The organism is Burkholderia sp. IMCC1007 (assembly GCF_027257875.1).
Taxonomy (GTDB): domain Bacteria; phylum Pseudomonadota; class Gammaproteobacteria; order Burkholderiales; family Burkholderiaceae; genus Burkholderia.
This window is the reverse complement of record NZ_JAPVQY010000043.1, coordinates 1-56,982: the sequence shown is the minus strand read 5'-3', so window position 1 is coordinate 56,982 and position 56,982 is coordinate 1. Positions and strand designations below refer to the sequence as shown.

Here is a 56,982-nt window from a genome sequence, read left to right as displayed (position 1 = left end):
ATTAGCCATCCCCCTGCGGACACCTCCGTCGCAAGCCCAAGTGCAACGGTTTCCCCCGCGTAGGCTCTTGCCCCCTTGAGTACCGTACTCGCGACGTATGCTTCCAGCTTCTGCCCCGCGAGCCCAGCGGCTCGGCCCTCGATCCGAGCCTGAGCTCCTGCCATGCCGGCCGAGAGTCTCCCCAGGAACCGCACCTTTCCAGGAGACAGGCTGGGCGATCGCATAAGCAATGGTGCAGAGGAACTGATAGCCGTTAGAATCGTTGCAATACCTGACCCGAGATCCAGCATGCCCTTGATGCTATAAAAAATAGCTTGCTTGTAGTTTGCCGATGACACTCCAGATGTTACTTTCATCCCATCTGTTGTGAAGGATATAAACGATGAAACCCCGCCCAAACAGCTCGCGGCAACCTTCATGCTCGCAAGCGTCGCAGTGGCCGTAGACTTCCCAAAGCCGCTGAGCCATTTGTTGTAAACGTTAAGCCCAGCCCCAACCAACGATAAGGTCCCACTGGCAATAGTCAATTCGTCAGCAGCCGTCTTGTTCGGCTTTGTCCAGAGCAGGAAGTAATTCATCATCTCGATGATGAACAACGCCCCGGAGATCTTGACTGACGCGGCGGCCTTGTCCCGCGCGGCATTCGGTGTAAACCGCGCCTCAGCATACAGCTTGCGGACGAGGGCGCCACGATCATCATTCGCCAACGTCGCGTATGCTTGTGCCCGAACCTGCATGGGATTCAAGCTGGGATTCTTCGCCTTGATTTCCCAAATCGTTTTGCTCATCACGGTGTCCATTTGGCCTTCCCAGGCAGCCAGCTTCACCACGATGCGCTTCGCGTCTTCCAGTACGAGGCCCCCACGCACCATCAACGCCCCCTTGATCAGCATTCCGCCAACGGAACGAGAAATCGGTCCAAAGACATTTATCAACGCACGTCCCGACCACAGCGTCAATCGCTCGATCCCCAGAGCCTTGAGCGGTCGCTCGGTCGCTGAGCCGGCGCGCTCGTGCTTGAAGATGTCCTCGACCTTTTCGTAGAACTTCACGAATGACTTCAGGTATGCAAGATCGATGTAGAGCGATGCCTGCTTCGCCTCATACCACGACGCAGCCTGATCCACGATCGAATCACTTTTTGTAGCCTGTACCCTCGTCAGGAACGTCTTCAACTCCTGACGAATATCCGTCTGGTTATAGGCGAACGCCCGCCAAAAGTAGCTGCGCTCATCGGTCGGATCCATGTTGTTGATGAGCTTCTCGACAATACGCACCCCCGCATTGGTCGCAGATAATCCGGCATACGCTTCGTCAATCACACCATGAAACGCCACGCCGTCACCCGCGTCATCCGGATGATAGTCGTTGAGCGCATGCCGAAACGCGTCGGCGGAAAGCCAGGCGTCGCGATCAGGCACACGCTGCTTCTGCAGCTCTTCGCACTTGTTGGTGATCTTGTCGAACCACGTGCTGAAGTTGTTGGGCCACTTTCCTCCCTTGAGGCTGGCCTGGTATTTGCGCCAAGCCTTGTCACCCGCGGCTTGTTTTTCCGCAGGCGTGAGTTGCCCGGCGTTGTCGATCATCTCTAATGCGCTGGGCGCCATAATGCCGCCATCACCAGCACCAAGAGCTGCACTCATCATCCCCTTGCGCAGGAGACTCTCGCTCAATGCGGCACCACTGCGAACCGCCCGTTCGGCCGCCTCGATGGACTGTGCGGCATCCACGCGGAGCGGCTGCATGCCGGTATAGCGCATGAGCATGCCAGCGGGATCGTTATGGAACCCAGCGAGTTCGTGCGCGATGCCAATCCCATCCCACAACGCCAGCAGCATCGGCTTATGGGGCGCGCCGCCAGCATTCTCGCCAATTTCATTCATTAGCTTGACCAGATCTTTACTGGCCGAGCCCGAGGGAGAGGTTTGACGGATATGCAACGGATAACGCGTGGCTTCCTGCTCCCAAATGGTGTCGTCAGTCGCACGTCCGTATTCGTCAATGGCGATCGGCTTGGCGGGCGGAGCGAGCAAATCAGCCTTCAGGCCCGGCTGGTACTCGACAATCTGGTCTATCCCGGCCTGTGTGGCAACGGTCGCATGCCCGGCCTCGCCTTTGTTCATGCCGAACATGCCGCTTCCCGTCTGGATCCATGTCGCCGGCATGATGACCTGCATACGTTCGTTACGCAGCTTCGAGGACGTCGCGTACTTCTGGAAAACTTCCTTGATCCACGGATACTCGGAGAAAGCGATGAAAACCCGTGTCGCCTTCTCAGGCTTCTCGATGGAGATAACATCCATAGGCACGGCACCGCCGCCCTGTGCGCACGCCGGGTCTGTCTTCGGTACCGACGGCAAAGGGATCGTCTGCTTCCAGAGCCGTCCGTCTTCGGTCACCCGATAGGCTTCCCAGTAGTTGCTGCCGCGTGCACCTTTCTCGTAGAAAAGATAGAGCCACCCCTCTCGGAGCGTTCTCAGGCTGTAGTGATGCGCGGTCAATGCGATGTCCGTGACACCCGGACCGACAATGCCAGGAGGCATCGCATTCGACATGGTTTTCGGCACTACGGCATATCGAACCGGCAAAATCGCGAGACCCGATTTCATACAGTTCGGGCACGTCGCGGTACAAGTCAGAGGAGTGTTTGCCATGATCTGTTTCGTTATTCGTTATAGGTTCAGGCGCGGCTACCCCGATTAGCCGAGACACGCAAGCGCTCGTGCCAGACGCCATTCCGAATTTCCGCGATTTCGTCCGAAGTGAGCTCGTCGATCCGTTCGACATAAAGATCCCCTTCGGCTCTGCTGCTCAGTATCTGCAGAACCCGCGGATGCAGGTCGAACTCCGGATGCCACGAGAGCGCATGGCCGACAAAAGCCACCCCGTCAGCCTCGTCCGTCAAGCCATAGTGCCGAGCCCTCAGCGCAGCTGCCATGGCCGCATCGGCCTCATGTTGCTTCGGTTGGCGGTCGAGATCGTACGCATGCAGCGCAAGTGCGCGATTGACGATGCCATGACAATGGATAGCCTGCCATTGCGCAGCATCGAGCACAAAGTCGTCTCGCCGCCCCATGGTGTTCATACGGGTAATGGGTACCGCTGCAGCGTCGAGGGTATGCCATGCTTGGATCGGACCCAACAACGCATGCTGCTGCACCGGTGCCAACAGAGGCCAGAGCAGTGCTTGCGAACGAGGATCGTAGAATCTCAGCAGGCAAAGACGACTCTGATCGTCGTTCTGAAGCGTGAGACGCGAGCAATGTGCCGCGATCTCCCCGGCTGATGCAGAACTGGCCAGCCAACCACCGATGCGTTGCCCCATCCCCTCGGCCATCGACTGTGGGCGTCTGTCTTCGAACGCCAGTCGCACACTTTCTTCCAGCGCGGCGACACCAGATTCAGCTTTGAGATCCAGTTCGAGAAGGTAGGGATAATGTGCCGGCGAGACCGCCTCATGATCTATTACCACGTCGGTCTTGGGTAAATCCGCGCGTAGTGCGTTGTCGCCGCCATCATCGGCCAACGGATCCCGTTGGCTCGGGTCGACAAGCAGCAGACAACGCATGTCCGGATGCTGGCTGAACCAACTCTTTAATGCACCGACCTGCTCGCTAATTCTGACCTCCTCCGCCACGAAATCGTCCGCACCACCGCCATCGCGCCCTTGCCGCATCTGCATGTATGACATCGACTTACTCCAGCACGACGGTTGATGCGCTATTGGCGGACGCCGACGCCGTCTGCCAGGAGCACCCCTTTGTGACGCTCTTAATCTGTGCGGGCAAGCGCATCGACGACGCGCCCTGCTTACTCCACGATGCGCCCTTCTCAAGAATTCGACCGGTCGTCCCGTTCTCGATCAGGTCGGGCGTGATCTTGATGTACGATCCACCGGCCCCGATCCAGATTTCCTTGTCCGCCGAAATCACGACTCGGCCGTCAACGCTGGTGACAGTCAGATCCTGCTGCGCGGTCAACGCCATGGCATCGCTTTTCGCTTGGATCTCGACCTTGCCCTTCGCCGCAAACAGCTTGATCCCAGCGTTCTGCGCGAACAGGCTAATCTTCTCCATCACGCTTACGATCAGCGATTTGCCGGCCGCCACGTGCGTGCTCTTGCCGCTCACGATATTGACTTGCTGATTGGCCGTCAGCTGCGCTGAATCCTGAGTCGACAGCCCCAAGCCCGCAGGGCTCGCCATCAGCATGATCGGCGTCGAAAAGCCATTCGCATTACCCGTGCCGCCGCCGCCGGTCCGACCGCCGCTGCCGGCGCCGCCGCTCACGCTATAGTGCGTCGCGTCGGTGAACTTCTTGAGTGCGTCCTGCCCTTCCTGCAAACTTTCGGCCTGGTTCGCCGAGCTCGCCTGCGACGTCAAATCCACAACGGTTTCCGCACTGGCCAACTGCTCGGACGCGGCCGTTACGTTCAACGGTTGGTTCGTCGCGGTCGGGTGCGTAGATACGAACAGGCCCTGCCCCGCCCGAATGGCGCCGTAGGCGTCCGACTTGAGGTCGAAACCGCTGCCGAGGAATGCACCGCGCGTATTGTCGGTCTGCTGGATCAGGTACCCCAGGTGCAAGTGGGACTGATAGCTGCTCGAGTAAAGGTGAACCCGATTCTGCTGCGTCGAGTCGTCCATGACGAGCTGGTTGTAGCCGGTGCCGCCATACTCGCGCGAGCGCTGACCGGACAGCAAACCGTTCGTGTGCCACACCGGCTGCGTAGCTCCCCCGTACATTCTCGCGATGATGACGGGCCGGTCACAGTCCCCTTCCATGAAACCGACGACCACTTCGTCGCCCTTGCGTAGCGGTTGAATCCCACCACGATTCGAGCCTGCATCGAGGAAGGTCGGGCGCACCCAGCACGATGCACGTTCATCCTGGCCATTGCGGCGATTCCAGTGGAACCACACCTTCACCCGGTTCAGCGAATCGGTATACACCTCCTCCCCGCTCGGCCCGGCGACGATTGCATTCTGCAACTGCATCACCGGCTTCTTGTGTTCGAACGGGCTGCGGAACGGGACGTTGCGCGGCTGCGCCTCGACCACCACCTGAAAGAAACCTTCGCTGCCGTCTGCGTGGCGAACCGTCGCGCCGGCCTTCGCTTGCGCCACTTCCGCAGCCAGCCCGTCGGGAAATTGCTCTGCTTCGTCCAGACCGGGCAGGTTATTGCAGATCAGCCAGTCAACCGCGAGCAGGACAAATTCGCGATCTGGTTGACTGCCCGCATCATGCACCGGATGACCGCGAAGTTCGAAGCGCCGCCCTGGCATCGCGCAGCGCAAGCCTCCTATCCCGTGAAAACGCTTCATCCGCGACTTGCGCTCTTCAAGCCGAATCTGCGCAAGACGCTCACCTTGCTCACGGTCCGACCACATGTACGCGCCAGGGTAGTCGTAGATTTCCCCATCGGTCGGCAACTGGCCGTCCACGTCGGTCACGCCCTGTACCTGCCGAGGGAGATCGGGGCGCTTATAGTCGAACGAGCGCGACGTCAGTTGCGCGCTGTCGATCTGAAGCTGCTCTTTCCACTGCGCAAACCCGTCGAGTTCCCCGCTGATTTCCGTAGGGCCGAACTCGACGACGGGCTGTTTCAGTTGAGGGACGAAATAGACGTCGTCCGTCAAAACCATCGTGTGCGATCGGCCATTTTCGGCGTGCTCGAAGTACGGAAATACGCCGACCTCCTCCATGCTGCGATAGACGAAATTCAGGTCGTATTCCCACTGCACGCGATTCGAGTAGGACGGCAGCGGCTTGTGAAGATCGATGCGGAACGCGCCCCGTGCTTGCGGATGCTCATTGAAGACGTCCACCAGAATCTGCTCACCGTTCTGTTCCTGCCAGTCGCGCATGTCGCGGCGCAGGCGCAAGAAATAGAGCCAGGATGAGAACGCCAGCTTGTAAAAAGTCAATGGCCCATCCGCGCCCAGCCTGCTGAATCGGTGAACGTAGCCATGGATCGGCATGTATGAGCCGTCCGTCTGCTGAATCCACAGCGTGACCGGCTTGGCGAGTAGCGCACTCAGTTCAATCTGGCTACCGCGTGGTGAAACGGCATCAATCACGAATTCGTAATCGCGACCGAGTCGAGCCGTTCCTTTCACATAGAGCGGCAATAACCAGTCGACGCCAAGCGGCGTATCGAGTTTGACAAGACGATTGTATTGCGCGTCGCCCAGACGCAACGTCTTATAAAGTGCGGTGTGGCCCATGCAGCTTTCCCTTGGTTGGTATTCAGGTGGGGTTTCTGCCGAGGGCTGATTATAAATGCCTTTCGGAACAACGCCATAGTGCGCGTCGCAAGCCGACTTAACTCGAATAAATGGGCAACCTGGCGTTCGTGCGTAAATTGCCGGAATCTCACAATCCTTCAGGGAAAAAATTCCGATTCTTCGTGAGTCAAATTTTCTAAATCACGTATCACCTTCCTGAATACGGCCAGCTACGGCCGCATCCGGCAATGCATTTCTGCACCGGCGCACTTCGCTTGGGAGTTTCCGTGATCTCTGATTTTCGCAGCGGCAGCAGCACACGGCCCAATTGCGATGCGTTGACACGCCTCTCCGGTCGCCCTTCGAAACGAGCTCTTTCGACGCGCGCTTCGACGCGGTGAAATGCCCACACGGTTCCTACATGGAAATTAACGCACCGGAAAGCCAGCCACTACAGCGGCGGCAAACCCATTGGCCAGACTGGCCCGCCCTACACGATTCGAACGTGTGACCTACGGCTTAGAAGGCCGTTGCTCTATCCAACTGAGCTAAGGGCGGTCGAGGAAAAAGACACGGCACACAACCCGGGCCGCATTTGACGCACAAGGCTTCGAATCACCACCGCAACCACTACCGGTACGAAGCCCCGAAACGAAACGGGCCCGGCATGAAGCCGAGCCCGAAATTATACCCGATCATCGCGCCATATCACGCGCGAGCGGCGCTGCAACCGTCAAACCGGCTGCGGATGCAGCATGAACCACCCGAGACAGAACACCCCGGCGATCACGCAATACACGCCGAACGACGCCAGTCGCCCGCGCCCTTCGAAATAGCGCATCAGGAATCGCACGCTCAGGTAAGCGGCGATTGCCGTCAGCACGCCGCCGAGCAGCGCGTCCGCGAGCTGGCCGTGCGCATGGAACAGCTTGGGCAGTTCGAGCACGCCCGCCGCGAAAATGATCGGGGTGCCGAGCAGGAACGAAAACTCCGCGGCCTTCTCGGCCGTCAGCCCCGCCGCATTGCCGGCGATCATGGTCAGCCCGCTGCGCGAGAACCCCGGAATCAGCGCGCCAATCTGCGCGAGACCCACGAAGAACGCCTGCTTGAACGTCATCTTCTCGGGCGGCCGATGCGCACGGCTGCGCTGGATGCGGTCACCGATCCACAGCAGCACGCCGTTCACGATCAACGCGATCGCGACGATGCGCAGGTCGTGGAACACACGCTCGATGCGCTTCTCGAGCAGCAGACCGACGATCCCTGTCGGGATCGTACCGATGATCAGCGCCCACATCAGGTGTCCGTCGTCATTCTTGCGGCCGCCGAGCTGCGCGAAGAAGCCGTTGATCAGCGCGATCCAGCGCGCACGGAAATACCACAGCAGCGCGAGCGCGGTGCCCAGGTGCAGCGCCACCAGGAACGGCAGCAACTGCGGCGCGTGCTTGTCGATGTGCATGCCGAACAGCGCCGGAACGAGCAGCGTGTGGCCAAGGCTGCTGACGGGGAAGAGTTCGGTGACGCCCTGCAGGACGCTCAGGAATACCAGAAACCAGAGACTCACGCGTCGGTCCTCTTAGTGGTGGTCAATCGGGAAGAAAAAGCGGGTAGATAGCGGACGACATGGTACTCGTCCGAAAAAACGCGCCCCGATTATGCCGAGCCAGGATTACCGCGCCAAGGCATTTGACTGGATATTGCGGCAATGCACACAAACGCTTGCAATTTGTAAGCACACGGAAAGCAAAAGGCCCGCCATTTGCATGGCGGGCCCTGCGAAATCCGGAACAACTTGCCGTCAGCGGCCTAGCTGGTAGAAAAATAGTACCGTGCTGCCGGTGAACATGCCGAACAGTGCGATGCCCATTGCCATTGCCAGATCCATGGCGCCTCCAGAAGTGTCATGACCCGGCAACATACCGGTTTACGGCATTATCCAGACCGTCGGCGATCTGACAAAGTCGCGATTTCCCGAGAAGGGTTTTCCCCGACCGCCTCGCGGCCGATAATGGGGCGCGCCGTTGCGCACCCCGCCCACCCGTTCATACCGATTCGCCATGCCGATCTTCCAGCAGCACGACATTCATGAACTTCACGCCGGCCCGTCGCTCGTTCGGGTCGCCCCGCAATTCGGCGGCCGCCTGCTGTCGTGGCACGTCGACGGCGAACCGGTCATCTTCTGGCCGGAAACGGCCGACTGGAGCAACCTCGCGCGCGTGCGCGGCGGCAACCCGTTGCTGTTTCCGTTCCTCGGCCGCCACCGCGTCGACGGCGAACTCGGCCGCTGGCGCGATGCCGCCGGCGTGGTTCGCGACCTGCCGATGCACGGCTTCGCGCGCGACCTGCCGTTCGCGGCCCACCGGTCGGCCGACGGCACCGCGCTGTCGATGACGCTCGATGCGAACGACGCGCTGCACGCAAGCTATCCGTTCGACTTCCGCTTCGAAGCGACCTACCGGCTCGCCGACGCACACACGCTCGACGTCGCGCTCACGACGACCAACCACGGCGACACGCCGCTGCCGTACTACGCGGGCCACCATTTCTATTTCGCGCTGCCGCACGGCGAACGCGACGAAACCACGCTCGAGCTGCCGCCGACGCACCGCTGCCTGCAGCAGGCAGACGGCTCGATCAGCGCCCCCGAACGCGGCGCGGCCTCGTATAGCCTCGGCGATTCGGACATCCTGGATCGCTTCCATTGCCTCGACGGCGCGTCGTCCACGCCGGTACGCATCGTGATGCCGGGCGGTCGCCGCACGATCGAGATCACGCTCGACGTACCAGGCTCGATCCCGTGGTACGCGGTCACGACCTGGACGGAAAAGCCGGAATCGGACTTCTACTGCGTCGAGCCGTGGCTCGGCCTGCCGGACGCGATCCACAACGGCCTCGGGCTGCGCATGCTCGCGCCGGGCGCGTCCGAAACGGCCGCGTTGCGCATTCGCGTGCTGCCGCTCGCCGGCTGACATCGTGCGCCCGACCGGCGCGCGACGCCGCCGCCCGCGGCTCGAAACTGCGGTGCGCAGGTCGAACCCGTTAAAATCGGACGTTTTGTGCTGCCTGCCGCGTCGCGCGCGGCGGGGTTTTTGCGAGGTTCAATGTTCGGAACAACAACGAAGCGGCTCTTCGCGGCCGCCTGCGCCGCGCTGCTCGTCGCGTGCGGCTCCGCCCCCGTGGGCCCGGGGTTCTACCGCGTCGAACGCGGCGACACGCTGTACAAGATCGCGCGCGCGAACCGCACGTCGACGCAGAACATCGTGCGCTGGAACCAGATCGCGAACCCGGACGCGATCGAGGTCGGCCAGGTGCTGCGCGTCGCGCCGCCGCCCGGCACGACGACCGCGTCGACCACCGGCACGGGCAGCGCGGGCCGCAGCCGCCCCGCGCCTTCCGCGCCGGTCGAATCGGCGGTCAAGCCGGCCACGAGCATCGCCCTGGTCTGGCCGGCCGCCGGCAACGTGGTGCGCAGCTTCGACGGCTCGAACTCCAAGGGCATCGATATCGCGAACTCGGCGGGCACGCCAGTGATGGCCGCGGCACCCGGCGTGGTCGTCTACGCGGGCAACGGCTTGCGCGGCTACGGCAACCTGATCATCCTCAAGCACAACGCGGCCTACCTGACGGCGTACGCGCACAACCGCGCGCTGCTCGTGAAGGAAGGTCAGTCGGTCACGCAGGGGCAAACGATTGCCGAGATGGGCAACAGCGACAGCGAGCGCGTCGCGCTGCACTTCGAACTGCGCTACGGCGGCCGCTCGATCGATCCGGCACGCTACCTGCCGTCGCGCTGAGCGCGCGACCGACGACAGCCGACATGCGGTGCCGGCTCGCATCGCGTGTCGTCGCAACAGATCGGAAAGGTTGTGTCAGCGTCGGCGCAGACGGCCGGTGAAACGGCCGGACAACGGATCGACGCGGCTGGCGAACACCACCAGCGCACCGATTCCGAACAGGCTGAACCCCGCAGCTATCAAAAGCAAATCCATGGTCACATTACTGTTTTTTCGTGATCTTATGCGTCATTGTGGAATCGTGCACTGAGCTGCCCCCGTCGCACGAGCCCGAACATTCCCTATCTATCGAACGTCATTGTGTTGTCGGTCGCGTGAAATGCCGATGTAACCCGTCGACGCAATCCGACGACCGATGCCGAGGAGACATGTGATGCTGCCCGCCGCCGACCGCTACGAAGACCTGCTCTCCCGCTTCGCGTGGGACGTTCCGGCCCGCTACAACATCGGCGTGGACGTCTGCGACAAGTGGGCCGACGGCAGCGGACGGCTCGCGCTGATCCACGAAACGGCGCAAGGCGACATATCGCGCATCACGTTCGACGACCTGAGGAATGCCTCTAACCGTCTCGCGAACAGCTTCGCGCGCGCCGGACTGCGACGCGGCGACCGGATCGGCATCTTCCTCGCGCAAGGCCCCGAGACGGCCATCGCCCACCTCGCCGCGTACAAGCTCGGCGCGATCGCGGTGCCGCTGTTCACGCTATTCGGCGTCGACGCACTCGAATACCGGCTGGCGAACAGCGAAGCCGCCGCGCTCGTCACCGACGCGGCCGGCTACGCGAAGATCGCGCCGCTGCGCACGCAACTGCCGGCGCTGCGCACGTGCTACTGCGTCGGCGACGATGCGCCCGAAGCACCGGGCGTGCTGCGCTACGACGCCGCGCTCGCGGTCGAATCGCCCGATTTCGTGCCGGCGGACACCGCCGCGGACGATCCGGCGGTGATCATCTACACGTCCGGGACGACCGGCAAGCCGAAAGGCGCGCTGCACGCGCATCGCGTGCTGCTCGGTCACCTGCCGGGCGTCGAGATGTCGCAGCAGTGCTTCCCGCGCGACGCGCGTCTGTTCTGGACGCCCGCCGACTGGGCGTGGATCGGCGGCCTGCTCGACGTGCTGCTGCCGTCATGGCATCACGGCGTGCCCGTGCTCGCGCGCCGCTTCGAGAAATTCGACGGCGAGGCCGCGTTCGCGCTGATGGCACGGCACGGCGTGACCCATGCTTTCCTGCCGCCCACCGCGCTGAAGCTGATGCGCGCGGTGCCGGCGCCGCGGGAGCGCTACGCGCTGTCGCTGAAATCCGTCGCGAGCGGCGGCGAATCGCTCGGCACCGAGCTGACGGCGTGGGGACGCGACGCACTGGGCGTCACGATCAACGAGTTCTACGGGCAGACCGAATGCAACATGGTGTTGTCGTCGTGCGCGGCGCTCTTCGACGCGCAGCCCGGCGCGATCGGCAAGGCCGTGCCCGGCCATACGGTCGCGATCGTCGACGAACACGGCACGCCGCTGCCGCCGGGCGTCGAAGGGCGCATCGCGGTGCGCCGTCCCGATCCGGTGATGTTCATCGAGTACTGGCGCAATCCGGACGCCACGCGCGACAAGTTCGCGGGCGACTACCTGCTCACGGGCGACACCGGCACGATCGATGCCGACGGCTTCGTGCGCTTCGTCGGCCGCGACGACGACGTGATCACGAGCGCCGGCTACCGGATCGGCCCTGGGCCGATCGAGGACTGCCTGCTCACGCATCCGGCGGTGCGGATGGCGGCGGTGGTCGGCGTGCCCGATGCGACGCGCACCGAGATCGTAAAGGCGTTCGTCGTGCTGAACCCCGGCCATGTCGGCGACGACGCGCTGGTGCAGGCGCTGCAGGCACACGTGCGCACACGCCTGGCCGCGCACGAGTATCCGCGCGCAATCGCGTTCGTCGACGGCCTGCCGATGACCGCGACCGGCAAGATCGTGCGCCGCGCGCTGCGCGACGCGTGAGCAGCCCACGGGCAGCCGGCCGGCCGCCCGGATGGTTTATAGTGGCGCCACGCAGTCTTTCCAACGAACAACCGATGTCCTCCGACCAACACGATTCCGCCGCGGGTGCGTCGCACAGCCCGCTCTACGCCAAACTCCTCGGCGAAACCGCCAAGATCGACTGGTGCGATCTCGAACGCTTCTTCGCGCAGGGCAAGCTGCTGTCGGTCGCGCGCGACCTCGATCTCGTCAGCGTCGCGGAAGCGATTGCCGACGACGATTCGGAACAGGTCACGCGTTGGCTGTCCGCGGGCCTCGTCGCGCGCATGCCGGCGGAAACCGCCGCCGACTACGCGGCGCGCAATCCGGAGCTGTGGGCGGTCGTCGTATCGCCTTGGGTGTGCGTGCAGGAACGCGCCTGACGCGTCCGCCATGTCCGAATCCGCGTTACCGCACGGGGTCGGCACCGGGCCGGCTGCCGGGTCGGTTGCCGTCTCGCACCGTCGCGTCCTCGCACTCGCGTTCCCGATCGTCCTTGCGAACCTCACCCAGCCGATTCTCGGCGCGGTCGACACCGCGGTAGCCGGCCATCTCGACGGCGCGCAGTATCTCGGCGGCGTCGCGCTCGGCGGCTTGTTCTTCAACTTCGTGTTCTGGGGCTTCGGCTTCCTGCGCATGGGCACGACGGGCCTCGTCGCGCAGGCGCACGGCGCCGGCGACGCCGCCGGCATCCGCCTGAACGTGCTGCGCGCGCTGATCGTCGCGTTCGCGCTCGGCGCGGGCGTGCTCGCACTGCAAGTGCCGTTTCTGTCGTTCACGCTGACCGCGCTGGGCGGCAGCGACGCGGTTCGCACGACGGCCCTCGCATACGGTCACGCCCGCATCTGGAGCGCCCCGTTCGCGCTCGCGAACTACGTCGTGCTCGGCTACCTGCTCGGCGTGCAGCGCGTGCGGCTCGCGCTCGTCGCACAGGTCTTCATCAACGCGGTGAACATCGGCGCGGTGCTGCTGTATGTGTACGGCTTCGGCTGGGGCATCGGTGGCATCGGCGCGGCGACGGCCACCGCGGACGTGTGCGGGTTCGCGCTCGGCGCGTGGATGCTGTGGCGGCTGCGGCCGCGCGGGCTGGCGCCGCTCGCCGCGCGCGAACTGGTCGACCGCACGGCGCTCAAGCGGCTGATCGTGCTCAATCGCGACATCTTCCTGCGCACGCTGTGCCTGCTCGGCGCGTTCGGCTGGTTCGCACATCTCGGCGCGAAACAGGGTGACGCAACGCTCGCGGCCAACGCGCTGCTGCTGAATTTCCAGACCTTCATGGCGTACGGGCTCGACGGCTTCGCGCACGCGGCCGAGGCGCTCGTCGGCGCGGCCGCGGGTGCGCGCGACCGCGCCGCATTCCGGCAGGCCGTGCGCGTCACGCTGCTGTGGTCGGTGCTCGGCGCGCTGCTGTTCGCGCTCGTCTATTGGGCTGCGGGCGGGTGGATCGTCGCGCAGCTGACCGACCAGGCCGGGATCCGTGCGGTCGCGCTGCAATACCTGCCGTGGGCGGCGGTCTCGCCGATCGTGTCCGTGTGGGGATTCCTGCTCGACGGGGTATTCATCGGCGCGACACAGACGCAGTCGCTGATGCGTGCGATGGTCGCGTCGCTCGCGATCTTCGTTGCAGCCACGCTGGCCGCCGTCGGCCCGTTCGGCAATCACGGGCTGTGGTTCGCGCTGTTGCTCTTCATGGTCGCGCGGGGCGCGACGCTCGCACGCTACCTGCCCGCGCTGACGCGCCGCATCGGCGCCGACACGCCTGCGGCCCGCGCGTGACGACCGCGCGGGCCATCCGTTATTTCGCGGGCGGCGCCGACCCCGGCTCGCCGAGCATCGACGGCGGCGTCATGTCGGTCGGCACGCCGTGGTAATCGGCCGGGTCTTGCGGCGGATGGCCACGACGGGCATCACGGGGATCGCTGCCGCAGCCGGCAAGCACGGACGCGGCCAGCACGGCCAGCATGAAACGGGTCATCAAAAACGCTCCGGAAAACGGCGCGCCCATCGCGCGCCAGAACCGGGCCGAGTCTAGCGGAATTCCGGGTTAGGGGTCGTCCCGCACATGTTCTACTATGTACCCATGGCGCTGTGCCGTTGAAAGGAGGCTGCCATGACGTCTGAAGAAATCGCTGGCCTGATCGGCCTGTTCGTCGGCCTGATGGTGCTCGTCGCCCTGTCCTACTTCGAGTCGCGCGAATACAAGCGCACCCATAGCGGCGAAGGGATGATCCATCACTGGATGGCGGAGCACCACCTGCTCGACTGGCGGCGCAAGCACTAGCAACCCGCCCCGTCGTATGGGCCGCGGCCCGCCTGGTGACGCACCCGCGCGGGCGCGGCGGGCATTCGTGTGCCGCCGGAACTGACGGAGTCCAACACGGTAGCATCGTCTGAATGACCGAACGCCGTCGCGTGTCGCATTGCCACGCGACGGCGTTCGCATGCGCGCGCGATGACGCGCGCGGTGATCCGGACGGCGCTCAGCCCAGGAAGTGGCGGGCGTAGCGTGCGTTGATGTCCGACAGGCGGAACAGCGTGAGGAAATCCGCGCAATTGAAATCGGGATCCCAGGCCGGTGCGCCGCAAATCTTCGCGCCCAACCGCAGATAACCCTTGATCAGCGGCGGCGGCGCGACGACGGTGCCCGTCTGCAGTTCGTCGACCGGCAACGCCGTATGCGGGAACGCGCGGTATTCCGGCGCCGTCAGCGAACCGGCCGACAGCGACTGGTACAGGTTCGCCGCATAGTGGCCGCCGTCGGCCATCGACACGCTCGCGCAGCCGAGCATCGTCTCGTAGCCGTTCTGCATCATGTACGCACCGAGACCGCCCCATAGCGCCATGATCACGGCGCCGCTGCGGTAGTCGCTGTGCACGCACGAGCGGCCGACCTCGACCATCTTGCCGCGCAGATGCGTGAGGCGCGACAGATCGAATTCGCCTTCCGCATACAGACGGCCCACCCGCGCGGCCTCGTGCGGCGGCAGCACGCGGTACGTGCCGACGACCTTCAGCGTATCGAGATCGCGCACCAGCAGGTGGTCGCAATATGCGTCGAACGGATCCACGTCGAGACCGGACGGGCCGCTGAGCTGCGCGCCCATCTCTTCGGCGAACACGGTGTAGCGCAGGCGCTGCGCTTCGCGCAGTTCATCTTCGGTACGCGCCCAGGCGGCGCGCAGACGGTATTCGGATGTGACGGTTTCGGCAGCGCGTGGCAGGTGGCGCCGCGTCGTGTCGAGGGGAAGCGAGGCAAAAGGGAGCGTAGGCGTCGGCAGTTCTCGCATTAGGCTTTCCTGGTCGTAAGGAAGAGGACGACATGCCAGCAATGTAGTAACCGGCCGTTACCGTTCTGTGGCACGACCGTGTCCTTTCAATGACGTGTCGCCGAATTGACTTTAGCAGAAAGCCTGCGAAACCGTACGACGAGCGCCTTCGGCGCCGTTACACGAGGTCCGGCGACAACACCGCGCGCAGCACGGCCTGACGGCTGCCGTCGCGCGTGCGGCTCGCGAGCCACACGATGCCGCCTTTCTTGATGCTCCAGCTGTCGCCGCTGCCTGCAATCAGCTGAGCGGCGACGCTGCCGAGCGTCGGCTGATGACCGACGATCATGACCGTCGGCGCGATGCCGTCCGGCCAGCCGGCCGCCGTCAGCACGTCGTCGACGCTGCCGCCCGGCGCGAGCGAGTCGATCGTGCGGTACTGGTCGGTCAGCGCCTCGACCGTCTGCACCGTGCGCGCCGCGGGGCTCGCGAGGATCACGCTGCTCGATTCGAGCCGGCCACGCAGCCATTTGGCCATGGTCTGCGCTTCCTTGCGCCCGCGGGTGGTCAACTGGCGCGCGAGGTCGCTTGCCGCGTGGTCTTCGGCTTCGGCGTGGCGCCACAGGATCAGGTTCATCATGATTTCTCTCCATGCGTTCGGGGCGATCCGGCCTCACGTGCGTGCGCGGCGGTCGCCATGCAAATTGTCGCCAATCGTCACCGATTCGGGATTACGCACATCTCACATCCAGAACGTGATTGACTCCGTCACCGATTAGGCGATACACTCTTTGGCTCGTCGGAGCGTAGCGCAGCCTGGTAGCGCATCTGATTTGGGATCAGAGGGTCGTAGGTTCGAATCCTATCGCTCCGACCAAAGGAATGAAGGGGTTAGCTAACGCTAACCCCTTTTTCATTGCCGGTCGATGCCATTCTCCTTGCTGGTCTACATGACCTGTTGTGAAGCACCGAGCTTCGGTGGCGGGGTGCACTTGCATATACACAGGTCATCGCTCAGCGCGACGCGCCGTCCGTCCGGGCCTGTCATTGGAAGTCATGGGCCGGCGCATTGGATCTTGCCGATCGATTTGCAAGCAGGCAAATTACGTCGTCGTCTCCGTGCGCAATATGCCTGCTGTCCAATTCAAACGGTGTTGTCTCGGGGCGTGGAAGGCGGCAACATGGAAGTGATTCGCGTGTCAGGAGGGCTCGCTTTGGACCACCCGCCACGAATCGAACTCGATTGCAAGTTCAGCACCGAGTGTGGAGTACAGGTACGCAACCTTTGCTCCGCGTCGGTCAGACAATCGCTCACCTTTGGCTAGCTGGGTAGTTACTCGACCGTAGTCGTCGTCGTTGGGGTCGATGACTCTCAAGCTGTTCACAATGTTCAACAAGCCAAGTTGAGCAAGGTGAAAACACGTCACTCCATCGAATACCAAGGTTAGCCGTTGATCGCCTACATATAGCCCAATGGCGAGGGAACGAGGTTCTTTGTTCGGGCCGATATCCACACGATCAAGATACCAATCGTGGAAATTTTCCCATTCGGCGAGAGTGTTTGTCATCGAAATCACCATGGCAGTATGGAGACAGCCGCACCCTCATCCCGCGTAGTTCCGTCCCAATTATGCGCATGGGGGTTCGAGTTACCGTGATGTGCCTCAAAGTCAATGTCAGTCATTGGCGTACCGTTAGGGCCGTACTGGCGCAGCTGACGCATAGTCCCAGGCATGCTCGACGCCCATGAACCAGGAGTTCCGTTGAACGGCATCCCGGCGATTTGCTCCGAATCGACATCCGGCAGGCTATCCATGTAGTCAAACGCGCCCGCATCGCCGATGCGGCGTACCGCCGCCAAACGAGTTAGCCAGTTCCGGAGTGCTACCTTCCAATCCACTACCTGCACCAGCGACAACGCTCACCAAATAGCTTATCAATTCGTCGGCCGATACATCGCTCGGCGTCGCCCAACCGGGTAGAGGTTTGTCTATCGGTAACGAGGCCGCTCCCGGCACGCTGGCGAGTCTGCCAGCCTTTGGGAACGGTGGGATTGACCGCCCTCCTCCAGCACTGCCGCCTGACGCCACGGCGCGGTCAATAGACACGGATACCCTGCCGTCCTCTATTGCGGACCTTAGCGCGGCCACGGGGTCGCCGGATAGCGCCCCAGCCAGCCCCAACTCTCGGAGATAGCCAACCGCCCCTGTCGTCAGGCCGGGATACCTCGGCCAATGAAGCATCAATTCTGAGACGTTCGCACGCTGTCCCGCCGTTCGACTTACCCCGCCGCTAGATAACGTGGCCCGCTTTCCAGATCCCATATCGACAGTCACTGACGCCATACCGCCCGCTCCCGATTCCGATCAACTTACATCATACGATACCGGTACGGTCGGAATTTTCGCAACAGTCGAAGCTACCAGCGCACATGCCAAAATCAATAAGTCGCCTAGGTACACCGGCCCGCGACCAGTGGTCGCACGCAACCGCAAGTCATTGATTAAGATTATTTGCAGGTTCCAATCCTTTCGCTTCTACAAAGGCCTCAAGGCGTCGTCTGCACAAACGTGCAACCCTTTTTCGTTTTATCGGCCGCCACGCGCCGCACGCCCCGCCATCCGCGCACGAATCTTGCGGGAACACGCGATAATATCCGCGACCAACCCGCAACCGCGCATGAAAAACAACGCTATCAAGACCGCCCTGTTCGGCGCGCTGCTCGCATTCGGCGCGACGGGCGCCGCATCGGCCAAGTCGATCGACGGCGCGCTCGACTGCCATTCGAACGGCCACAAGTTCGTCGCTCCGCTGCTCGCGGCCGGCGACATCCAGTCGCAGCCGATGCACGTCGAATCGAATTCGGTGAACGCATTCCGCACGAACCATCCGCTGACCGCATATGGCTTCGGCGTGTACGTCGTGCTCGGCTATCAGGCGAACGATCCGATCTTCCAGCCGGGCGACGGCACGCCGATCGGCGAGTGGGCGTACGGCGTCGTGGTACGCGGCACGAAAAGCGCGGTGGAACAGGCCGTGCGCAGCGCCGGTAGCGATGCAACCGTCAAGCAGGCGTTTCCGTTCCTGACCGCGATCGTGTGCTCGGACTGAGCGCGCGCCAACACATGGGCAGGACCGTGGCAGCGCGCATCGGCGTGCGCCGCCGCAACGATCGCGTCATCGCGTCATCGCGTGATTACGCGCCCGTATAAACGACGCGATACGGAATGCCGACCTTCTCCCACTCGGCCGCCTCCTGGCTGAGGCTGTAGTCGGTCAGCGGGTTCTGCTCGACCCATGCGCTCGGCAGCCGCACTTCATAGCCGCCCTTCTTCATCTGCGACACGGAAATGTCCGGCAGGCCGGCATCGGTCCGCCGCCGGCACAGCAGCGCCGCGAGCCGCAGGCAGAACAGCAGCGGCCATTCGACCTCGCGCGCCTGCGACAGCTTGCCGAGCTTGCCCGCATGACCGAGCACGAGCGCGGCGACGCGCGCCTGGTCGGTACGCGAGAAACCCGGCATGTCCGCGTTGCTCGCGATATAGGCCGAATGCTTGTGATACGCACTGTGAGAAATCGACAGGCCGATCTCGTGCAACGCGGCGGCCCAGCCGAGAAACATCCGGCCCTCCTCGCGCGCTTCGTCGTCGGAAGTCTCGAGCTCGTCGTAGAAACGTGCGGCAAGCGCACCGATGCGCTCGGCCTGCGCGCGATCGACACCATAGCGCCGCGTGAAACCTTCGACGGTCACCGCGCGCATGTCCTCGTGCTGGGTCCGGCCGAGCAGGTCGTACAGCACGCCCAGACGCAGCGCGCCGTCGGTGGTGTCGACGTAGTCGACGCCCAGTTCCTCGAAGACCGCGAGCATGATCGCGAGGCCGCCGGCGAGCACCGGCACGCGATCGGGTTTCAGCGCGATCAGCTTCAGCCGGTTCACGTTCTCGGCCTTGATCAGCGCGCGCTTCAGCCGTTCGAGGCCGCCGCGCGAAATGCCGTGCGTGATGCCCGCGTCGTTGAAGCCGTTCGCCTCGACGAGTTCGGCGAGCGCACGCGCGGTACCCGACGAACCGATCGCCTGGTCCCACCCCGCCTTCTTGTACTCGCTGGAAATGATCTGGATCTCGCGCTTGGCCGCGAGCTCGGCTTGCCGCATCGTGTATTCGTCGACGTTGCCGGCCGGGAAGAACCCGCGGCTATGACTCACGCAGCCGATATAGAGACTCTCCATCACGATCGGCGTGTAGTGCGAGCCGATGATGAATTCGGTCGAGCCGCCGCCGATGTCGACGACGAGCCGCTTGCCGGCACTCGCCGGCACCGAATGCGCGGCACCCGCATAGATCAGGCGCGCCTCTTCGCGGCCCGCGATCACTTCGATCGGGAACCCGAGCGCCGCTTCGGCCTCGCCGAGAAATTCGCCCGCGTTCTTCGCGACGCGCAGCGTGTTGGTCGCCACCGCGCGCACATGATCGGGATGAAAGTCGCGCAGGCGCTCGCCGAACCGCTTGAGTGCGTCCCAGCCACGCTCCTGCGACGCGCGATCGAGCATCTTGTCGCTCGACAGGCCCGCGGCCAGTCGCACGGGCTCACGCAGCGCATCGACAGGATAGATCTGGCTGCCCGCCGGCGTTTCCTCGACGCGCCCGACGATCAGCCGGAAGCTGTTCGAGCCGAGATCCACGGCAGCCAGCAAGTGGGGGGATGTAACCATCTGAAGGGGCTCCGTGCGCGTTCTCCCGCAGTCGCCGCTCGGGCACCGCAGGGCGATCAATCAAAGGCGACATTTTAAGCGTGGAACGGTTACCGTTGCCACGCTTCACGGGCATGTACACCGGTAGATTGTATATGCGCGAAACATTTATGAGACAAAATGGTTCCAGCGTAGAATTTCCCGATATAAATGCAATATTGTCATCTGCACGTCATCGAACCGTGAGAGTTTCCGAGCGTCCTTTCGAATCATCGCCCGAATCACCCCCTACTCTGCCGATGTCCGTCCGTTATCCACTTCTCAATCGTGAACTGGGCATCCTCGGTTTCAACGAGCGTGTGCTGGCCCAGGCGGCCGACCCGCAGATTCCGCTGCTCGAGCGCTTGCGCTTCATCTGCATCACCAGCAGCAACCTCGACGAATTCTTCGAGGTCCGGATGGCCGGCCTTCAGGAACAGATCCGCGACAACCCCGGCGCACTGACGCCCGACGGCATGTCGTTACAGCATGCTTACGACCTCGTCGTCGAGCGCGCACAGCGACTGGTCCACCGTCAGTACACGATGCTGCACGAAACCGTGCTGCCCGCGCTCGAACAGGAAGGCATCTACTTCCACGCGAGCGAGTCGTGGAACGACGAACAGCTCGAATGGGCGCGACGCTACTTCCTCGACGAGCTGCTGCCCGTGCTGACGCCGATCGGCCTCGATCCCGCCCACCCGTTCCCGCGCGTGCTGAACAAGAGCCTGAACTTCGTCGTCGAGCTCGAAGGCCGCGACGCGTTCGGCCGCCAGGCGGTCATGGGCATCGTGCAGGCGCCGCGCGCGCTGCCGCGCGTGGTGCGCATGCCGCAAGCGCTGTCGGGCTTCGAGCACGGCTTCGTGCTGCTCAGCTCGTTCATGCAGCGCTTCGTCGGCGAACTGTTCCCGCAACTCGTCGTGAAGAGCTGCAACCAGTTCCGCATCACGCGCAACAGCGAACTGTTCGTCGACGAGGACGAAATCACGAACCTGCGCGTCGCGCTGCAGGGCGAACTGCCCGCGCGCCACCTCGGCAACGCGGTGCGGCTCGAAGTGTCGGCCGACACGCCGCCGCACATCGTGCAGCGCCTGCTCGAGGAAAGCCTGCTCGACGACAAGGACTGCTATCGTGTGGCCGGTTCGGTCAACCTCGTGCGCCTGATGCAGATTCCCGATCTCGTCGACCGCCCCGACCTGAAGTTCGCGCCGTTCACCGCATCGATCCCGCCCGCGATCACGAACGCGCCGACGATGTTCGACGCGATCGACGACGGCGACATCCTGCTGCACCATCCGTACGAGAGCTTCCAGCCGGTGCTCGAACTGCTGCAGCAGGCCGCGAAGGACCCGAGCGTCGTCGCGATCAAGCAGACGATCTACCGCACCGGCACCGACTCGCCGCTGATGGACGCGCTGATGGAAGCCGCGCGCAACGGCAAGGAAGTGACCGTCGTCGTCGAACTGCTCGCGCGCTTCGACGAGGAAACCAACATCAACTGGGCGTCGCAGCTCGAAGCGGTCGGCGCGCATGTCGTGTACGGCGTGGTCGGCCACAAGTGCCACGCGAAGATGATGCTGATCGTGCGGCGTGTCGTGCAGGACGGCAAGGCGACGCTGCGCCGCTACGTGCACCTCGGCACCGGCAACTACCACCCGCGCACCGCCCGCCTCTACACCGACTTCGGGCTGATGACGGCCGACCAGAAGATCTGCGAGGACGTCCACCACGTATTCCAGCAACTGACCGGGATCGGCGGCGAACTCACGCTGCACGAGCTGTGGCAGTCGCCGTTCACGCTGCATCCGCGCATCATCGAATCGATCCGCGCGGAGATCGACAATGCGCGCGCCGGCAAGCGCGCGCGCGTGGTCGCGAAGATGAACGCGCTGCTGGAGCCGTCGGTGATCGCCGCGCTGTACGAAGCGTCGCAGGCGGGCGTGAAGGTCGATCTGATCGTGCGCGGCGTGTGCGCGCTGAAGCCGGGTGTGCCCGGTTTGTCGGAAAACATCACGGTGCGCTCGATCGTCGGCCGCTTCCTCGAACACCACCGCATCTACTACTTCCATGCGGGCGGCGCCGAGGACGTCTATCTGTCGAGCGCCGACTGGATGGATCGCAACCTGTTCCGCCGCGTCGAAGTCGCGTTCCCGATTCGCGAGCGCAAGCTGAAGCGCCGCGTGATCGCCGAAGGCTTGTCGGTGTGCCTCGGCGACAACCAGTCGGCATGGCAGATGCACAGCGACGGCCACTACCGCCGGCGCCGTGCGGGCAAGACGATCCGCAATGCACAGCTCGGCTTGCTCGCGAAGTTCTGCTCGTAGGAAGGCAACGCATGCGGCACGCGTGCTTCGGCGCGCCGTGCAGCAAACGAAAAAGGCACAGCCCGCGGTGGGCTGTGCCTTTTTCGTTTCAGGTCATGCGCGCTTGAACGACGCGCACGCTTCGCATCAAGCCATCACGTCATCACACCATCACGCTTCGAACGCGGCCGGCCGGATCGCGATGATCCGCGCGGCCGGGAAGCGTGCGGTAAACGTGCTGCCGCGCCCTTCCTCGCTCTGCACGTACAGGTGCGAATCGTGCCGCTGCAGCACGTGCTTGACGATCGCGAGGCCGAGGCCCGTGCCGCCCGTATCGCGCGAGCGGCTGCGATCGACACGGTAGAAGCGCTCGGTAAGCCGCGGCAGGTCGGCGGCCGGAATGCCGAAGCCGCTGTCGGTGACGGAGAACACGCCCTGCGCGCCCTCGCGCCGCCACGTCACGGCGATCCTGCCGCCATCGGGCGTATAGCGGATCGCGTTGGTGACGAGATTCGCGAACGCACTGAACACTTCCGTCTGCGCGCCCGTGACGCCGAGCTTCTCGTCGATCGCGAACGTGATGTCGTGATGCCCGTTCGACAGCGTCTGCGCATCTTCCTTCAGATGGTCGAACACGGCACGCATGTCGATCGCGCGATCGGTCGGCGGCTTGCTCTCGCCTTCGAGCTTCGCGAGCACCAGCAGGTCGGTCACGATGTGCCGCATCCGCGACGCCTGCTGCTCCATCATCTCGAGATAGCGCGCGCGGTCTTCCTCGTTCAGCGGCAGCTCGCGCATCGTCTCGAGAAAACCCGACAACACGGTCAGCGGCGTCTTCAGCTCGTGCGACACGTTCGCGACGAAGTCGCGGCGCATCGCATCGGTCCGCTCGAGCTCGGTGATGTCCTGTGTGAGCAGCAACTTGCGGTTCTCGCCGTACGGAAACACCTGCACTTCCAGCACGTTCTGCCGCGACTCGCCCATCCCGCGCATCACGAGCGTCTCGTCGTAATGCTGCGCGTTCAGATAGCGGACGAAGTCCGGATGACGTACGAGGTTCGTGACGTGCTGGCGCAGGTCGCGCTTCGCGTCGAGGCCGAAGTGCACCTCGGCGATCGCGTTGCACCACTCGATCTGGTCGCGGTCGTCGAGCATCGCGACGCCGTTCGGCGACGCCTGGATCGCCTGGATGAAGCGCGAATGCTGCTGCTCGACCTGCCGCACCTGCGCGTGCCACTGCTTCGCGAGCTTGTGCAGCCGGTAGTAGATTTCGCCCCAGATGCCCGGTGCGCTCGGCACCTCGCCATAGACGGGCGCATCGAGCAGACGCCACAGGCGTTGCGTATGGAAAGTGCTGAAGAAGCCCTGTGCGATCAGCATCACGACCGCGAACGCAAGCGCCACGGCCGGGCCGGCGAACACGCCGACCAATACGCTGATCAGCACGAGCAGCACGAGCGACACCAGAAAGCGCGCCCAGATGATGTTCATGATTCAGCGCCCGAAAGAATGAACGGCATGCCGCGGCAACGGCATGCCCGGATACGTTACGCGTGCTTCGCGAGCCGGTAGCCGCTGCCGCGCACGGTCTCGATCATCGCATCGCAACCGGCCGGTTTCAAGGCCGCGCGCAATCGTTTGATGTGGACGTCGACGGTGCGCTCTTCGACGAACACGTGATCGCCCCAGACCTGATCGAGCAGTTGCGTGCGGCTATGCACGCGCTCCGGATGCGTCATGAAGAAATGCAGCAGGCGGAATTCGGTCGGGCCGAGATCGAGCTTGATCTCGCTGCCGTCGCCGTGCGCCGCCACACGATGCGTGGCCGGGTCGAGGCGCAGCCCGTTGATCGACACGACGTCCTCGGTCAGCTGCGGCGCGCGGCGGCGCAGCACGGCCTTGATGCGCGCCATCAGTTCCTTCGGCGAGAACGGCTTCGTTACGTAGTCGTCCGCTCCGATTTCGAGGCCGAGCACCTTGTCCTGCTCATCGCCGCGCGCGGTCAGCATGATGATCGGGATGTGCTTGGTCCGTTCGTTGTTGCGCAGGTCGCGCGCGAACGCGATACCGGACTTGCCCGGCAGCATCCAGTCGAGCAGCACGAGATCGGGCAGCACATCGCTGATCAGGTTCTGCGCCTGCTCCGCGTTGTACGCGCGGATCGGGCAGTGACCGGCATGCTGGAGATTCACCGAGATCAGTTCGGAAATCGCGGGCTCATCTTCAACGACGAGAATGTTGCTGGGCATCGGCACCTCTTTTGTTCCTGTACGTAGACGCGTTAACTGTTGGCTTCGCGATCGAGCGTGTCGCGCGGCTGGTGCCGCACGTCGGTGCCCTTCACGATGTAGATGATGAACTCGGCGATGTTCTTCGCGTGGTCGCCGATCCGTTCGATCGCCTTCGCGATGAACAGGTATTCGAGACCGACCGAGATCGTGCGCGGATCTTCCTGCATGTACGACACGAGCTTGCGCACGAACGCACGGAATTCCTGGTCGATTTCCTTGTCGTCCTTGACGATCTGCGCGGCAGCCACGGTATCGAGGCGCGCGAACGCGTCGAGCGCGCGGCGCAGGATCGTCACGGCCATCTCGCCCGACACCTTGATCTCGGCGATGTTCACCGTGCGCGCGGCCGGCTCGTCGACGAGGCGACGCACGCGCTTCGCGATCTTCTCGGCCTCGTCGCCGGCGCGCTCGAGGTTCGTAATCGTTTTCGAAATCGACATCAGAAGACGCAGGTCACGCGCGGCAGGCTGTCTCCGCGCGATGATGTTGCCGCACTCCTGGTCGATCTCGACTTCCATCGCGTTCAGCGTTTCCTCGGCCGTGATCACGCGCTCGGCCGCGTCGCGGTCGAACTCGTTCAGCGCGTGCATCGCGCCGATGATCTGCGACTCGACGAGGCCGCCCATTTCCAGCACCTTCGACGACACGGCATTGAGATCCGCGTCGAACTGGCTCGACAGATGTTTATCCGACATGGTTGTTGTTCTCCGTCATCAGCCGAAGCGGCCGGTGATGTAGTCTTCCGTTTCCTTGCGCACCGGCTTGATGAAGATCTTTTCGGTTTCGCCGAATTCGATCAGCTCGCCCAGGTACATGTAGGCCGTGAAGTCCGAGCAGCGCGCGGCCTGCTGCATGTTGTGCGTGACGATCACGACCGTGTAGTCGCTCTTCAGCTCCGCGATCAGCTCTTCGATGCGGCCCGTCGAGATCGGGTCGAGCGCCGAGCACGGCTCGTCGAGCAGCAGCACTTCCGGACGGATCGCGATGCCGCGCGCGATGCACAGACGCTGCTGCTGGCCGCCGGACAGGCCATAGCCGCTCTGGTTCAGCTTGTCCTTCACTTCGTTCCATAGCGCGGCCTTCGTCAGCGCCCACTCGACGCGATCGTCCATCTCCGAGCGCGTGAGCTTCTCGAACATCTTCACGCCGAACGCGATGTTGTCGTAGATCGACATCGGGAACGGGGTCGGCTTCTGGAACACCATGCCGATCCGCGCGCGCAGCAGCGAGATGTCGCGCTTGGTGGTCAGCAGGTTCTCGCCGTCCATCAGGATTTCGCCTTCGGCGCGCTGCTCCGGATAGAGCGCGTACATCTTGTTGAACGTGCGCAGCAGCGTCGACTTGCCGCAGCCCGACGGGCCGATGAACGCCGTCACCTTCCCTTCGGGAATGCGCAGGTTGATGTTCTTCAGCGCGTGGAACTTGTTGTAGAAGAAGTTGAGGTTGTTGACCTCGATCTTCGCGTTCAGCGGCGCCAGCGGACGGCCATGCGCCGCGTCTTGCGTGCCGGCGGGCGCAGCGGTGCGCTCGACGGGATTCAGGTGGCTCTCTGCCATATTCATCGGATTGCTCCGCCGTTACTTTTTCGAGAAGATCGAGCGCGCCAGGACGTTGAGTCCGAGCACCCCGAGCGTAATCAGGAACACGCCCGCCCATGCGAGCGACTGCCATTCGGCGAACGGGCTCATCGCGAACTTGTAGATCGTGACGGGCAGGTTTGCCATCGGCTGGCTCATGTCCCACGAGAAGAACTGGTTCGACAGCGCGGTGAACAGCAGCGGCGCCGTTTCGCCGGCGATCCGCGCGACCGCGAGCAGCACACCCGTCACGATCCCGCCGACCGACGCGCGCAGCGTGATCTTCAGCACCATGCGCCACTTCGGCGTGCCGAGCGCGACGGCCGCTTCGCGCAGCGCGTTCGGCACCAGCTTCAGCATGTTCTCGGTCGTGCGGATCACGATCGGAATCTGCAGCAGCGCGAGCGCGATCACGCCGGCCCAGCCCGAGAAGCGCCCCGACTTCGCGACCACGATCGCGTACACGAACAGGCCGATCACGATCGACGGCGCCGACAACAGGATGTCGTTGATGAAGCGGATCGTGCTCGCCAGCAGGTTCTTCTGGCCGTATTCGGCGAGATAGACGCCCGCGAGGATGCCGATCGGCGTGCCGATCAGCGTGCCGAAACCGCACAGCAGCAAGCTGCCGACGATCGCGTTCGCCAGACCGCCGCCTTCCGTGTTCGGGGCCGGCGTCGACTCGGTGAACAGCTGCAGCGACAGGCCGCCGATGCCGAGGTGCACGGTCGTGTACAGGATCCACACGAGCCACAGCAGGCCGAACGCCATCGCGCCGAGCGACGCGGTGAGCGCGATCGCGTTGGTCACCTTGCGCTTGCGCTGCAGGCGGCTGCGCATCGCGTCGAGCGCGGCGCCGTCCGGCCCCGGGAAATTCATGATGGGCTCGCTCATTTCTTGCCCTCTCCCTTCTCGAGACGAAGCAGCAGCAGTTTGGAGATGGACAGCACGATGAACGTGATCACGAACAGGATCAGGCCCAGTTCCATCAGCGCGGACGTATGCAGGCCCGGCTGCGCCTCCGCGAATTCGTTCGCGAGCGCCGACGTGATGCTGTTGCCCGGCGCGAACAGCGACACGCTGTCGAGCAGGTTGGTGTTGCCGATCACGAAGGTCACGGCCATGGTTTCGCCGAGCGCGCGGCCGAGGCCGAGCATCACGCCGCCGATCACGCCGGTCTTCGTATAGGGCAGCACGACCTTCCACATCACTTCCCAGGTCGTGCAGCCGATCCCGTACGCCGATTCCTTCAGCAGCACCGGCGTGACCTCGAACACGTCGCGCATCACCGATGCGATGTACGGGATGATCATGATCGCGAGGATCACGCCGGCCGCGAGGATGCCGATGCCGATCGGCGGGCCGGACGTCAGCGGACCGAGCACCCACACGTTCTCGAGCAGGTGGCCGAGCGGCTTCTGGAAATACTGGGCGAAGATCGGCGCGAACACGAGCAGCCCCCACATGCCGTACACGATCGACGGAATCGCGGCGAGCAGCTCGATCGCGATGCCGAGCGGGCGGCGCAGCCACACGGGCGACAGCTCGGTGAGGAACAGGGCGATGCCGAAGCTGACCGGCACCGCGATGATGAGTGCAATGAGCGACGTCACGATCGTGCCGTAGATCGGCACGAGTGCGCCGTAGACATCCGAGTTCGGATCCCACTCGGATTGCCACAGGAAGCCGACGCCGAACTTCTGGATGGTCGGCAGCGACGCAATGATGAGGGAAACGATGATCCCGCCCAGCAGCAGCAGGGTCACGATCGCGGCAAGCCGTGCGAGGCCGCCGAAGACAACGTCGCCGAGACGGCTCGGCGCGCGTTGCGGCGCGGCGTCGGCGGACCGGGAGGACGTATATGAAATTTCAGACATGGGTGCCTGTTCTGGATCGCCGGGCGCCGTGACGCCCGGCCTTACCGCACACGCTGCCCGGCCGGCACGGCCGGGCAGCGAACCGCTGTATCGCTTACTCCGCGGCGACCGGCTTGCCCGATGCGTCCGTGACCTTCGTCTTCCACTGCTTGCGGATTTCCGTCTCGACTGCCGGCGGCAGCGAGATGTAGTCGAGGCTGTCCGCGGCCTTCTCGCCGTTCTTGAACGCCCAGCTGAAGAATTTCAGCGTTTCCGCGCCCTGCTCCGGCTTGTCCTGCTTCGCATGCAGCAGCACGAACGTCGCGCCGACGACCGGCCATGCTTCCTTGCCCGGCTGGTTCGTCAGGATCTGGTAGAACGACTTCGACCAGTTCGCGCCTGCCGCGGCGGCCTTGAACGTTTCCGTCTTCGGCTCGACCACCGTGCCCGTCGAATTCTTCAGGGCCGTGTAGGTCATGTTGTTCTTCTTCGCGTACGCCCACTCGACGTAACCGATCGCGCCCGGCAGACGCTGCACGAAGGCCGCGACGCCGTCGTTGCCCTTGCCGCCCGTGCCCGTCGGCCAGTTGACCGTCGTGCCTTCGCCGATCTTCGACTTCCACTCGTCGTTGACCTTCGACAGGTAGTTCGTCCAGATGAAGCTCGTGCCCGAGCCGTCCGCGCGGCGGACCACGGCGATGTCCGTATCCGGCAGCTTGACCTTCGGGTTCAGCGCGGCGATCGCCGGGTCGTTCCACTTCTTGATCTTGCCGAGGTAGATGTCGCCGAGCACCGGGCCCGACAGCGTCAGTTCGCCGGCCTTCACGCCCGGCACGTTGACGACCGGCACCACGCCGCCGACCACCGTCGGGAACTGGAACAGGCCTTCCTTCGCGAGGTCTTCATCCTTCAGCGGCGCGTCCGAACCGGCAAAATCGACCGTCTTCGCGTTGATCTGCTTCAGGCCGCCCGACGAACCGATACCCTGGTAGTTCACCTTCGCGCCGCCGGACTGCTGGTAGTCGGCAGCCCATTTCGTATAGATCGGCATGGCGAACGTGCTGCCTGCGCCCGTGATGTCGGCAGCTTGAGCGGCGACGGCGAAAAGCGCGCCAGCCAGGCCGGCAATCGCGGTTTGCATCAATTTCATGAGACCTCCAGTGTGTGAGCGGATGACTACGGCACCGCGAAGGTTAGGGGCTGCTCATGACGGTAATGTGACAATCGATGAAACTGGCGTGACAGTAACATGACCGGTTGAAAGGATGTAGCGGGCGGCGAGCACGCCGCCGTGACGGCGCCGCGCGGCCGCGATGGCGGCAAGAATTGCCGATCCGGGAGGGCGCCGGGCTCCGCTGACAGCCTGCACGAATGCATCGTAGCGCAGAGAAACGGGGCCACAATGCCCCGCCGAAGCATCGACACGATCAGCGTCGAGCCGCGCGTTCATCAGACGAAATCCGCGTGAAGTGAGCCTTTGATTGGTTCGCAAACCTTTGCGACCCACGAAAAAATGCGGCGCCCGAAGGCGCCGCACTTTCGATGCACCGAGCGCCGATGCGCGCGCGGCCGGGCCGTCGCGCGCCCGCCGCTGCGGGTCAGGCCGTCGCTTCGCGCACGGCGTCGGCAATCGCCTCCGCATGGCGGGTCGCGTCAGCCGCCAGTTGCGCTTCCACCATCACACGCAGCACGGGTTCGGTACCCGACGCGCGGATCAGCACGCGGCCACGGTCGGCCAGCTCGCTTTCGGCCGCGTCGATCGCCGCGCGAATCGATGCGCTGCCCTTCCAGTCGGCACCCGGCTTCATCCGGACGTTGATCAGCTTCTGCGGGAACAGCGTGACGCCGTCGAGGATCTGCGCGAGCGTGCGGCCGCTGCGCTTGAGCGCGGCCAGCACGAGCAGCGCCGACACGATGCCGTCGCCGGTCGAATGCCGGTCGAGCGACAGGATGTGGCCCGAGCCTTCCGCGCCGAGCAGCCAGCCGTGCTCGCGCAGTTGCTCGAGCACGTAGCGGTCGCCGACCGCCGCCCGCACGAACTGCACGCCTTCGCGCTGCAACGCGACTTCGACCGCAAGGTTCGTCATCAGCGTGCCGACCGCGCCGTCGACCTTGCCGTCGGTTGCGATGCGGTCCTTCACGAGCACGTACAGCAGTTCGTCGCCGTTGAACAGCCGGCCCGTCGAATCGACGACCTGCAGGCGGTCAGCATCGCCGTCGAGCGCGATGCCGAGGTCCGCGTGGTGCTCACGCACCGCGCGCATCAGCGCGTCGGGCGCCGTCGCGCCGACACCGTCGTTGATGTTGAAGCCGTTCGGCGCGACGCCGATCGGAACGACGTCCGCACCGAGCTCGTGGAACACGTGCGGCGCGATCTGGTAGGCAGCGCCGTGCGCGCAGTCGATCACGAGCTTCAGCCCGCGCAGGTCGTACGCGGCCGGAAACGTGCTCTTGCAGAACTCGATGTAGCGGCCGGCCGCGTCGTCGAGGCGGCGCGCCTTGCCGAGGCGGTCCGACGCCGCGCATTCGAGCGGCTTGTCGAGCCACGCCTCGATCGCGGCTTCGGTGTCGTCGGGCAGCTTGTTGCCGTCCGCGGAAAAGAACTTGATGCCGTTGTCGTGATACGGGTTGTGCGACGCGCTGATCACGACGCCGGCCGCCAAGCGCAGCGCGCGCGTCAGGTACGCGACGCCCGGCGTCGGCATCGGGCCGGCCAGCATCACGTCGACGCCAGCAGCCGAGAACCCGGCTTCGAGCGCGGCCTCGAGCATGTAGCCCGACACGCGCGTGTCCTTGCCGATCAGCACTGTCGGGCGCCCGCCCGCGGCCGCGTCGGCCGAGCCGGCCAGTACCTTGCCGGCTGCGTAGCCGAGGCGCAACACGAAATCAGGCGTGATGGGCGCTTCGCCCACCGTGCCGCGAATGCCGTCCGTGCCGAAATATCGACGTCCCATGGCGAACCTTCCTCCTTCGTCTTTCTGACTTCTGCCTTATCGTTGCCGCGCGGCTTCGCGCACGGCATTCCATACCTTCAGCGCATCGACCGTCGCCGCGACGTCGTGCACGCGCACGATCGCGGCGCCCCGCCCGACCGCGCACAACGCGGCCGCCACGCTCGCCGCGACGCGCTCCGTCGGCGGCTTGCCGCCGATCACCGCGCCGAGCATCGACTTACGCGACATGCCCGCGAGAATCGGATACGCACGCCCGTCCGGCCGCGCGGGCGCCGTGTCCGGCAATGCGGCCAGCAGCGCGTAATTGTCGTCGACCACCGCCTTGCCGAACCCGAAACCCGGATCGACGCAGATCCGTTCCGGCGCGATGCCCGCGTCGAGCAGCGCTTGCGCGCGCGCTGCAAGAAAGTCGCGCACATCGGTCACGACGTCGCCGTAGTTCGGCTCGCCGACCTGCATCGTCTGCGGCTCGCCGAGCATGTGCATCGCGCACAGCCCGCTGTTGCCTTCACGCATAGCATCAATCGCGCCCGGCTGGCGGAACCCCCAGATGTCGTTGATCAGGTCCGCGCCGGCGGCGAGCGCCGCGCGCATCACGGCCGGCTTGTAGGTGTCGATCGACAGCGGCACGTTCAACGGCCGCAGCGCTTCGACCAGCGGGATCACGCGCGCGAGTTCCTCGTCGAGCGGCACGGGCGGCGCGCCGGGCCGCGTGGATTCGCCGCCGATATCGATCAGGTCGACGCCTTCGGCGATCATCCGCTCGGCCTGGCGCAGCGCGTCGTCGCGCGCGAGAAAGCGGCCGCCATCGGAAAACGAATCGGGGGTCGCGTTGAGGATGCCCATCACGAGCGGGCGTTCGAACGTCAATGAGAAACGGCCGCACTGGAGCGGCGCGGGAATGCAGGCAGAAACGGCAGGATCGGACACGGGCGGGGAGCGTTGATGAATGCAAAACGGGCCGGTGTGAAGCCACACCAGCCCGTGAACGGTGCTACAGCGGAGGTCAGGCCGGGGAAGCAGGCGCCGGCGCGTTGCCGGGCTTCACTTCGGCGGTCGTGCCACCGCCAGGCGAGTCGCCACCGATAGCGGGCGAGCTCTTCGGCGAGCGCGGCGGGCGCCCTTCCATGATGTCGTTGATCTGATCGGCGTCGATCGTTTCCCACTCCATCAGTGCGGCCGTCATCGCTTCGACCTTGTCGCGGTTCTCTTCGAGCAGGCGGCGCGCGAGGCCGTACTGTTCGTCGAGCACGCGGCGGATTTCGCCGTCGACCTTCTGCTGCGTCGCTTCCGAGATCGTGCGGGTAAAGCCGCGGCCGAACGGGCCGTTGTCGCTCTCGTCGTCGACGTAGACCATCGGCCCCAGCGCGTCGGTCATGCCGAACCGCGCCACCATCGCACGCGCCGTCTGCGTCGCCTTGTTGAAGTCGTCCGACGCACCGGTGCTGATCAGGTTCAGGAACAGCTCCTCGGCCACGCGGCCACCGAACAGGATCGCCAGGCGATCGAGCAGGTAGTCCTTCGAGTACGTTTCGTTGTCATGCTCCGGCAGCTGCCACGTGACACCGAGCGCGCGACCGCGCGGGATGATCGTGACCTTGTGCACCGGGTCGGCCTTCGGCAACAGCTTCGCGATCACCGCGTGGCCCGACTCGTGGTAAGCCGTCGCGCGCTTCGCCTCTTCGCGAATCACGGCCGACTTGCGCTCCGGACCCATGAAGATCTTGTCCTTCGCGTCCTCGAAGTCCTGCATCTCGACGATGCGCTTGCCGCGACGGGCAGCGAACAGCGCCGCTTCGTTCACGAGGTTCGCGAGATCGGCGCCCGAGAAGCCCGGCGTGCCGCGTGCGATGACGGCTGCATCGACGTCGTTCGCGATCGGCACCTTGCGCAGGTGCACGCGCATGATCTGCTCGCGGCCGCGGATGTCCGGCAGACCGACATAGACCTGGCGGTCGAAACGGCCCGGACGCAGCAGCGCCTTGTCGAGCACGTCGGAACGGTTGGTTGCGGCGATCACGATCACGCCCGAGTTCGCCTCGAAGCCGTCCATCTCGACCAGCATCTGGTTCAGCGTCTGCTCGCGCTCGTCGTTGCCGCCGCCCATGCCGGCGCCGCGATGGCGACCGACCGCGTCGATTTCGTCGATGAACACGATACACGGCGCATGCTTCTTCGCCTGCTCGAACATGTCGCGCACACGGGCCGCGCCGACGCCGACGAACATTTCGACGAAGTCCGAACCCGAGATGCTGAAGAACGGGACCTTCGCTTCACCGGCGATCGCGCGGGCGAGCAGCGTCTTGCCGGTACCCGGCGGGCCGACGAGCAGCACGCCGCGCGGGATGCGACCGCCCAGCTTCTGGAATTTCTGCGGATCGCGCAGGAAGTCGACGAGCTCGGACACTTCTTCCTTCGCTTCGTCGCAGCCCGCGACGTCGGAGAAGTTCACCGCGTTGTTGTTCTCGTCGATCAGCCGCGCGCGCGATTTCCCGAACGAGAATGCGCCGCCTTTGCCGCCCCCCTGCATCTGCCTCATCATGTAGAACCAGAACACGATGATCAGGATCGTCGGCCCGAGGTAGTACAGCGCGGACATCAGCGCGTTCGGCTCGTCGTCGGCCTTGCCGCTGACCTGCACGCCATACTTCATCAGATCGCCGACCATCCAGATGTCGCCGGGCGACACGATCTGGTATTTCTGGCCATCAGCCGGAGTGACGGTGAGGTTGCGCCCCTGCACGACGACATTCTTGACCTTGCCGTTCTTGGCGTCGTCCATGAACTGCGAATAGGACACACCTTCCTGGACGCGGGGCTTGTCGAACTGCTTGAACACCGTAAACAGCACCAGTGCGATCACCAGCCACACTGCTGCCTTCGAAAACATATTGTTGTTCAAAGCACCACTCCTTCACTCGTAGACGAGCGCCTACATTTTCCTTGCGGCGCTCCTCGGTCATTCTAATCCAGTCCGACCACCCTCGCCATAAGCATTGACAACCGCCACGATAGCGCTTCGCTTGTCTGGCAAGGGCCGGAGCCCGTTTGCGGCATCCCGCTCCGCGTTACCGCGGATGCTTCAGCTGCCGACCCAAAATGAACGTTTCGGACGATTTGTCGCGGGATGCCTTGGGCTTGCGCGGCGCGACAACCTTAAACTGCTGTTTGAACTTCTCGACGATCTGGCTGTAGCCGCTGCCGTGAAAGCACTTCACGAGCAGCGCACCGTCCGGCTTCAGGTGATTCTGCGCGAATTCGAGCGCCAGATCGCAGAGGTGCTCGATGCGCGCCGCGTCCGCCGAGGCCACGCCGGAGAGGTTGGGGGCCATGTCGGAAATAACAAGGTCCACCGCGCGGCCTTCGAGCACTTCTTCGAGCTGATGGAGCACGACGTCCTCGCGGAAGTCGCCCTGCAGGAAGTGGACGTCGGCGATCGGCTCCATCGGCAGGATGTCGAGCGCCACGATCGTGCCGTCGATGCCGCCTTCGCGCTCCGCGTCGCGCTTCTTGCCCTGCGCGAGCTTGTTGCGGGCGTACTGGCTCCAGCTGCCCGGCGTCGCGCCGAGGTCGACGATCACCTGGCCCGGACGGATCAGCTTGTCCTGCTCGTCGATTTCCTTCAGCTTGTACGCGGCACGCGCGCGATAGCCTTCCCGCTGCGCCATTTTGACGTACGGATCGTTGATGTGGTCGTGCAGCCAGTGCTGGTTAAAGCGGTTTTTTGCCATTCGAGAGAGAGATTGCTGCTATTTGCTTCGTGAAGCCGTGCTTTTGGCGGATAATACGCGTCTTCTTCGCGCGGCTGCGGCCCTTTCAAGGCCCAAGCCGCGATTTTACGTGGTTTCGGCGCGCGGCTGACGCGGCAAGTGTCCGCGATTCGCATCTGACGCAGCGCGCCCCTATTTAGATTTCGATATTTCCATGCCCGCCCTTTCGCTTTCCCCCGCCGAGCGCTCCGCGCTGCGCTCCCAGGCCCATGCGCTCAAGCCCGTCGTGCTGATCGGCGCCGAGGGGCTCACCGACGCCGTGCTGAAGGAAATCAAGGTGCACCTCGCCGCGCACCAGCTGATCAAGATCCGCGTGTTCGGCGACGAGCGCGACGAGCGCGTCGCCATTTACGACGAGATCTGCGATCGCCTGAACGCGGCGCCGATCCAGCACATCGGCAAGCTGCTGGTGATCTGGAAGCCCGAGGCTGCCGAGGCGGCCCCGGCCCGCGGTCGCCGTGCCGGCACGCTGCCGAGCGCAGCCGAAGCCGCCGACGACCGCAAGGGCCGTGCGCCGCGCACCGTCAAGGTCATCAAGGTGTCGCCGAACGCGAGCCCCGTGCGCCGCCCGAAGCCGGTGAAGGTCACGGTGCGCGGCAACGAGCGCGTGACGGCAGGCGGTACGGTGAAGCGTGCGAAAAAGCGTCAGGCCAGCACGAAGCGGCCGCACCAGGGCAAGTAATCCTGCCGCGCGGCACGGGGCAGCCCGTGCTGCCCTGCCCGCGCGATGCTCACGCGTCGCGTGCAGGCAAACGCCAGATCAGCATCAGACCCAGCACGCTCTCGACCAGGTAGAACAGGCTCGAGACGCCGTGCAGCATCCCGAAGCGGCTCGCATACGGCGAATTCGCAATGTCGGTGCCCGCGTCCATCGCGGCGACGCGCAGCGCGTTCATGAACGGCTGCAGCGCGAAATACCCGATCAGCACGCATGCGACCATCGCGGCGACGATCCAGCGCACGCGACGATATTCGCCGCTGCCGCGTCGCACCTGCTGGTTCGACAGCGCGAGCAGCAAGATGCCGCACACGACACCGAGGATCGCCTCGATGCGAAACAGCTGGGCGGCGACCGTGCCGGCCGTCATCCGCTCCAGCGTCTTGAACAGCACGGGCGCGACCGCATACCCGATCGTCAGCAGGCTGCCGACCCACACGGTCGACAGCAGACGGAACACGCGATGCGGCATCACGTCGCCCCGCTTCAGACGTAGCTGACCGAGATGATTTCGTATTCGCGCACGCCGCTCGGTGCCTGCACCGCCGCGACGTCGCCTTCGCTCTTGCCGATCAGTGCACGCGCGATTGGCGAGCTGACCGAGATCAGGCCGTGATCGATATCGGCTTCGTCGTCGCCGACGATCTGGTACTTCACGGTGTCGCCCGACTCGAGATCCTCGAGTTCGACCGTCGCGGCAAACACCACGCGGCCATCGGCATCGAGCACGGTCGGATCGATGATCTGCGCGGCAGACAGCTTCGATTCGAGCTCCGCGATACGGCCCTCGATAAAGCCCTGCTTTTCTTTCGCCGCGTCGTATTCGGCGTTTTCGGACAGATCGCCCTGTGCGCGGGCCTCCGCGATCGCGTTGATCACGGCCGGCCGCTCGACGGACTTGAGGCGCTGCAATTCATCGCGCAGTTGCTCCGCGCCACGCTTTGTCAACGGAATGGTGCTCATAAACGGCTCAATCGCTAAAAACGGCTATAAAAAAAATCACCGCGATTAAGCGCGTTTCCGATGCACTGGAAACACCGCCTAATCGCGGCACGTGATGCTTCGACAGGTAACTGACTGCTTAGTTTAGGCGAGCGTGAAGACCTTGTAAATCATAGACTTCCAGATCCTTCAGGTAGCGCAGGCCTTCGACGGCCGCGCGCGCGCCCGACATCGTCGTGTAGTACGTGACCTTGTGCGCCTGCGCGCTCATGCGGATCGAACGCGAATCGGCGATCGCCTGGCGCGTCTCGTCGACCGTCGTGAACACGAGGGCGATCTCGCCGTTCTTGATCATGTCGACGATGTGCGGACGGCCGTCCTTCACCTTGTTCACGACCTTGACCGGCACGCCGGCCGCTTCGATCGCGGCAGCCGTGCCCTTGGTCGCGACGATCGGGTAGCCGAGGTCGTGCAGCATGCGCGCGACTTCGACGGCCTTCGGTTTATCGGCATCCATCACGGTCAGCAGCACCGTGCCCGACTCCGGCAGGCGCGAGCCGGCCGCGAGCTGCGACTTGAACAACGCTTCGCCGAACGTCTGGCCGACGCCCATCACTTCGCCGGTCGAACGCATTTCAGGCCCGAGGACCGGGTCGACGGTCGGGAACTTGACGAACGGGAACACCGCTTCCTTCACGCTGAAGTACGGCGGCTCGACTTCCTTCGTCACGCCCTGCTGCGCGAGCTTCTGGCCGACCATCGCGCGCGCCGCGATCTTCGCGAGCGGCAGGCTGGTCGCCTTCGACACGTACGGCACCGTGCGCGATGCGCGCGGGTTCACTTCGAGCACGTAGATGATGTCCTGCTTCGAACCGTCGGCCGAATTTGCGTCGGCAGGCACCTGCTGGATCGCGAACTGCACGTTCATCAGGCCGACCACGTTCAGCGCCTTCGCCATCGCGCCGGTCTGGCGCTTCAGCTCGGCCACGGTTTCCTTCGACAGCGAGTACGGCGGCAGCGAGCATGCCGAGTCGCCCGAGTGGACGCCCGCCTGCTCGATGTGCTCCATCACGCCACCGATGAACACGGCTTCACCGTCGCAGATGCAGTCGACGTCGCATTCGATCGCGTCGTTCAGGAAGCGGTCGAGCAGCACCGGCGAATCGTTCGACACCTTCACGGCCTCGCGCATGTAGCGCTCGAGGTCGCGCGGCTCGTGGACGATTTCCATCGCGCGGCCGCCCAGCACGTACGACGGGCGCACGACGAGCGGGTAGCCGATTTCGGCCGCCAGCTCGAGCGCTTCTTCTTCGGCGCGCGCGGTGCGGTTCGGCGGCTGGCGCAGACCGAGGTCCTGCAGCAGCTTCTGGAAGCGTTCACGGTCTTCGGCCGCGTCGATCATGTCCGGCGACGTGCCGACGATCGGCACGCCGTGCGCCTCGAGGTCGAGCGCGAGCTTCAGCGGCGTCTGGCCGCCGTACTGGACGATCACGCCCACCGGCTTTTCCTTGTCGACGATCTCGAGCACGTCTTCGAGCGTCAGCGGCTCGAAGTACAGGCGGTCGGACGTGTCGTAGTCGGTGGACACCGTTTCCGGGTTGCAGTTGACCATGATCGTTTCGTAACCGTCCTCGCGCATCGCGAGGGCCGCGTGCACGCAGCAGTAATCGAACTCGATACCCTGGCCGATCCGGTTCGGGCCGCCGCCCAGCACCATGATCTTCTTGTTGGTGGTCGGCTGCGCCTCGCACTCTTCCTCGTAGGTCGAGTACATGTACGCGGTTTTCGTCGCGAACTCGGCCGCGCAGGTGTCGACGCGCTTGTAGACCGGGCGCACGTTCAGCTCGATGCGACGGCGGCGGACGTCTTCCGGCGACGCGCCGAGCAGCTTCGCGAGGCGGCGGTCCGAGAAGCCGCTCTGCTTCAGGAAGCGCAGCTCGTCGAACGTCAGCGATGCGAGCGTGCGGCCCGACAGCGCCTGTTCCTTCAGGATGATCTGCTCGATCTGCGCGAGGAACCACGGATCGATCGCGGTTTCCGCGAAGATCTCTTCGGCCGTCATGCCGATGCGGAACGCATCGCCGACGTACCAGATGCGGTCCGGGCCCGGCTCGTGGATCTCGATCGCGATCTCGTCGCGGTCGGTCGACTTCTCGTCGAGACCGTCGACGCCGACTTCGAGGCCGCGCAGCGCCTTCTGGAACGACTCCTGGAACGTGCGGCCGATCGCCATCACTTCACCGACCGACTTCATCTGCGTGGTCAGGCGCGAATCGGCTTCGCGGAACTTCTCGAACGCAAAACGCGGGATCTTCGTGACGACGTAGTCGATCGTCGGCTCGAACGAGGCCGGCGTCTGGCCGCCGGTGATTTCGTTCTTCAGCTCGTCGAGCGTGTAGCCGACCGCCAGCTTCGCCGCAACCTTCGCGATCGGGAAGCCGGTGGCCTTCGACGCGAGCGCCGACGAACGCGACACGCGCGGGTTCATTTCGATGACGACCATCCGGCCGTCCTTCGGGTTGATCGAGAACTGCACGTTCGAGCCGCCCGTGTCGACGCCGATCTCGCGCAGCACCGCGAGCGATGCGTTACGCAGGATCTGGTATTCCTTGTCGGTGAGCGTCTGCGCGGGCGCGACCGTGATCGAGTCGCCGGTGTGGACGCCCATCGGGTCGAGGTTTTCGATCGAGCACACGATGATGCAGTTGTCGGCGCGGTCGCGCACGACCTCCATCTCGTATTCCTTCCAGCCGAGCAGCGATTCCTCGATCAGCAGCTCGCGCGTGGGCGACAGGTCGAGACCGCGCTTGCAGATCTCCTCGAACTCTTCGCGGTTGTACGCGATGCCGCCGCCCGAGCCTCCGAGCGTGAACGACGGACGGATCACGACCGGATAGCCGCTGCCGCCGGTGTACTCCATGATCTCGGCGTGCACCTTGGTCGCTTCTTCCATCGAGTGCGCGATGCCCGACTTCGCGGAACCGAGACCGATCTTGGTCATCGCGTCCTTGAACTTCTGGCGGTCTTCCGCCTTGTCGATCGCTTCCGGCGACGCGCCGATCAGCTCGACGCCGAACTTCTCGAGCACGCCGTAGTGGTGCAGGTCGAGCGCGCAGTTCAGCGCGGTCTGGCCGCCCATCGTCGGCAGGATCGCGTCCGGGCGCTCCTTCTCGATGATGCGCGCGACGACTTCCCACGTGATCGGCTCGATGTACGTGACGTCGGCCGTGTTCGGGTCGGTCATGATCGTCGCCGGGTTGCTGTTCACGAGGACGACCTTGTAGCCCTCTTCACGCAGCGCCTTGCAAGCCTGCGCGCCCGAATAGTCGAACTCGCAAGCCTGGCCGATGATGATCGGGCCGGCGCCGATGATGAGGATGCTTTTGATGTCTGTGCGTTTTGGCATGGCTTGTGAATTCAGTAAGTAATCTTTGTCGTGGCGTTGTCGCGGGCTCAGCTCATGGTGGCGAGCGCCAGCTTCACCGAGAAACCGATGAACAGGCCGCCCACGCTGCTCGCCGCACCCGCCGCGAGCTTGCGGCGGCGACGGAAATGCTCGGCGAGCCGCGCGCCCGCGAAGATCAGCGTGCTCAGGTACACGAAGCTCGCGCATTGCGCGATCGCCCCGAGCACGACGAACGACAGCGCGGGATGCGGGAACGCCGGGTCGACGAACTGGATGAAGAACGAGATGAAGAACAGGATCGCCTTCGGATTCAGCAGGCTCACGATCAGCGCTTTCCGGAACGGCCGCTCGCCGTCGACCGCTTGCGGCGCATCGACCGGCGCATCGCCGCGCGCGCGCAGCTTGCTCCACGCGCTGCGCAGCATCCCGGTGCCGATGTACAGCAGGTACGCGGCGCCGCCGTACTTGACGACGGAGAACAGCAGCGGATTGGCCTTCAGCAGCGACGCGACGCCCGCGGCGGACAGCACCATCAGCACCGTGTCGCCGACGAACACGCCGCAGGCCGCGCGATAGCCGGCCTTCACGCCGCGCTGCGCGGCAAGCGACAGCACGTACATCGAGTTCGGCCCCGGCAGCAGGATGATGAAGATCACGCCGAACACGTAGGTCCAGATATCCGTGATGCCGAGTGCGTGGCCGAACATAATGCGAATCTCCCGTTCTTCGGTTGCTTCAGTGACGTCAGGCGTTGCGCTGCTTCGCCGCGTCCATCAGTGCGGTGAAACGGTCGAACAGATAGCCGATGTCGTGCGGGCCGGGCGACGCTTCCGGGTGGCCCTGGAAGCAGAATGCCGGCTTGTCGGTCAGCTCGAAGCCCTGCAGCGTGCCGTCGAACAGCGACACGTGCGTCACGCGCGCGTTGGCCGGCAGCGAATCCGCGTCGACCGCGAAGCCGTGGTTCTGCGACGTGATCACGACACGGCCGTCGCCGAGATCCTTCACCGGATGGTTCGCGCCGTGGTGGCCCGTCTTCATCTTCAGCGTCTTCGCGCCGACCGCGAGGCCCATGATCTGGTGACCGAGGCAGATGCCGAAGGTCGGCACGCCGCGCTCGATGAATGCCTTGGTGGCCGCGATCGCGTAGTCGCACGGCTCCGGGTCGCCCGGGCCGTTCGACAGGAAGATGCCGTCCGGATTCAGCGCCAGCGCGTCAGCGGCGCTCGCCTCGGCCGGCAGCACCGTCACGTGGCAGCCGCGCTCCGCGAGCATGCGCAGGATGTTGTACTTGACGCCGAAGTCGTACGCGACGACGCGGTACTTCGGCGCTTCCTGCATCCCGTAGCCGCTGCCGAGGCGCCATTCGGTCTGCTTCCACTCGAACGGCTTGGTGGTCGACACGACCTTCGCGAGATCCATGCCGGCGAGGCCCTCGAACGAGCGCGCGAGCTCGATCGCCTTCGCCTCGTCGTCCGAGCCGGCCAGGATGCAGCCGCTCTGCGCGCCCTTGTCGCGCAGGATACGGGTCAGCTTGCGGGTGTCGATGCCGGCGATGGCGACGACGCCTTCGTCGCGCAGGTAGTCGCCGAGCGTGCGGTCCATGCGGAAGTTCGATGCGAGCGTGGGCAGATCACGGATGATCAGGCCGGCGGCATGGACTTTCGTGGCTTCGACGTCTTCGGCGTTGACGCCGTAGTTGCCGATATGCGGGTAGGTGAGCGTGACGATCTGACGCGCGTAACTCGGATCAGTCAGGATTTCCTGATAGCCGGTAATCGCGGTGTTGAACACGACTTCACCGATCGTGTGGCCTTCGGCCCCGATCGAATAACCACGAAAGACCGTGCCGTCGGCGAGTGCAAGCAAGGCGGGAGAAAAAGACGGCAACACGGGAGGCTCCTTGGGGAACACCCTGCTGCCGACCTGTTTACCCTGCCGCGCGAGCGCCGCGCTGCGTAGGCGCGCGGAGTCGCTTGCTGGACGCGACCTGCGTTGTCGAGACGCGAACCCGGCGCGTGGCGCACGAGGCTTCGCGGCGTCGCCCGACAGGCGGCGTGCGGCGGATGAACGGGATGAGTGAGGTAGGCGCTAGGGTGCGAGGTTGATCAGCACAAACTTTCAAATTATAGCCCGAAAATGGCCTTATCTTCAATCGATATGGCCGTCCGATCGTGCACGCGACACGCACGACGACGTGGCAATCGCGCGCGGCACGTGCGGCTGCGGCCCCGTTTTCGCGGCCGCCCTACTCGTCAGCGTACCGCCGGATCGGCGTGCTTGCCAGCGCGGCGCACGGGCCACACGGACCACACGGCGCTCGCGAGCTGCAGCGCGAGCAGCATGCTCCACACGGTGACGTGCGCCGCGGCCGGGTAATGGCCATCCACGGCCGGCCAGCGCGACAGCACCGCGCCGATGCCGATCTGGAACGCAAAGATCAGCACGAAGATCACGAGCGTGAGTGTCGTGTTCGCGCGCCCGATCAGCTGAGCCGGGAAGTGACCGGCCAGCACCGCATAGGTCAGGATCCCGACGCCGCCGAACATCCCGTAGGCCGCCCACAGCACGGCCGGCGGCAACGGCACACGCGTAACGATCGCGACCTGCGTGACGACGAACAGCGCCATGCCGGCGCCGCAAAACGCCTGGACCGACACCCCGCGCCGCTCGAGCACGCGCGCGGCGGCGCCGAAGCCGACGCAGCCGGCCATCATCGCGAAGCCGAGCACCGACACGAAGCGCGCGGCGTGCTGGGCATCGAACCCCGCGACATCGCGCAGGTACGGACCGACCCACAGCGACTGCATCGCGTAGAACACGCCTTGCGTGACGATCGAGAACGACGAGATCTTCCAGAACGCAGCGCTGCTCAGGATGTGCCAGGTGCCCTTGAACTGGCTGACGAGCCCGCCCTGGTGGCGCGGCGGCTGGGCTTCCGGCGCACCGAGACCGATCGCGGCCGCGACGGCGATCGTCAGCACGGCCAGTCCGGCGCAGATCACGCGCCAGCTCGTCAGGCCGAGCAGCCACGTGAGCGGTGTGCCGACCGCAACGCCGCCCAGGCCACCCACGGCCATCACGAGACCGTTGACGAGCGGCAGACGCCCGACCGGGAAATGCTGCGCGAGCGCCTTGAACGCGGCACCGAGGCACACCGAGACGCCGACGCCGATCAGGAGGCGGCCGACCATCATCGTGCCGAGAGCGTGTGCGACGCCGAATACCGCGGCGCCGGCCGCCGCGAACAGCAGCATGCCGGCCGTCACGCGGCGCGGACCGAAATGGTCGAGCAGCACGCCGGCCGGAATCTGCGCACCCGCGAAGCCGAGGAAATAGAGACTGGTCAGCAGCCCGAGATCGGCCGCCGACAGCCCGAGCTCGTGCGTGACGAACGGCGCAAAGCCGAGATTGACGCCGCGAAACACGTACGACACGAAATACCCGAGCGCAAAGAGCGCGAGCACCCTCACCTGCACCGACGACATCCTGTCTCTCCTGTTGTTGTTCCGAACCTCGCGCGGCAGCGGCGCGCGTCGCGCACAAACGAAAACGCCGTCACCTCGGTGACGGCGTTGCTTCGCGTTTCGTCGGACGACAGCGCGATCGCGTGGCCCGGCCGGGCCGCCGCGACGCGATTGTACCGCGTTACTTCTTCTTGCCCTTGTGGGCGGCAGCCTTCGGTGCCGCCTTGGCCGGCGCGGCCTTCGCAGGCGCCGCGTTGGTGCGGGCCGCCGGCTTCGAGGCGCCGCGCTTCGCACCGCGCTTGCCGCCGACCGCCAGGCTCGCACGCTCGATATGCGCGCCGCCGACCGTCGTCGCGATCCGCTCCGGACCCGGCTCGGCCGGCACCGCGCGACCGACCGGCACGTGCAGCACGACCGCCTGGCCCGGCATCACCAGATCGCGGTGTGTGCGGTTCCATGCCTTCAGCTGACCGACCGACACGCCGTAGCGGCCGGCGAGCGCCGCCATCGACTGCTTGCGGCGCACGCGAATCAGCATCTTGCGCGTGTCGGGCACGTCGGGCTCCATCGCGAGCACGGCGTTTTCCGCGACGTCCGCGCTGATGTCCTCGTCGTCGTCGTCGCCGCGCGGCACGACGATCGTCGAGCCCGGCTTCAGGCGCATGCCGGCGGGAATCTTGTTGACCGACATCAGCGTATCGGCGTCGACGCCGATCTTCTCGGCGATCGCGGCCGGGGCCGCGCGCTCGCTGACCGTGTAGGTGGTCCACGACGACAGCTGGCCGTTGTACGCCTTCAGGTTCTTCTCGAACGCCGCCGCGTTGTCGAACGGCAGCAGGATCTGCGGCTCGGTCGTGCCGAGGATCACCGGCTTCGAGAACGACGGGTTCAGCGAGCGGAACTCGTCGAGCGACAGGTTCGCGAGCTTCGCGGCAACCGCGACGTCGATGTCGTGCGACGTGGTGACCGTCACGAAATACGGGTGGTTCGGAATGTCCGGCAGCGTCAGGCCGTATTGCTGCGGACTCGCGATGATGTTCTTCACCGCCTGCAGCTTCGGCACGTAATTGCGCGTCTCGTTCGGCATCCGCAGGCTCTGGTAGTCGGTCGGCAAGCCGGCCGCCTGGTTGCGCGCGATCGCGCGCTGCACGTTGCCCTCGCCCCAGTTGTACGCGGCCAGCGCGAGATACCAGTCGCCGAACATGTCATGCAGGCGCGACAGATAGTCGAGTGCCGCGCTCGTCGACGCGAGCACGTCGCGTCGTTCGTCCTGCCACATGTTGCGCTTCAGGTTGTACGTGCGGCCCGTGCCCGGCATGAACTGCCACATGCCCGCGGCCTTCGCGACCGACAGCGCCTGCGGGTTGTATGCGGATTCGATGAACGGCAGCAGCGCGAGCTCGGTCGGCATGTGGCGCGCCTCGAGCTCCTCGACGATGTGGTACAGATATTTCTGAGAACGCTCGGTCATGCGCTGCACGTAATCCGGGCGTTGCGTGTACCACGTCGTCTGCATGTCGACCAGGTCGCTCTGCAGGTCCGGCATCTGGAAGCCGCGACGAATGCGCGCCCACAGATCGGAGTCGGCACTCGTCAGGTCGCCGACGGATTGCTTGTCGACGTCGACGGTTTCTTTGGCGGTGGCTGATTTACGGAGGTAGTTGGACGTCGCCTGCGAATCGGCGGCGTTGTTGGCGACAGGGGCCTGGCTCGCACACGCGGCGAGCAGCAGGACCACCATCGCACTCAATATAAGTCGCATGAAAATCTCGGCTTCCGACGGCTGGAAATTGCAGGCGATACTACGGAAGTGCGTGCTTCACGTCAATAAAAACACCGAAAACTCAGCGAAATCCTACATTTGCAGCAATTTTTACAGACGCCACCTGAGGTTTGGAGTCCTCCGGAAAGCGTCACCGGAAACGGTTTTTCCACTCGCGCATCAGCGCGAATGCCGTCAGACGATCCGGCACCGCTTCGTGCAACTCGGCCTCGAGCGTCGCGTGAATCGCCGCGCTGTCCGACCGCATGAACGGGTTCACCGCACGTTCGTGCGCGATCGTGGTGGGCAGCGTCGGCACGCCGCGCGCGCGCAGCGCCTGCGCGTCTTCGCGCCATGCAGCGAGCGCGGTGTTGCCCGGCTCGCACGCGAGCGCGAAGCGGATGTTCGACAGCGTGTACTCGTGTGCGCAATGTACGTGCGTGCTGCCGGGCAGCGCCGCAAGCGCGTCGAGCGACGCGAGCATCTGCGCGGGCGTGCCTTCGAACAGGCGCCCGCAACCGCACGAGAACAGCGTGTCGCCGCAGAATACGTGAGGGGTGGCGGCGCCCTGCCCGGCCGCCTGGAAATAAGCAATGTGGCCGCGCGTGTGGCCCGGCACGTCGAGCACGTCGAACGCCAGCGCAGGCGTGTCGAGCACCACGCGATCGCCGCCTGCGAGCGGGTGCGTGACCACGCCGATCCCTTCTGCCGACGGGCCGTACACGGCAAGCGGAACATCGTCCGGTTGGCTATCGCGCAGTGCCGCGACACCGCCGACATGGTCGGCGTGATGGTGCGTGAGTAAAATAGCGGTCAACCGCCAGCCGCGTTCGGCAAGAACACGACGCACCGGCGCGGCTTCACCCGGGTCGACGGCGATCGCATCGCGGCCGTCGGAGACGAGCCAGATGTAGTTGTCTTCGAATGCCGGCACCGGCACGTATTCCAGCTCGTTCATGGGCGCGCAATCATCGTTATGTCCGATCCACAAATTATAGACTGGCCCGCCTGGACCGACTCGCCGCCCGGCCGCTACGTGCTGGGCTGGGAGCAGGCGCAGCTCGACCGGATCGTGTCCGACGTGTTCGGGTTTCACGCGCTGCAGCTCGGGCTGCCGCAGCTCGATGCGCTGCGCGAGAACCGCATGCCGTATCGCGGCCTCGTGCTCGATCCGGCAAGCGGCGCGAGCGCGCCGTACCAGTACCCGTGGGCGCGCGAGGCGCACGCGCCGGAGCATGCGCCTGCCGATCGCAGCACCGTCTGGTGCGACCTGCTCGACCTGCCGTTCGAGTCGCAGAGCGTCGACCTGATCGTGATGCCCCATACGCTCGAATTCACGTCCGACCCTCATCGCCTGCTGCGCGAGGCCGAACGCGTGCTGATGCCGGAAGGCCAGCTCGTGATCACCGGCTTCAATTCGCTGAGCCTGTGGGGGATGCGGCAAACGTTCGGCCGGATGGCCAATCGGCCGTTCGTGCCCGCCGCGCGCGACCAGATCGCGTTCATCCGGCTCAAGGACTGGATCAAGCTGCTCGGCTTCGATCTGGAGCGCGGCCGGTTCGGCTGTTACCGTCCGCCGCTCGTCACCGACAAATGGCTTGCCCGCTACGGCTTCATGGAAGCCGCCGGCGACCGCTGGTGGCCGATCTTCGGCGCCGTCTACATGGTCACGGCCGTCAAGCGCGTGCGCGGCATGCGCCTCGTCGGCCCGATCAAGATGAAGAAGCCCGTGCTCGCGCCGGGCCTCACGCCGGCGGCCACCCCGACCACCCATCAAGAACATTCATGACCACCGACACCATCGACATCTATACCGACGGCGCTTGCAAGGGCAATCCCGGCCCCGGCGGCTGGGGCGCGCTGCTGCGCTACGGCGACCGCGAAAAGGAGCTGTTCGGCGGCGAGCCCAACACCACCAACAACCGCATGGAACTGATGGGCGTGATCGCCGCGCTCGAGGCGCTGAAGCGGCCGTGCCGCGTGATCGTCCATACCGACTCGCAATACGTGCAGAAGGGCATCAGCGAGTGGATCCACGGATGGAAGAAGAAAGGCTGGGTCACCGCGGCGAAAACGCCGGTGAAGAACGCCGACCTGTGGAAGCGGCTCGACGCGCTCGTCGTGCAGCACGAGGTCGAGTGGCGTTGGGTGAAGGGCCACGCCGGCCACCCCGAAAACGAACGCGCCGACGCGCTCGCGAATCGCGGCGTCGAATCGCTCGCGGCCTGAACCCGGGCCGCCCTCCTGTCTTTCCCGATTTATCCGACATGCGCCAGATCATTCTCGATACCGAAACCACCGGCCTGAATCCCCGCACCGGCGACCGCCTGATCGAAATCGGCTGCGTCGAGCTGCTGAACCGGCGGCTCACCGGCAACAACCTGCACATCTACGTGAACCCGGAGCGCGACAGCGATCCGGGCGCGCTGGCGGTGCACGGCCTCACGACCGAATTCCTCAGCGACAAGCCGAAATTCGCCGAAGTCGCCGACCAGATCCGCGACTTCGTGAAGGACGCCGAGCTGATCATCCACAACGCGCCGTTCGACCTCGGCTTCCTCGACGCGGAATTCGCACGGCTCGGCCTGCCGCCGTTCACCGAGCATTGCGGCGGCGTGATCGACACGCTCGTGCAGGCCAAGCAGATGTTCCCCGGCAAGCGCAACTCGCTCGACGCGCTGTGCGACCGGTTCGGCATCAGCAACGCGCACCGCACGCTGCACGGCGCACTGCTCGACTCGGAGCTGCTCGCCGAGGTCTATCTCGCGATGACGCGCGGCCAGGACAGCCTCGTGATCGACATGCTCGACGACGCCGGCGTCGACGGCGGCGCGGCGAACGGCCAGCGCGTGTCGCTCGCGGCGCTCGACCTGCCGGTCCTTGCGGCAAGCGACGACGAACTCGCCGCGCACCAGACCCAGCTCGACGAGCTCGACAAGTCGGTCAAGGGCACCTGCGTGTGGCGCAAGGCCGCCGAAGTGGACACCGCCGAAGCCGCCTGACGCAGCACCTCCGCACCCGGGCCTGCGGCCGCGCCTACGCGCGCGGCTGCAGCGCGATCACGGCCATCCCGCCGAGCGCGAGCACCGCGCCCGCCACGTCCCAGCGGGTCAGCGCGACGCCGTCGACCACCCGCAGCCAGATCAGCGCCACCGCGATATACACGCCGCCGTAAGCCGCATACGTGCGCCCCGCCGCGCTCGGATGCAGCGTCAGCAGCCATGCGAACAGCGCAAGCGACAGCGCGGCCGGCACCAGCAGCCACACGGGGCGCCCGCCCTTCAGCACGAGCCACGGCAGGTAGCAGCCGACGATTTCGGCCAGCGCAGTGGCGGCGAACAGCGCCGCGATCTTCATCAGTTCGGTCATCCGGTTCCTCGCAGATTCAGCCCCCGTCGCGAGGGCGGCGCGACCCCGCCGCGCGCAGCCGATCATACCGGAGCCGGTCTCGCCGGCAGCCCCGCCACGCGGGGGATTCCGGGCAATTTGCACGATCGTCTGTCATCGTGCTATCATGTCGCCTGTTTCAACATTCAATCTCTGTCTATTCGATTTCGAACGGAGTCCGTCCGCGCGTTGCGGGTCGGTGCTTCGGCCGAAATTGCACCCACAGGAAAGCCCGCCCGACAGGCCCGCTTTTCTCGTTTCGTTGCCCCTCCGGGGCGTTGCCGGCACGTCGGACACCGCGTCCGCACCGGCATCTGCCGCTCGCATCACGCGGCCCATTCTTCATGAGCGCACCGTCGCGACGGCCCACCGGGCCCGCGTCGAAGCAGTCCCTTGGCTCCTTACCGCCTCACGTGCAGTAAGCGCTTAAAGGCTTGCCCCGACGCGCAGCACACGACATCGCGCTCGCCGGCAAACCGTGTCGGACGGCCCGCCCGTTCCGGCGCAGTCAAAGGAGTGCATGACCTTGACCGCAACACACGTCAGCCCGACCGCTGCTTCTTCCACCCCATCGTCCGCCGAGGCTCCCCTCGTCGCTGACGACATCACCGTCGTCGACCAGAGCCTGCTCAAGCGCGCCGTCAGCGCGATGGCCATCGGCAATGCGATGGAATGGTTCGACTTCGGCGTCTACAGCTACATCGCCGTCACGCTCGGCAAGGTGTTCTTCCCGTCCAGCAGCCCGTCCGCGCAGCTGCTCGCGACCTTCGGCACGTTCGCGGCCGCGTTCCTCGTGCGCCCGCTCGGCGGCATGGTGTTCGGCCCGCTCGGCGACCGCATCGGCCGCCAGCGCGTGCTCGCCGCGACGATGATCATGATGGCCGTCGGCACCTTCGCGATCGGCCTGATCCCGAGCTATGCGTCGATCGGCATCATGGCGCCGATCCTGCTGCTCGTCGCCCGCCTCGTGCAGGGCTTCTCGACCGGCGGCGAATACGGCGGCGCCGCCACCTTCATCGCCGAATTCTCGACCGACAAGCGCCGCGGCTTCATGGGCAGCTTCCTCGAGTTCGGCACGCTGATCGGCTATGTGATGGGCGCCGGCGTCGTCGCGGTGCTCACCGCGTCGCTGTCGAACGAAGCGCTGCTGTCGTGGGGCTGGCGCGTGCCGTTCCTGATCGCGGGCCCACTCGGCCTGATCGGCCTGTACATCCGGATGAAGCTCGAGGAAACGCCGGCGTTCAAGCGCCAGGCCGAAGCGCGCGAAGCGCAGGACAAGGCCGTGCCGAAGGTGCGCTTCCGCGAGACGCTGATGCGCAACTGGCGCGCGCTGCTGCTCTGCGTCGGCCTCGTGCTGATCTTCAACGTGACCGACTACATGGTGCTGTCGTACCTGCCGAGCTTCATGTCCTCGACGCTGCACTTCGACGAGTCGCACAGCCTCGTGCTCGTGCTGATCGTGATGGTGCTGATGATGCCGCTGACGCTCGCCGCCGGCCGCCTGTCGGACAAGATCGGCCGCAAGCCGGTGATGCTCGCGGGCTGCGTCGGCCTGCTCGTGCTGTCGATCCCGTCGCTGCTGCTGATCCATGCGGGTACCACCGCATCGGTGTTCGCCGGCCTGCTGATCCTCGGCGTGCTGCTGTCGTGCTTCACCGGCGTGATGCCGTCGGCGCTGCCGGCGCTGTTCCCGACCGAGATCCGCTACGGCGCGCTCGCGATCGGCTTCAACGTGTCGGTGTCGCTGTTCGGCGGCACGACGCCACTGGTGACGGCATGGCTCGTCGACGTGACCCACAATCTGATGATGCCCGCGTACTACATGATGGGCGCCGCCGTGATCGGCATCGTGTCGGTCGTCGCGCTGGCCGAAACCGCGCGCCAGCCGCTCAAGGGCTCGCCGCCGGCCGTCGCGTCGCGCCGCGAGGCACACCAGCTCGTGCGCCAGCTGCGCGAGGACGACGATGCGGAAATCTACAACGTCGGGGCGCCGGCTCGTGCCTGAGCGTCGCCCATGAAAAACCCCGGCCGAAGCCGGGGCTCGATCGAATCGGATCCGCCCGACCGGCTTGCGCCGGTCGGGCTTTTTTACGTGCTCAGCCGATGCGCGCTCATGCGTGCGCTTCGCAGTGACGGCAGAAGATCAGCGCGCGCGATGCCGACACCGCGGCCTGCGCGCCACGCGCGGCGACGATCAGCCCGACCTGGCCGAGATTGAAATCGCGCTCGACCATCAACTGCGTCAGCGCGGCAAGCGGCAACACGACGGACGGGTGGTACAGGCTCGATTCGATCAGCGCTCTCATCATCGGCTCCATCAGGCAATGCTTATTCGATGGAGTGGATTCTAGGGACGGCACTCGTCCGGATAAACAGCGCGAATGCGAAGTCACTTGTTGGCGGCTGCGAACAATCGGCGATTCCCTTGTTCAGCGGGGCCGAGCGAGCGATGAGCGGCCGGCTCGGCCGCGCAAACGCATCGGTGCAACGCGCATTTGCCGGGGGGCGGCATCGGGCGCAGGCGGACTGCCGCGCGGAGGACGACTACCGACCGTCCGACGCGCGCATCGGACGCCCGCACCGAGCTGGCCGGGCTGGACGCCAACCGCAGCGGCGCAGCGCACCGCCCGTCGCCGCCCGCCACACTCGAGATGCCGGCGTCAGTCCAGCGGCGTGTCGACGAACGCCGGCAACGCTTCCGCACGCGCCGAATGTGCGGCGAGCGCCGGATAACGGGCCGGATCGATCCGGCCGAGCGCCGGATACTCGGCGGCCATGTACTGCGTGAAGCGCCACGCGACCGCCACCGTCACGTCGGACTGCAGCAGGCGCGCACCGCCGAGCCAGCCGCTCGCGGCCGCGACCAGCGGCTCGAGCTCGCCGTACGCTGCCTCGAGCTGGCTCAGCACGCGTTCGAGCCACGGCGCGTGCTGCTTGTCGGCCGGCCGCAGCGCCTGCTCGTACACGACCTGCACCGTCTTCTCGGCCGCCGCCAGCGCGAAGCCGACCGGCACGAGCGCGCGCAGCCGCGCATCGGCGGCATCGGGCAGCAGGCGCCGCTCCGGCGCGACGCGATGGTCGAGGTAGTCGACGATCAGCGACGAGTCGATCAGCGTCGTGCCGTCGTCGGTCACGAGCGTCGGCGCCTTCACGACCGGGTTGACCGTCCGGAACCGGTCGAAGTGACGGAACACCGAGATCGACTCGTGTTCGAACGGCAGGTCGAGCAGCTTCGCCGAAATGGCGACACGGCGCACGAACGGGGAATCCAGCATGCCGATCAGCTTCATCGCAAACGCTCCGCTTGAGGGAATGGGACCGACGACTGTAGCAGCGCCGCGCGACGCCGCCTAGCGCGGCGACGCTTAACGCAGATCATTCGGTCACGTATTCGCCACCCGCTGCGCGGCTGGAGTGACCATAATGCAGATTCAAGCCCCTTCCGCGCCAAGGTTTTCCATGTGGTACGCCGTCGTCGAGCAGCAGCGGGAATGGATGCGCGCGTGGCGCGCGGCAACGCGTCACGCGTTCGATGCGTGGCCGGCCGCGACGCTGCCGCACGCGGCGTCGTCGTGCTACGACGACCTGTTCGAGCCGCTGCTCGGGCCGCCCGCCGGACCGCCGCGCTTCGAGATCCAGCGGCCGGCCATCGACGAACGGCTGGTCGCACGCACGCCGTTCTGCCAGTTGCGGCGCTTCGCGCGCCAGAACGCGCCGCGCACGGTGCTGCTGTGCGCGCCGCTCGCCGGGCACTCGGCCGTGATGATGCGCGAGAGCGTCGAAACCTTGCTGGCCGACGGCGACGTGTGCGTGACCGACTGGGTCAATGCGCGCGACATCCCGGTCGCGGCGGGCCGCTTCGGACTCGACGAGTACGTGGCGACGCTCGACGGCTTCGTCGATGCGCTCGTACACGACGACCGGCCGCTGCACATCGTCGCCGTATGCCAGGCGACCGTACCCGCGCTCGGCGCGCTGGCGCTGCGCGCCGCGCGCGGCCTGCCGCCGCCGGCGAGCGTCGCGCTGATCGGCGGCCCGCTCGACGCGCGCGTGAACCCGACGATGCTCGGCACCACCGCCGCGTCCCGCTCGCTGACGTGGTGCCGCCGCAACCTGATCGACATCGTGCCGCCCTGTTTCCCCGGTCATGGCCGCCACGTGTTCCCGACCTATCTTCAGCAAGGCGAGATCGCGCTGCTGTATCCGCAGCGCTTGATGGTGCTGATCGAGGACTACGCGCGCGCCGCGTCGCGCTTCGACATGACGGAGCTGGCCGACGCGCGGCGCGCGCTGCGCGAATACACCGCGCTGCTCGACATGCCGGCCGAGTACTTCCTGGAAACCGTCGATATCGTGTTCCAGCGGATGTGTTTGGCGAACGGCACGTGGGAGGTGGGCGGCCGGCGCGTCGAGCCGGCCGCGCTGCGCGGCGTCGCGCTGCTGACCGTCGAAGGCGCGTGCGACGCCGTCACCGGCGCCGGGCAGACGCATGCGGCACACGGGATGTGCGGCGGCCTCGCGGCCAGCGAACGTCACCGCGTCGATATCGCCGCATGCGATCACTACGGATTGTTCACGGGCGCGCGCTGGCGCGGCGACGTCCATCCGGCGTTGCAGCGCGTATTCGCGCTGGCCGAAGCCGCGCGCGGCGGCACGCGCCGACGCAAGGTCAGGCGGGCGTAGTGCCGTCGTCCCGGGCGCGGGCCGCGTCGAGCAGCACGCGCACTTCGTCGTCGTCGGTCTGCTCGAAACGCGCGTAGAACTGGCTGATCCCGAAGAAGCGCAGCGGTTGCGACACCGTCACGAACGCGTCGGCGAGATCGTCGAACACGTGCCCGGCGCCGGCCGGCGCGACGGGCGCGGCGGCCACGATGCGCGCCGGATGGCGCTCGCGCAGCGCCTGCAGCGCGACGCGCATCGATGCGCCGGTCGCGACGCCGTCGTCGACGACGATCGCGATGCGGCCGTCGACCGGCAGCGGCGGCCGGGCGCCGCGATACAGCGCATCGCGACGCTGCAGTTCGGCGGTCTCGCGCGCGATCACGCCGGCAAGCTGTACGTCGGTCACGCCCAGCGCCCGGATCGCCGAGTGTTGCAGATGGACCGCGCCGCCGGTCGCGATCGCGCCCATCGCGAACTCGGGATCGAACGGCGCACCGAGCTTGCGCACGACCAGCACGTCGAGCGGCGCGCGCAGCGCAACGGCGACCGGAAATGCGACCGGCACGCCGCCGCGCGGCAACGCGAGCACGACGACGTCGCGACGCCCCGCATACTCATGCAACACATCGGCCAACTGGCGGCCCGCGTCCGCACGATCGGCAAAATACTCGGTCACGATCGGCTCCCTGCCGTGGCGCCGGATCCGCGAAGCCCGCATCGGCGCCCGTCCAACGAGCATGGTGCATCGGCCACGGCGATGCAAGCAGGGTCACAACCGCGTCGGCGCGACGCCGGTCGGGGTGAAGAAAGAAAGAGGGAGAAGAGCTGTTCGCTCGGGCGGCGTGTGCGGGTCAGAGCCCGGCGGCCTGCCGGTACAGCCGCCAGAACGACTGCGTATACGACTGCGCAAGTTCCGGTGCGCGCTGGAATACGTTCACCGTTTCCGCATGCGCCGCGGCGCCGTCGGACAGCGTCGCGAGCGCGACGCTGTCGTCGACGATCACGAAGCGCGGCGCAGGATCGCCGAGCCGCGAGTCGATCGCCACGTCGATGCCGGCGGATTTCAGATAGCCGGCGCCGCTGTACTTGCCGGCGCGCGGCGAACGCACCAGCACGACCCGCACTTCGGCTCCGCGCTCGCGCGCCGCACGCAGGGCCGCCGCGACCGCGGGCGGCACATGCGCGTAGCCGGCCAGCAGCACGCGGCGCTGCGCCTGTGCGATCAGGTCGACGGTCGCATCGGCCGCCGCATTGTCATACGAAAAGTATGCGCCGACCGATGCGGCGTCGGACGGAATCGGGCTGGCGTGGGCGGTCGCCGCGCAGCCGAACGCGGCGAAAAGGAAGGCGACTGGTCTCATGGCGGGCGCCATTGTAGCGACGCCAATTCGCGTGGCAAGCGCTCGCTGCAACGCTGCTGCGCCGACGCAACACCCGGTGCGCGACCGCCGCTCGCCGGGCTGTTTCGGGACCGATTTCCGGGCCCGTTTCGCGGTGTTTTTTACAGCGCATTGGTAATGTTTTCGCCCGGCCGGCGTACCGACCGTCAGCCGGCCGACACGCGTGCGAGCCAGTTCGCGACGCCGCCGACGGAACGGAAATCCGCGACGCTGCGCGCCGGCAGCGCCGGATACGCGCCGCTCGCCATCTCGGCCAGCGCGCGGCCGGGGCCGAGTTCCAGAAACGCGGTCGCGCCGGCCTCGACGCACGCGGCCAGGCAGGCCACCCACTCGACCGGCTCCGCAATCTGCCGCGCGAGCTTGTCGAGCCCCGCGTCGGCATCGAGCACCGACGCGCCGTCGATCCCCGAAAAGAGCCGCGTGCCGGGCAGCGGCCGGCGCACATTCACGGCAGCCAGCGACGCACGCAACTCGGGCACCGCCGACGCGAGGCGGCGCGTGTGCGACGCGATCCGCACGCAGACGGGCGCGACACGCAGCGCACCATCGCGCGCCGCATCGTCGGCCACCGCCTCGACGTCGGCCCGGCGCCCGGCGACCACGAATGCGTCGCCGGGATTGGCGATCGCGATCGCCGCATCGCGGCCGTCGCACAGCCGCGCGAGCTGCGCGCGCGTCAGCCCGCGCACGAATGCCATCCGCTCGTCGCCGCCGCTCGCGGCGTCCATCGCGCGCGCACGCGCGTCGGCCAGGTCGAGCGCGTCGTGCGGATCGATCATCCCCGCGACGCTCCACGACGCGACTTCGCCGACGCTGTAACCGGCGACGCAGCGCCGGCGCGGCCATACCGCGTCGAGCAGCGCGGCTGCCGCAAGCGCCTGCACCGTGCAGAGGATCTGCGCGGCGCGGTTCTCGCGCAGCGCGTCGGGTGCGGCGCTCCGCACCCAGTTGCGCGGATCGTCGCCGAGAAGCCGGCCCGCGTGCGCGAACAGTGCATCGGCCTGCGGCGCCGTGCCGGTCAATTCGAACATGTCGGCGCGCTGCGCGCCTTGCCCCGAGCACAGGATCGCCAGCATCATCGCCCCACCCTGTCCGCTTCGAGCGCATCGACGAATACGCTCATCGCCAGCAGGTCGGCCGCGCCGCCCGGGCTCAACCGGCGTGCGACGAATGCGCGATGCGCGGCGAGCGCACGCAACCGCCAGTCGCGCGCGCGGATGCCGCCGCGCGCGACGAACGCCCGGGCGGTCGCCTGCGCGAAATCGAGGCCGGCCTGGCCGCCGCGGTGCAACAGATTCGTATCGTCGAGCGCGGCGATCAGCGCGAAGCACGCATCGACGCGCGCGGCGTGTGCATCGTCCGGCACGCTGCGCTGTGCGCGGCGCAGTGCCGGCAGCCCGACGCGATAAACGGTCGTGAAGCCGTCGGCCGCCTCGCGGCGGGCGCCGCCCACGCCATAGCGACGGCTCGCGCGTTCGCCGTGGCTGTCCGGCAGCCGCGGGCCGCCGAGGATCTCGGTGCCCCAGCGCTGCGCGACCGATGCGCCGAGCGTCATCGTGCGGGCCGCGGCCGTCGTGCCGGGCGCGATGCGGCGGCCCGCGGCCGCACACAGCAGCCCAAGCCCGAAGATCGCGCCGCGATGCGTATTGACGCCGCCGGTCGCGGCAAGCATCGCGTGTTCCGCACGCAGGCCGATCTTGCGCAGCACGGCCATGTCGGCGTCGCGTGCGCCGGCGTCGGCCAACTCCGCGAAGTACGGCCGCAAGACGGCCGCGCTGCGTTCGAAGGTCGCGGCGTCCATGTCCGCATGGCTGCCGGTGTCGACGCGGCTGACGAGCCCCGGCTTCGGATAGGTGTCGATCTCCAGCACGAGGCTGCGCTCGGCAAGCTCGGCGATGCGCTCGGCATCGGACGGCGCCGCGACGCGGCGGGAAGCCCATGCATTCATTGCGCGCCTCCCGCGAACGCGTCGGCCGACATCAATTCGACGGCGGTCGCGGTCTTGACCGCGACGTCGGGCAGCCGTGCATGCAGCTCGCGCCAGTTCACGCCCGCGCCGTCGCCGCGCAGCAGCTCGCCGTCGATGCGCATCGGCGCGCGCGCGTCGATGTCGGCCAGCCCGTCGAGCAGCGGCGCGAGCCACGCGGCGCCCGGCAGCGGAACGACGATGTCGAGATCGGAGGATTCGCTCAGATAGCGCTCGCCCGTCAGCGCCTGCCACGCGAGGCTGCCGAACACGCGGCCCTGCACGCCGCAGCGTGCGCCGAGCGCGTCCAATTCGCGCAACGGCGCGTGCCATGCATCGGGCGCGGCGGCGAGCACGTCGGCCAGCGCAGGCAGCGGGCCGACCGACGCGAGCGCATCGGCGGCAACGTTCAGCGCGACGCGCCGCTTGCCCGCCGAAGGCGGCAGCGGCAGGCCGAGCGGCACGCGGCCGGCATCGGCTTCGTCGGGCGACGCGCG

51 protein-coding genes, 2 tRNA genes and 1 pseudogene (1 of these 54 only partly in view) are annotated in these 56,982 nt (G+C 65.7%); 15 read left to right on the top strand and 39 right to left on the bottom strand.

The features are described 5' to 3' along the window. The 5 genes from O1Q03_RS28655 to O1Q03_RS28635 form a co-directional block, all read right to left on the bottom strand. Positions 1-2,654, bottom strand: the 5' portion of a protein-coding gene (locus tag O1Q03_RS28655; protein WP_269507400.1) for a T6SS effector BTH_I2691 family protein. Its footprint begins 208 nt before the window's first position; 2,654 of the gene's 2,862 nt are visible here — the first part of the coding sequence; it begins with the start codon at positions 2,652-2,654; its stop codon lies beyond the left edge, outside the window. Positions 2,655-2,680: 26 nt separating this feature from the next. Further along, positions 2,681-3,691 carry a DUF4123 domain-containing protein gene (locus O1Q03_RS28650; protein WP_269507399.1) on the bottom strand — a complete coding sequence of 337 codons (1,011 nt, stop codon included), beginning with the start codon at positions 3,689-3,691 and terminating at the stop codon, positions 2,681-2,683. A 4-nt stretch (positions 3,692-3,695) separates the two neighbouring features. Next, complete coding sequence (locus O1Q03_RS28645; protein ID WP_269507398.1) at positions 3,696-6,227, bottom strand: type VI secretion system Vgr family protein; 2,532 nt, start codon at positions 6,225-6,227, stop codon at positions 3,696-3,698. A 481-nt stretch (positions 6,228-6,708) separates the two neighbouring features. Beyond that, a tRNA-Arg gene (locus tag O1Q03_RS28640) sits at positions 6,709-6,785 on the bottom strand. Positions 6,786-6,960: 175 nt separating this feature from the next. Next, on the bottom strand, positions 6,961-7,791 hold the full coding sequence (locus O1Q03_RS28635) for an undecaprenyl-diphosphate phosphatase (protein ID WP_269507397.1): 831 nt from the start codon (positions 7,789-7,791) through the stop codon (positions 6,961-6,963). A 493-nt stretch (positions 7,792-8,284) separates the two neighbouring features. Here O1Q03_RS28635 and O1Q03_RS28630 point away from each other — a divergent pair, with 493 nt between their 5' ends. From O1Q03_RS28630 to O1Q03_RS28610, 5 genes are all read left to right on the top strand, one after another. After that, positions 8,285-9,196, top strand: coding sequence for an aldose epimerase family protein (locus tag O1Q03_RS28630; RefSeq protein ID WP_269507396.1), 912 nt, complete (start codon positions 8,285-8,287; stop codon positions 9,194-9,196). 132 nt (positions 9,197-9,328) lie between these two features. Continuing rightward, positions 9,329-10,021 carry a peptidoglycan DD-metalloendopeptidase family protein gene (locus tag O1Q03_RS28625; RefSeq protein ID WP_269507395.1) on the top strand — a complete coding sequence of 231 codons (693 nt, stop codon included), beginning with the start codon at positions 9,329-9,331 and terminating at the stop codon, positions 10,019-10,021. Positions 10,022-10,394: 373 nt separating this feature from the next. Continuing rightward, the gene (locus O1Q03_RS28620; protein ID WP_269507394.1) at positions 10,395-12,014 is read left to right on the top strand and encodes an acyl-CoA synthetase; all 1,620 of its coding nucleotides are present in this window, start codon (positions 10,395-10,397) and stop codon (positions 12,012-12,014) included. A 74-nt stretch (positions 12,015-12,088) separates the two neighbouring features. After that, complete coding sequence (locus O1Q03_RS28615; RefSeq protein WP_269507393.1) at positions 12,089-12,415, top strand: DUF2288 domain-containing protein; 327 nt, start codon at positions 12,089-12,091, stop codon at positions 12,413-12,415. A 10-nt stretch (positions 12,416-12,425) separates the two neighbouring features. Continuing rightward, the gene (locus tag O1Q03_RS28610) at positions 12,426-13,808 is read left to right on the top strand and encodes an MATE family efflux transporter (protein WP_269507392.1); all 1,383 of its coding nucleotides are present in this window, start codon (positions 12,426-12,428) and stop codon (positions 13,806-13,808) included. A 19-nt stretch (positions 13,809-13,827) separates the two neighbouring features. Here the strand turns inward: O1Q03_RS28610 and O1Q03_RS28605 are convergent, their stop codons facing one another. Then, positions 13,828-14,007: a hypothetical protein gene (locus O1Q03_RS28605; RefSeq protein ID WP_269507391.1), complete on the bottom strand. Its 180-nt coding sequence runs from the start codon at positions 14,005-14,007 to the stop codon at positions 13,828-13,830. Positions 14,008-14,142: 135 nt separating this feature from the next. On the opposite strand from O1Q03_RS28605, the gene O1Q03_RS28600 reads away from it, so the two are divergent. Next, positions 14,143-14,313, top strand: a complete 171-nt coding sequence (locus tag O1Q03_RS28600) for a hypothetical protein (protein WP_269507390.1) — start codon at positions 14,143-14,145, stop codon at positions 14,311-14,313. A 199-nt stretch (positions 14,314-14,512) separates the two neighbouring features. Here O1Q03_RS28600 and O1Q03_RS28595 read toward each other — a convergent pair whose 3' ends face one another. Together O1Q03_RS28595 and sixA are read right to left on the bottom strand one after the other, a co-directional pair. Next, a complete protein-coding gene (locus O1Q03_RS28595; protein ID WP_269507389.1) occupies positions 14,513-15,319 on the bottom strand; it encodes a GNAT family N-acetyltransferase in 807 nt (268 codons plus the stop codon). A 157-nt stretch (positions 15,320-15,476) separates the two neighbouring features. Continuing rightward, complete coding sequence (gene sixA / locus O1Q03_RS28590) at positions 15,477-15,938, bottom strand: phosphohistidine phosphatase SixA (RefSeq protein ID WP_269507388.1); 462 nt, start codon at positions 15,936-15,938, stop codon at positions 15,477-15,479. A 160-nt stretch (positions 15,939-16,098) separates the two neighbouring features. Here sixA and O1Q03_RS28585 point away from each other — a divergent pair. Next, positions 16,099-16,175: transfer RNA gene (locus O1Q03_RS28585), tRNA-Pro, on the top strand. Between the two features lie 69 nt (positions 16,176-16,244). Here the strand turns inward: O1Q03_RS28585 and O1Q03_RS28580 are convergent. Then, positions 16,245-16,501: pseudogene (locus tag O1Q03_RS28580) on the bottom strand (PAAR domain-containing protein). After that, positions 16,498-16,866, bottom strand: coding sequence for a hypothetical protein (locus O1Q03_RS28575; protein ID WP_269507387.1), 369 nt, complete (start codon positions 16,864-16,866; stop codon positions 16,498-16,500). The pseudogene O1Q03_RS28580 and the gene O1Q03_RS28575 overlap by 4 nt, the downstream one beginning before the upstream one ends. 1,111 nt (positions 16,867-17,977) lie before the next feature. Here O1Q03_RS28575 and O1Q03_RS28570 point away from each other — a divergent pair. Beyond that, positions 17,978-18,409 carry a hypothetical protein gene (locus O1Q03_RS28570; protein ID WP_269507385.1) on the top strand — a complete coding sequence of 144 codons (432 nt, stop codon included), beginning with the start codon at positions 17,978-17,980 and terminating at the stop codon, positions 18,407-18,409. An 85-nt stretch (positions 18,410-18,494) separates the two neighbouring features. Here O1Q03_RS28570 and ppx read toward each other — a convergent pair whose 3' ends face one another. Then, positions 18,495-20,009: an exopolyphosphatase gene (ppx, locus tag O1Q03_RS28565; RefSeq protein WP_269507384.1), complete on the bottom strand. Its 1,515-nt coding sequence runs from the start codon at positions 20,007-20,009 to the stop codon at positions 18,495-18,497. A gap of 278 nt (positions 20,010-20,287) precedes the next feature. Here ppx and ppk1 point away from each other — a divergent pair, with 278 nt between their 5' ends. Next, the gene (gene ppk1 / locus O1Q03_RS28560) at positions 20,288-22,351 is read left to right on the top strand and encodes a polyphosphate kinase 1 (RefSeq protein WP_269507383.1); all 2,064 of its coding nucleotides are present in this window, start codon (positions 20,288-20,290) and stop codon (positions 22,349-22,351) included. A 150-nt stretch (positions 22,352-22,501) separates the two neighbouring features. On the opposite strand, the gene phoR is transcribed toward ppk1, so the two are convergent. The 12 genes from phoR to O1Q03_RS28500 form a co-directional block, all read right to left on the bottom strand. After that, positions 22,502-23,821, bottom strand: coding sequence for a phosphate regulon sensor histidine kinase PhoR (gene phoR / locus O1Q03_RS28555; protein ID WP_269507382.1), 1,320 nt, complete (start codon positions 23,819-23,821; stop codon positions 22,502-22,504). Between the two features lie 56 nt (positions 23,822-23,877). After that, positions 23,878-24,579, bottom strand: coding sequence for a phosphate regulon transcriptional regulator PhoB (gene phoB, locus O1Q03_RS28550; RefSeq protein WP_006750313.1), 702 nt, complete (start codon positions 24,577-24,579; stop codon positions 23,878-23,880). A gap of 32 nt (positions 24,580-24,611) precedes the next feature. Beyond that, positions 24,612-25,316, bottom strand: coding sequence for a phosphate signaling complex protein PhoU (gene phoU, locus O1Q03_RS28545; RefSeq protein ID WP_269507381.1), 705 nt, complete (start codon positions 25,314-25,316; stop codon positions 24,612-24,614). Between the two features lie 18 nt (positions 25,317-25,334). Next, entirely contained in the window at positions 25,335-26,183 is an 849-nt protein-coding gene (gene pstB / locus O1Q03_RS28540) for a phosphate ABC transporter ATP-binding protein PstB (RefSeq protein ID WP_057927907.1), read from the bottom strand. A 15-nt stretch (positions 26,184-26,198) separates the two neighbouring features. Then, entirely contained in the window at positions 26,199-27,092 is an 894-nt protein-coding gene (gene pstA / locus O1Q03_RS28535) for a phosphate ABC transporter permease PstA (RefSeq protein ID WP_269507380.1), read from the bottom strand. After that, positions 27,089-28,075, bottom strand: a complete 987-nt coding sequence (pstC, locus tag O1Q03_RS28530; RefSeq protein ID WP_269507379.1) for a phosphate ABC transporter permease PstC — start codon at positions 28,073-28,075, stop codon at positions 27,089-27,091. Before pstC ends, pstA begins: the two co-directional genes overlap by 4 nt. A gap of 94 nt (positions 28,076-28,169) precedes the next feature. Next, positions 28,170-29,204 (bottom strand): phosphate ABC transporter substrate-binding protein PstS, encoded by a 1,035-nt coding sequence (gene pstS / locus O1Q03_RS28525; protein ID WP_269507378.1) that lies wholly within the window; start codon positions 29,202-29,204, stop codon positions 28,170-28,172. Positions 29,205-29,258: 54 nt separating this feature from the next. Further along, positions 29,259-29,504, bottom strand: a complete 246-nt coding sequence (locus O1Q03_RS28520) for a hypothetical protein (protein ID WP_269507377.1) — start codon at positions 29,502-29,504, stop codon at positions 29,259-29,261. Positions 29,505-29,652: 148 nt separating this feature from the next. Then, the gene (glmM, locus tag O1Q03_RS28515; RefSeq protein WP_269507376.1) at positions 29,653-31,008 is read right to left on the bottom strand and encodes a phosphoglucosamine mutase; all 1,356 of its coding nucleotides are present in this window, start codon (positions 31,006-31,008) and stop codon (positions 29,653-29,655) included. A gap of 36 nt (positions 31,009-31,044) precedes the next feature. After that, the gene (gene folP / locus O1Q03_RS28510; protein WP_442865874.1) at positions 31,045-31,854 is read right to left on the bottom strand and encodes a dihydropteroate synthase; all 810 of its coding nucleotides are present in this window, start codon (positions 31,852-31,854) and stop codon (positions 31,045-31,047) included. Positions 31,855-32,014: 160 nt separating this feature from the next. Beyond that, entirely contained in the window at positions 32,015-33,910 is a 1,896-nt protein-coding gene (gene ftsH, locus O1Q03_RS28505; RefSeq protein ID WP_269507374.1) for an ATP-dependent zinc metalloprotease FtsH, read from the bottom strand. Positions 33,911-34,076: 166 nt separating this feature from the next. Then, positions 34,077-34,739, bottom strand: a complete 663-nt coding sequence (locus O1Q03_RS28500) for an RlmE family RNA methyltransferase (RefSeq protein WP_269507373.1) — start codon at positions 34,737-34,739, stop codon at positions 34,077-34,079. Positions 34,740-34,932: 193 nt separating this feature from the next. Here O1Q03_RS28500 and O1Q03_RS28495 point away from each other — a divergent pair, with 193 nt between their 5' ends. Beyond that, positions 34,933-35,460 carry a YhbY family RNA-binding protein gene (locus tag O1Q03_RS28495; protein WP_269507372.1) on the top strand — a complete coding sequence of 176 codons (528 nt, stop codon included), beginning with the start codon at positions 34,933-34,935 and terminating at the stop codon, positions 35,458-35,460. A gap of 49 nt (positions 35,461-35,509) precedes the next feature. Here O1Q03_RS28495 and O1Q03_RS28490 read toward each other — a convergent pair whose 3' ends face one another. The 8 genes from O1Q03_RS28490 to gloB form a co-directional block, all read right to left on the bottom strand. Next, positions 35,510-35,968 carry a DUF4149 domain-containing protein gene (locus O1Q03_RS28490; protein ID WP_269507418.1) on the bottom strand — a complete coding sequence of 153 codons (459 nt, stop codon included), beginning with the start codon at positions 35,966-35,968 and terminating at the stop codon, positions 35,510-35,512. A 14-nt stretch (positions 35,969-35,982) separates the two neighbouring features. Continuing rightward, positions 35,983-36,459 (bottom strand): transcription elongation factor GreA, encoded by a 477-nt coding sequence (gene greA / locus O1Q03_RS28485; RefSeq protein WP_027784079.1) that lies wholly within the window; start codon positions 36,457-36,459, stop codon positions 35,983-35,985. A 118-nt stretch (positions 36,460-36,577) separates the two neighbouring features. After that, positions 36,578-39,844 (bottom strand): carbamoyl-phosphate synthase large subunit, encoded by a 3,267-nt coding sequence (carB, locus tag O1Q03_RS28480; protein ID WP_269507371.1) that lies wholly within the window; start codon positions 39,842-39,844, stop codon positions 36,578-36,580. 47 nt (positions 39,845-39,891) lie between these two features. Beyond that, positions 39,892-40,551, bottom strand: coding sequence for a leucine efflux protein LeuE (leuE, locus tag O1Q03_RS28475; RefSeq protein ID WP_269507370.1), 660 nt, complete (start codon positions 40,549-40,551; stop codon positions 39,892-39,894). A gap of 37 nt (positions 40,552-40,588) precedes the next feature. Further along, positions 40,589-41,734: a glutamine-hydrolyzing carbamoyl-phosphate synthase small subunit gene (carA, locus tag O1Q03_RS28470; RefSeq protein ID WP_269507369.1), complete on the bottom strand. Its 1,146-nt coding sequence runs from the start codon at positions 41,732-41,734 to the stop codon at positions 40,589-40,591. 362 nt (positions 41,735-42,096) lie between these two features. Beyond that, positions 42,097-43,329, bottom strand: a complete 1,233-nt coding sequence (locus O1Q03_RS28465) for an MFS transporter (protein WP_269507368.1) — start codon at positions 43,327-43,329, stop codon at positions 42,097-42,099. A 160-nt stretch (positions 43,330-43,489) separates the two neighbouring features. Next, entirely contained in the window at positions 43,490-45,070 is a 1,581-nt protein-coding gene (locus O1Q03_RS28460) for a transglycosylase SLT domain-containing protein (protein ID WP_269507367.1), read from the bottom strand. A 151-nt stretch (positions 45,071-45,221) separates the two neighbouring features. Further along, positions 45,222-46,028 carry a hydroxyacylglutathione hydrolase gene (gene gloB / locus O1Q03_RS28455; RefSeq protein WP_269507366.1) on the bottom strand — a complete coding sequence of 269 codons (807 nt, stop codon included), beginning with the start codon at positions 46,026-46,028 and terminating at the stop codon, positions 45,222-45,224. Between the two features lie 18 nt (positions 46,029-46,046). Here gloB and O1Q03_RS28450 point away from each other — a divergent pair, with 18 nt between their 5' ends. From O1Q03_RS28450 to dnaQ, 3 genes are read left to right on the top strand one after another with little or no spacing between them, the layout of a single operon-like run. Next, entirely contained in the window at positions 46,047-46,859 is an 813-nt protein-coding gene (locus tag O1Q03_RS28450) for a class I SAM-dependent methyltransferase (RefSeq protein WP_269507365.1), read from the top strand. Next, positions 46,856-47,299, top strand: coding sequence for a ribonuclease HI (rnhA, locus tag O1Q03_RS28445; RefSeq protein WP_269507364.1), 444 nt, complete (start codon positions 46,856-46,858; stop codon positions 47,297-47,299). Before O1Q03_RS28450 ends, rnhA begins: the two co-directional genes overlap by 4 nt. A gap of 38 nt (positions 47,300-47,337) precedes the next feature. After that, positions 47,338-48,072, top strand: coding sequence for a DNA polymerase III subunit epsilon (dnaQ, locus tag O1Q03_RS28440; RefSeq protein ID WP_269507363.1), 735 nt, complete (start codon positions 47,338-47,340; stop codon positions 48,070-48,072). 34 nt (positions 48,073-48,106) lie between these two features. Here the strand turns inward: dnaQ and O1Q03_RS28435 are convergent, their stop codons facing one another. Continuing rightward, a complete protein-coding gene (locus tag O1Q03_RS28435; RefSeq protein WP_269507362.1) occupies positions 48,107-48,439 on the bottom strand; it encodes a YnfA family protein in 333 nt (110 codons plus the stop codon). Between the two features lie 538 nt (positions 48,440-48,977). On the opposite strand from O1Q03_RS28435, the gene proP reads away from it, so the two are divergent. Next, positions 48,978-50,462 (top strand): glycine betaine/L-proline transporter ProP, encoded by a 1,485-nt coding sequence (proP, locus tag O1Q03_RS28430; RefSeq protein WP_269507361.1) that lies wholly within the window; start codon positions 48,978-48,980, stop codon positions 50,460-50,462. Positions 50,463-50,568: 106 nt separating this feature from the next. On the opposite strand, the gene O1Q03_RS28425 is transcribed toward proP, so the two are convergent. Further along, the gene (locus O1Q03_RS28425; protein WP_269507360.1) at positions 50,569-50,766 is read right to left on the bottom strand and encodes a hypothetical protein; all 198 of its coding nucleotides are present in this window, start codon (positions 50,764-50,766) and stop codon (positions 50,569-50,571) included. A 351-nt stretch (positions 50,767-51,117) separates the two neighbouring features. Next, positions 51,118-51,747, bottom strand: coding sequence for a glutathione S-transferase family protein (locus O1Q03_RS28420; protein ID WP_269507359.1), 630 nt, complete (start codon positions 51,745-51,747; stop codon positions 51,118-51,120). A gap of 169 nt (positions 51,748-51,916) precedes the next feature. Here O1Q03_RS28420 and phaZ point away from each other — a divergent pair, with 169 nt between their 5' ends. Then, positions 51,917-53,140 (top strand): polyhydroxyalkanoate depolymerase, encoded by a 1,224-nt coding sequence (gene phaZ, locus O1Q03_RS28415; RefSeq protein WP_269507358.1) that lies wholly within the window; start codon positions 51,917-51,919, stop codon positions 53,138-53,140. On the opposite strand, the gene O1Q03_RS28410 is transcribed toward phaZ, so the two are convergent. The 5 genes from O1Q03_RS28410 to mdcG form a co-directional block, all read right to left on the bottom strand. After that, the gene (locus O1Q03_RS28410) at positions 53,127-53,795 is read right to left on the bottom strand and encodes a phosphoribosyltransferase (protein ID WP_269507357.1); all 669 of its coding nucleotides are present in this window, start codon (positions 53,793-53,795) and stop codon (positions 53,127-53,129) included. The two genes, phaZ and O1Q03_RS28410, sit on opposite strands and share 14 nt — an antisense overlap. A 175-nt stretch (positions 53,796-53,970) precedes the next feature. Beyond that, positions 53,971-54,492 (bottom strand): phospholipase D-like domain-containing protein, encoded by a 522-nt coding sequence (locus tag O1Q03_RS28405; protein WP_269507356.1) that lies wholly within the window; start codon positions 54,490-54,492, stop codon positions 53,971-53,973. 173 nt (positions 54,493-54,665) lie between these two features. Further along, positions 54,666-55,598 carry a malonate decarboxylase subunit epsilon gene (gene mdcH / locus O1Q03_RS28400; RefSeq protein WP_269507355.1) on the bottom strand — a complete coding sequence of 311 codons (933 nt, stop codon included), beginning with the start codon at positions 55,596-55,598 and terminating at the stop codon, positions 54,666-54,668. After that, positions 55,595-56,467 carry a triphosphoribosyl-dephospho-CoA synthase MdcB gene (gene mdcB, locus O1Q03_RS28395; protein WP_269507354.1) on the bottom strand — a complete coding sequence of 291 codons (873 nt, stop codon included), beginning with the start codon at positions 56,465-56,467 and terminating at the stop codon, positions 55,595-55,597. Before mdcB ends, mdcH begins: the two co-directional genes overlap by 4 nt. Next, on the bottom strand, positions 56,464-56,982 hold a 519-nt coding region (gene mdcG, locus O1Q03_RS28390), incomplete at its 5' end, for a malonate decarboxylase holo-[acyl-carrier-protein] synthase (RefSeq protein WP_269507353.1). The genes mdcB and mdcG, both read right to left, overlap by 4 nt.

Excerpts from the sequence above, each read along its gene's own strand:
- O1Q03_RS28600 (WP_269507390.1), top strand. The coding sequence starts at position 14,143 with ATGACGTCTGAAGAAATCGCTGGCCTGATCGGCCTGTTCGTCGGCCTG.
- O1Q03_RS28520 (WP_269507377.1), bottom strand. The coding sequence starts at position 29,504 with ATGAACGCGCGGCTCGACGCTGATCGTGTCGATGCTTCGGCGGGGCAT.
- ppx (WP_269507384.1), bottom strand. The coding sequence starts at position 20,009 with ATGGTTACATCCCCCCACTTGCTGGCTGCCGTGGATCTCGGCTCGAAC.
- O1Q03_RS28465 (WP_269507368.1), bottom strand. The coding sequence starts at position 43,329 with ATGTCGTCGGTGCAGGTGAGGGTGCTCGCGCTCTTTGCGCTCGGGTAT.
- phaZ (WP_269507358.1), top strand. The coding sequence starts at position 51,917 with ATGTGGTACGCCGTCGTCGAGCAGCAGCGGGAATGGATGCGCGCGTGG.
- O1Q03_RS28420 (WP_269507359.1), bottom strand. The coding sequence starts at position 51,747 with ATGAAGCTGATCGGCATGCTGGATTCCCCGTTCGTGCGCCGTGTCGCC.
- phoU (WP_269507381.1), bottom strand. The coding sequence starts at position 25,316 with ATGTCGGATAAACATCTGTCGAGCCAGTTCGACGCGGATCTCAATGCC.
- ppk1 (WP_269507383.1), top strand. The coding sequence starts at position 20,288 with ATGTCCGTCCGTTATCCACTTCTCAATCGTGAACTGGGCATCCTCGGT.
- O1Q03_RS28570 (WP_269507385.1), top strand. The coding sequence starts at position 17,978 with ATGAAAAACAACGCTATCAAGACCGCCCTGTTCGGCGCGCTGCTCGCA.
- O1Q03_RS28605 (WP_269507391.1), bottom strand. The coding sequence starts at position 14,007 with ATGACCCGTTTCATGCTGGCCGTGCTGGCCGCGTCCGTGCTTGCCGGC.
- O1Q03_RS28630 (WP_269507396.1), top strand. The coding sequence starts at position 8,285 with ATGCCGATCTTCCAGCAGCACGACATTCATGAACTTCACGCCGGCCCG.
- gloB (WP_269507366.1), bottom strand. The coding sequence starts at position 46,028 with ATGAACGAGCTGGAATACGTGCCGGTGCCGGCATTCGAAGACAACTAC.
- phoB (WP_006750313.1), bottom strand. The coding sequence starts at position 24,579 with ATGCCCAGCAACATTCTCGTCGTTGAAGATGAGCCCGCGATTTCCGAA.
- dnaQ (WP_269507363.1), top strand. The coding sequence starts at position 47,338 with ATGCGCCAGATCATTCTCGATACCGAAACCACCGGCCTGAATCCCCGC.
- greA (WP_027784079.1), bottom strand. The coding sequence starts at position 36,459 with ATGAGCACCATTCCGTTGACAAAGCGTGGCGCGGAGCAACTGCGCGAT.
- carB (WP_269507371.1), bottom strand. The coding sequence starts at position 39,844 with ATGCCAAAACGCACAGACATCAAAAGCATCCTCATCATCGGCGCCGGC.
- phoR (WP_269507382.1), bottom strand. The coding sequence starts at position 23,821 with ATGAACATCATCTGGGCGCGCTTTCTGGTGTCGCTCGTGCTGCTCGTG.
- proP (WP_269507361.1), top strand. The coding sequence starts at position 48,978 with ATGACCTTGACCGCAACACACGTCAGCCCGACCGCTGCTTCTTCCACC.
- mdcB (WP_269507354.1), bottom strand. The coding sequence starts at position 56,467 with ATGAATGCATGGGCTTCCCGCCGCGTCGCGGCGCCGTCCGATGCCGAG.
- leuE (WP_269507370.1), bottom strand. The coding sequence starts at position 40,551 with ATGTTCGGCCACGCACTCGGCATCACGGATATCTGGACCTACGTGTTC.
- O1Q03_RS28625 (WP_269507395.1), top strand. The coding sequence starts at position 9,329 with ATGTTCGGAACAACAACGAAGCGGCTCTTCGCGGCCGCCTGCGCCGCG.
- mdcH (WP_269507355.1), bottom strand. The coding sequence starts at position 55,598 with ATGATGCTGGCGATCCTGTGCTCGGGGCAAGGCGCGCAGCGCGCCGAC.
- pstA (WP_269507380.1), bottom strand. The coding sequence starts at position 27,092 with ATGAGCGAGCCCATCATGAATTTCCCGGGGCCGGACGGCGCCGCGCTC.
- pstB (WP_057927907.1), bottom strand. The coding sequence starts at position 26,183 with ATGAATATGGCAGAGAGCCACCTGAATCCCGTCGAGCGCACCGCTGCG.
- O1Q03_RS28615 (WP_269507393.1), top strand. The coding sequence starts at position 12,089 with ATGTCCTCCGACCAACACGATTCCGCCGCGGGTGCGTCGCACAGCCCG.
- O1Q03_RS28460 (WP_269507367.1), bottom strand. The coding sequence starts at position 45,070 with ATGCGACTTATATTGAGTGCGATGGTGGTCCTGCTGCTCGCCGCGTGT.
- O1Q03_RS28620 (WP_269507394.1), top strand. The coding sequence starts at position 10,395 with ATGCTGCCCGCCGCCGACCGCTACGAAGACCTGCTCTCCCGCTTCGCG.
- O1Q03_RS28500 (WP_269507373.1), bottom strand. The coding sequence starts at position 34,739 with ATGGCAAAAAACCGCTTTAACCAGCACTGGCTGCACGACCACATCAAC.
- pstS (WP_269507378.1), bottom strand. The coding sequence starts at position 29,204 with ATGAAATTGATGCAAACCGCGATTGCCGGCCTGGCTGGCGCGCTTTTC.
- O1Q03_RS28650 (WP_269507399.1), bottom strand. The coding sequence starts at position 3,691 with ATGTCATACATGCAGATGCGGCAAGGGCGCGATGGCGGTGGTGCGGAC.
- O1Q03_RS28435 (WP_269507362.1), bottom strand. The coding sequence starts at position 48,439 with ATGACCGAACTGATGAAGATCGCGGCGCTGTTCGCCGCCACTGCGCTG.
- sixA (WP_269507388.1), bottom strand. The coding sequence starts at position 15,938 with ATGATGAACCTGATCCTGTGGCGCCACGCCGAAGCCGAAGACCACGCG.
- rnhA (WP_269507364.1), top strand. The coding sequence starts at position 46,856 with ATGACCACCGACACCATCGACATCTATACCGACGGCGCTTGCAAGGGC.
- pstC (WP_269507379.1), bottom strand. The coding sequence starts at position 28,075 with ATGTCTGAAATTTCATATACGTCCTCCCGGTCCGCCGACGCCGCGCCG.
- O1Q03_RS28450 (WP_269507365.1), top strand. The coding sequence starts at position 46,047 with ATGTCCGATCCACAAATTATAGACTGGCCCGCCTGGACCGACTCGCCG.
- O1Q03_RS28490 (WP_269507418.1), bottom strand. The coding sequence starts at position 35,968 with ATGCCGCATCGCGTGTTCCGTCTGCTGTCGACCGTGTGGGTCGGCAGC.
- O1Q03_RS28425 (WP_269507360.1), bottom strand. The coding sequence starts at position 50,766 with ATGATGAGAGCGCTGATCGAATCGAGCCTGTACCACCCGTCCGTCGTG.
- O1Q03_RS28575 (WP_269507387.1), bottom strand. The coding sequence starts at position 16,866 with ATGACAAACACTCTCGCCGAATGGGAAAATTTCCACGATTGGTATCTT.
- glmM (WP_269507376.1), bottom strand. The coding sequence starts at position 31,008 with ATGGGACGTCGATATTTCGGCACGGACGGCATTCGCGGCACGGTGGGC.
- folP (WP_442865874.1), bottom strand. The coding sequence starts at position 31,854 with ATGGGCATCCTCAACGCGACCCCCGATTCGTTTTCCGATGGCGGCCGC.
- O1Q03_RS28610 (WP_269507392.1), top strand. The coding sequence starts at position 12,426 with ATGTCCGAATCCGCGTTACCGCACGGGGTCGGCACCGGGCCGGCTGCC.
- O1Q03_RS28405 (WP_269507356.1), bottom strand. The coding sequence starts at position 54,492 with ATGGCGCCCGCCATGAGACCAGTCGCCTTCCTTTTCGCCGCGTTCGGC.
- O1Q03_RS28645 (WP_269507398.1), bottom strand. The coding sequence starts at position 6,227 with ATGGGCCACACCGCACTTTATAAGACGTTGCGTCTGGGCGACGCGCAA.
- O1Q03_RS28495 (WP_269507372.1), top strand. The coding sequence starts at position 34,933 with ATGCCCGCCCTTTCGCTTTCCCCCGCCGAGCGCTCCGCGCTGCGCTCC.
- O1Q03_RS28595 (WP_269507389.1), bottom strand. The coding sequence starts at position 15,319 with ATGCGAGAACTGCCGACGCCTACGCTCCCTTTTGCCTCGCTTCCCCTC.